Annotated in this window: 37 protein-coding genes and 1 pseudogene; 20 read left to right on the top strand and 18 right to left on the bottom strand. The window is 72.8% G+C overall.

Going from position 1 to position 46,130, the window contains the following annotated elements:
* Positions 1 to 393: 393 nt before the first annotated feature.
* Positions 394 to 1,827, bottom strand: coding sequence for an aminotransferase-like domain-containing protein (locus ACWGR4_RS26380; RefSeq protein ID WP_452128734.1), 1,434 nt, complete (start codon positions 1,825 to 1,827; stop codon positions 394 to 396).
* Between the two features lie 691 nt (positions 1,828 to 2,518).
* Here ACWGR4_RS26380 and ACWGR4_RS26375 point away from each other — a divergent pair.
* The 4 genes from ACWGR4_RS26375 to ACWGR4_RS26360 all read left to right on the top strand — a co-directional run bounded on the left by ACWGR4_RS26375 (position 2,519) and on the right by ACWGR4_RS26360 (position 8,173).
* Entirely contained in the window at positions 2,519 to 4,054 is a 1,536-nt protein-coding gene (locus ACWGR4_RS26375) for a DUF885 family protein (RefSeq protein ID WP_452128733.1), read from the top strand.
* A gap of 169 nt (positions 4,055 to 4,223) precedes the next feature.
* The gene (locus ACWGR4_RS26370; RefSeq protein WP_452128732.1) at positions 4,224 to 5,504 is read left to right on the top strand and encodes an LCP family protein; all 1,281 of its coding nucleotides are present in this window, start codon (positions 4,224 to 4,226) and stop codon (positions 5,502 to 5,504) included.
* Between the two features lie 201 nt (positions 5,505 to 5,705).
* Positions 5,706 to 7,448, top strand: coding sequence for a cytochrome bc1 complex cytochrome b subunit (qcrB, locus tag ACWGR4_RS26365; protein WP_452128731.1), 1,743 nt, complete (start codon positions 5,706 to 5,708; stop codon positions 7,446 to 7,448).
* 86 nt (positions 7,449 to 7,534) lie between these two features.
* A complete protein-coding gene (locus ACWGR4_RS26360) occupies positions 7,535 to 8,173 on the top strand; it encodes a hemerythrin domain-containing protein (RefSeq protein ID WP_452128730.1) in 639 nt (212 codons plus the stop codon).
* 328 nt (positions 8,174 to 8,501) lie between these two features.
* Here ACWGR4_RS26360 and ACWGR4_RS26355 read toward each other — a convergent pair whose 3' ends face one another.
* The gene (locus ACWGR4_RS26355) at positions 8,502 to 9,314 is read right to left on the bottom strand and encodes a LysR family substrate-binding domain-containing protein (RefSeq protein ID WP_380003876.1); all 813 of its coding nucleotides are present in this window, start codon (positions 9,312 to 9,314) and stop codon (positions 8,502 to 8,504) included.
* A 58-nt stretch (positions 9,315 to 9,372) separates the two neighbouring features.
* On the opposite strand from ACWGR4_RS26355, the gene ACWGR4_RS26350 reads away from it, so the two are divergent.
* Positions 9,373 to 9,810 carry a DUF5997 family protein gene (locus ACWGR4_RS26350; protein WP_380003875.1) on the top strand — a complete coding sequence of 146 codons (438 nt, stop codon included), beginning with the start codon at positions 9,373 to 9,375 and terminating at the stop codon, positions 9,808 to 9,810.
* 80 nt (positions 9,811 to 9,890) lie between these two features.
* Here ACWGR4_RS26350 and ACWGR4_RS26345 read toward each other — a convergent pair.
* The 3 genes and pseudogenes from ACWGR4_RS26345 to ACWGR4_RS26335 form a co-directional block, all read right to left on the bottom strand.
* A pseudogene (locus ACWGR4_RS26345) lies at positions 9,891 to 10,302 on the bottom strand (TolB family protein); the annotation flags it as partial.
* Between the two features lie 110 nt (positions 10,303 to 10,412).
* Entirely contained in the window at positions 10,413 to 11,345 is a 933-nt protein-coding gene (locus tag ACWGR4_RS26340) for an alkaline phosphatase family protein (RefSeq protein WP_452128729.1), read from the bottom strand.
* A 283-nt stretch (positions 11,346 to 11,628) separates the two neighbouring features.
* Entirely contained in the window at positions 11,629 to 12,450 is an 822-nt protein-coding gene (locus ACWGR4_RS26335; protein WP_380003873.1) for a phosphatase, read from the bottom strand.
* Between the two features lie 367 nt (positions 12,451 to 12,817).
* Between ACWGR4_RS26335 and ACWGR4_RS26330 the strand changes: the two genes are divergently transcribed.
* From ACWGR4_RS26330 to ACWGR4_RS26320, 3 genes are all read left to right on the top strand, one after another.
* Complete coding sequence (locus ACWGR4_RS26330; RefSeq protein WP_380003872.1) at positions 12,818 to 12,985, top strand: SflA family class IV lanthipeptide; 168 nt, start codon at positions 12,818 to 12,820, stop codon at positions 12,983 to 12,985.
* A gap of 199 nt (positions 12,986 to 13,184) precedes the next feature.
* Positions 13,185 to 15,773, top strand: a complete 2,589-nt coding sequence (gene lanL / locus ACWGR4_RS26325) for a class IV lanthionine synthetase LanL (RefSeq protein WP_452128728.1) — start codon at positions 13,185 to 13,187, stop codon at positions 15,771 to 15,773.
* A 492-nt stretch (positions 15,774 to 16,265) separates the two neighbouring features.
* Complete coding sequence (locus ACWGR4_RS26320) at positions 16,266 to 17,153, top strand: hypothetical protein (RefSeq protein WP_452128727.1); 888 nt, start codon at positions 16,266 to 16,268, stop codon at positions 17,151 to 17,153.
* Between the two features lie 30 nt (positions 17,154 to 17,183).
* On the opposite strand, the gene ACWGR4_RS26315 is transcribed toward ACWGR4_RS26320, so the two are convergent.
* The 5 genes from ACWGR4_RS26315 to ACWGR4_RS26295 form a co-directional block, all read right to left on the bottom strand.
* A complete protein-coding gene (locus ACWGR4_RS26315; protein WP_380003868.1) occupies positions 17,184 to 17,639 on the bottom strand; it encodes a hypothetical protein in 456 nt (151 codons plus the stop codon).
* Positions 17,640 to 17,743: 104 nt separating this feature from the next.
* On the bottom strand, positions 17,744 to 18,157 hold the full coding sequence (locus ACWGR4_RS26310) for a DUF4440 domain-containing protein (protein ID WP_452128726.1): 414 nt from the start codon (positions 18,155 to 18,157) through the stop codon (positions 17,744 to 17,746).
* Between the two features lie 136 nt (positions 18,158 to 18,293).
* On the bottom strand, positions 18,294 to 18,971 hold the full coding sequence (locus ACWGR4_RS26305; RefSeq protein ID WP_380003866.1) for a response regulator: 678 nt from the start codon (positions 18,969 to 18,971) through the stop codon (positions 18,294 to 18,296).
* Positions 18,968 to 19,798 (bottom strand): sensor histidine kinase, encoded by an 831-nt coding sequence (locus ACWGR4_RS26300; protein ID WP_452128725.1) that lies wholly within the window; start codon positions 19,796 to 19,798, stop codon positions 18,968 to 18,970. Before ACWGR4_RS26300 ends, ACWGR4_RS26305 begins: the two co-directional genes overlap by 4 nt.
* Entirely contained in the window at positions 19,717 to 20,334 is a 618-nt protein-coding gene (locus ACWGR4_RS26295) for a hypothetical protein (protein ID WP_452128724.1), read from the bottom strand. The genes ACWGR4_RS26300 and ACWGR4_RS26295 overlap by 82 nt, the downstream gene beginning before the upstream one ends.
* A 210-nt stretch (positions 20,335 to 20,544) precedes the next feature.
* Between ACWGR4_RS26295 and ACWGR4_RS26290 the strand changes: the two genes are divergently transcribed.
* Positions 20,545 to 21,285, top strand: coding sequence for a rhomboid-like protein (locus ACWGR4_RS26290; RefSeq protein ID WP_452128723.1), 741 nt, complete (start codon positions 20,545 to 20,547; stop codon positions 21,283 to 21,285).
* 32 nt (positions 21,286 to 21,317) lie between these two features.
* Here ACWGR4_RS26290 and ACWGR4_RS26285 read toward each other — a convergent pair whose 3' ends face one another.
* From ACWGR4_RS26285 to ACWGR4_RS26275, 3 genes are read right to left on the bottom strand one after another with little or no spacing between them, the layout of a single operon-like run.
* Positions 21,318 to 22,415, bottom strand: a complete 1,098-nt coding sequence (locus ACWGR4_RS26285; RefSeq protein ID WP_380003863.1) for an XdhC family protein — start codon at positions 22,413 to 22,415, stop codon at positions 21,318 to 21,320.
* Between the two features lie 6 nt (positions 22,416 to 22,421).
* Complete coding sequence (locus tag ACWGR4_RS26280) at positions 22,422 to 23,591, bottom strand: vWA domain-containing protein (protein ID WP_452128722.1); 1,170 nt, start codon at positions 23,589 to 23,591, stop codon at positions 22,422 to 22,424.
* Between the two features lies 1 nt (position 23,592).
* Positions 23,593 to 24,495: an AAA family ATPase gene (locus tag ACWGR4_RS26275; RefSeq protein WP_380003861.1), complete on the bottom strand. Its 903-nt coding sequence runs from the start codon at positions 24,493 to 24,495 to the stop codon at positions 23,593 to 23,595.
* Between the two features lie 300 nt (positions 24,496 to 24,795).
* Between ACWGR4_RS26275 and ACWGR4_RS26270 the strand changes: the two genes are divergently transcribed.
* Positions 24,796 to 26,085 (top strand): sensor histidine kinase, encoded by a 1,290-nt coding sequence (locus ACWGR4_RS26270; protein ID WP_452128721.1) that lies wholly within the window; start codon positions 24,796 to 24,798, stop codon positions 26,083 to 26,085.
* Positions 26,086 to 26,121: 36 nt separating this feature from the next.
* Positions 26,122 to 26,799: a response regulator gene (locus tag ACWGR4_RS26265; protein ID WP_452128720.1), complete on the top strand. Its 678-nt coding sequence runs from the start codon at positions 26,122 to 26,124 to the stop codon at positions 26,797 to 26,799.
* A gap of 6 nt (positions 26,800 to 26,805) precedes the next feature.
* Here the strand turns inward: ACWGR4_RS26265 and ACWGR4_RS26260 are convergent, their stop codons facing one another.
* From ACWGR4_RS26260 to ACWGR4_RS26245, 4 genes are all read right to left on the bottom strand, one after another.
* Positions 26,806 to 27,555: a nucleotidyl transferase AbiEii/AbiGii toxin family protein gene (locus ACWGR4_RS26260; protein ID WP_452128719.1), complete on the bottom strand. Its 750-nt coding sequence runs from the start codon at positions 27,553 to 27,555 to the stop codon at positions 26,806 to 26,808.
* Positions 27,556 to 27,675: 120 nt separating this feature from the next.
* Entirely contained in the window at positions 27,676 to 29,085 is a 1,410-nt protein-coding gene (locus ACWGR4_RS26255) for a YlbE family protein (RefSeq protein ID WP_380003857.1), read from the bottom strand.
* On the bottom strand, positions 29,082 to 30,560 hold the full coding sequence (locus ACWGR4_RS26250) for an FdrA family protein (protein ID WP_452128718.1): 1,479 nt from the start codon (positions 30,558 to 30,560) through the stop codon (positions 29,082 to 29,084). The genes ACWGR4_RS26255 and ACWGR4_RS26250 overlap by 4 nt, the downstream gene beginning before the upstream one ends.
* The gene (locus tag ACWGR4_RS26245; RefSeq protein WP_452128717.1) at positions 30,544 to 31,581 is read right to left on the bottom strand and encodes a DUF2877 domain-containing protein; all 1,038 of its coding nucleotides are present in this window, start codon (positions 31,579 to 31,581) and stop codon (positions 30,544 to 30,546) included. Before ACWGR4_RS26245 ends, ACWGR4_RS26250 begins: the two co-directional genes overlap by 17 nt.
* Positions 31,582 to 31,877: 296 nt before the next feature.
* On the opposite strand from ACWGR4_RS26245, the gene ACWGR4_RS26240 reads away from it, so the two are divergent.
* From ACWGR4_RS26240 to ACWGR4_RS26205, 8 genes are all read left to right on the top strand, one after another.
* The gene (locus ACWGR4_RS26240) at positions 31,878 to 33,548 is read left to right on the top strand and encodes a PucR family transcriptional regulator (RefSeq protein ID WP_380003854.1); all 1,671 of its coding nucleotides are present in this window, start codon (positions 31,878 to 31,880) and stop codon (positions 33,546 to 33,548) included.
* A gap of 259 nt (positions 33,549 to 33,807) precedes the next feature.
* Complete coding sequence (locus ACWGR4_RS26235) at positions 33,808 to 35,271, top strand: uracil-xanthine permease family protein (RefSeq protein WP_126641861.1); 1,464 nt, start codon at positions 33,808 to 33,810, stop codon at positions 35,269 to 35,271.
* 46 nt (positions 35,272 to 35,317) lie between these two features.
* Positions 35,318 to 36,235: an FAD binding domain-containing protein gene (locus ACWGR4_RS26230; RefSeq protein WP_380003853.1), complete on the top strand. Its 918-nt coding sequence runs from the start codon at positions 35,318 to 35,320 to the stop codon at positions 36,233 to 36,235.
* Positions 36,232 to 36,786, top strand: a complete 555-nt coding sequence (locus tag ACWGR4_RS26225) for a (2Fe-2S)-binding protein (protein ID WP_452128716.1) — start codon at positions 36,232 to 36,234, stop codon at positions 36,784 to 36,786. Before ACWGR4_RS26230 ends, ACWGR4_RS26225 begins: the two co-directional genes overlap by 4 nt.
* Positions 36,783 to 39,212, top strand: a complete 2,430-nt coding sequence (gene cutA, locus ACWGR4_RS26220) for an aerobic carbon-monoxide dehydrogenase large subunit (RefSeq protein WP_452128715.1) — start codon at positions 36,783 to 36,785, stop codon at positions 39,210 to 39,212. Before ACWGR4_RS26225 ends, cutA begins: the two co-directional genes overlap by 4 nt.
* A gap of 15 nt (positions 39,213 to 39,227) precedes the next feature.
* On the top strand, positions 39,228 to 39,890 hold the full coding sequence (locus ACWGR4_RS26215) for an SRPBCC family protein (RefSeq protein ID WP_452128714.1): 663 nt from the start codon (positions 39,228 to 39,230) through the stop codon (positions 39,888 to 39,890).
* 30 nt (positions 39,891 to 39,920) lie between these two features.
* Positions 39,921 to 40,820 (top strand): carbon-nitrogen hydrolase family protein, encoded by a 900-nt coding sequence (locus tag ACWGR4_RS26210; protein WP_380003847.1) that lies wholly within the window; start codon positions 39,921 to 39,923, stop codon positions 40,818 to 40,820.
* A gap of 105 nt (positions 40,821 to 40,925) precedes the next feature.
* Entirely contained in the window at positions 40,926 to 41,543 is a 618-nt protein-coding gene (locus ACWGR4_RS26205) for a YciI family protein (RefSeq protein ID WP_452128713.1), read from the top strand.
* Between the two features lie 12 nt (positions 41,544 to 41,555).
* Here ACWGR4_RS26205 and ACWGR4_RS26200 read toward each other — a convergent pair whose 3' ends face one another.
* Complete coding sequence (locus ACWGR4_RS26200) at positions 41,556 to 42,338, bottom strand: isoprenyl transferase (protein WP_126641854.1); 783 nt, start codon at positions 42,336 to 42,338, stop codon at positions 41,556 to 41,558.
* A gap of 320 nt (positions 42,339 to 42,658) precedes the next feature.
* Between ACWGR4_RS26200 and ACWGR4_RS26195 the strand changes: the two genes are divergently transcribed.
* Positions 42,659 to 46,130 (top strand): AAA family ATPase (locus ACWGR4_RS26195; RefSeq protein ID WP_452134249.1); only part of this gene is annotated, 3,472 nt, incomplete at its 3' end.

The raw sequence follows: 46,130 nt of genomic DNA, 5'->3' as shown, positions 1-46,130 counted from the left end.
GAGCGGGGGCGGCGCGGAGCGGGGGCGGCGCGGAGCGGGGGCGGCGCGGAGCGGGGGCGGCGCGGAGCGGGGGCGGCGCGGAGCGGGGGCGGCGACCGCGCCCGTTGGGCGTCGGTCACCGGAGTTGTGGGCTGGAGGCGGGAGTTGCCGCCCGGACACCGCAACGGCCGACCCGACACGAGAGTTGCCGTCCGATGCCGGAGTTGCTGCCGGGGGGTTGGTTATGGGGGGTCAGAGGCGTTTCGACTCGGTCCAGGCGGGAGTTGCCGCTCCGACACCGGGACTGCGGGCCGGACACGAGAGTTGCCGCCCCGACACCGCAACCGCCGGCCCGGCGTGAGAGTTGCCGTTCGGACGTCGGAGTTGTCGGCGGGTGGGGTTGGGTTGTGGGGGTCAGAGGGGGTTCGACTCGGACCAGGCTGTGGTCAGGCGGGTGGTGACCTGGTGTAGGACCTCCGGGTCGAAGGCGAAGGGGACGCGTACGAAGGTGTCGTGGGTGCCGGTGGCGTCCATGGCGGCGCCCGGGACGACCTCGACGCCGTGGCGCAGGGCGATCTGGGCGAAGATTCGGGCGTCCGTGCCGGGTGGGAGTTCGATCCACAACACCGAGCCGCCGGTCGGCGAGTGTACGCGCCACGTCGGCAACGCCTCGGCGAACAGTCGCCGCGCGGTGTCGAGTCGGGCCCGGCGCAGCGCCGCGCGCGAGGCGCTCAGGGCGGGCAGTTCGGGGAGCAGCCGGGCCGCCAGTGCCTGGTCGAGCAGCGGCGTGCTCAGGTCGGACCCGGCCTTGAGCCGGGCCAGCGGTTCGATCACCGTGCGCGGCGCGCGTACCCAGCCGATCCGCAACCCGCTCCAGACCGCCTTGGACAACGACCCCACGGTGAGGATCGACCCGCCCCCGGCATGGGCCGCGATCGGCGCCGGCACCTCGCCGGGAGCGGCGGCGGCCGCGTGCGCGCTGTCCTCCAGGACGGTGACCCGGTGCTCGGCGGCCAGTTCGGCGATCCGGCGGCGGCGCGAGGTGGACGTCAGCACGCCGGTCGGGTTGTGGTAGGTCGGCATCACGAACAACAGCGCGGGCCGATGCTCGGCGAGCGCGCGGGCGAGCAGGTCGATCCGCAGGCCCTCCTCGTCGAGGCCGACCGCGACCAGCCGGGCGCCCGCCGCCCGGAACGTGTCGATGCAGCCCGGCCAACTCGGCGACTCGATCACCACGCACGCCCCCGGGCGCACGAACAGCCGGGTGGCGAGCACGATCGCCTGGGTCGCGCCGGTGGTGACCAGGACCTGGTCCGGCCCGGTCGGCAACCCCTGCGCCGTGTGGTGCGCGGCGATCGCGGCCCGGAGCGCGGGGAGGCCGGCCGGGTGGTAGCCGGTGTCCCGGAGCAGCCCGGGCAGGTCCTCCCGAACCAGGTCCAGCAACGCCGCCGCCAGATCGGGCCCGTCGGCGTCGGCCGCGTGCCCCAGCGAGATCACCTCACCCGGCCCGGAGACCATCCGCTGCACCAGCGCCGTCGCCTGCCCACCCGGCACCCGTCCGTCCCCGGCTGCGGCCGGCACCTCGGGCCGGAGCGCCACGCTGGTTCCGCTCCCCCGCCGACTCTCCACCAGCCGGTCCGTCCGCAGCGAGTCGTACGCGGCGACCACCGTCGCCCGACTCACCGCCAGCGCCTTCGCCAACCGCCGCTCGGCCGGCAACCGCGCCCCGGCGGCCAACGCCCCGTCCGCGATCAGCCGCGCCGTCGCCCGGGCCAGCCCCCGGTAGAGCACCCCTTCGCCCACCGTCCAGTCCCCGAGCAATTCGACCAACTCCGCCGGCTCGACCACGGACCGCACCGAAGGCCCGGTCACGGGACGGCCCGGAACCACAGGCCGCACGGAGGGCGCGGAGCCCGCGGACCGGGCGGCCCGCCCCGCGCGGACAGCGCGAACCGGCGGGGCGGACACACCGGAACGACCAGGCCGGCCGGGCGCGTCGGAGCATGCGAACCGCGCAGCCCCATCACCTCCGCCGGGCTGCGCAACGACGGACGAGGGACGCACGGGCCGAGCAGCCCCGCCGAACCGCGTGGCGGGCGCAGCGGACGCGGACCGCTCGGGCCGCGTAGCGGGCGCCCCTGGCGGCGACTGCGGGAGTGGCGCGGGCGGCGGGGGCGGCGAGGGCCGCAAAGGCCGCACCGGCCGTGCGGGCTCCGCCACCCGTCCCGACTCCGGCGACCCGACCCGCTCGGCTTCGTCATTCCCGTCGGCTCCCTCGATCCCGTCAACCCCTCCAACCACCGCGCCCCGCCGACCCCTTCGACCCCCGCCGCCATCAACCCAGCGGCCCCCTCGCACCCCTCGCCCCGGCCACGCCGCCCGCCCCACCACGTCCACCGGTCCGACCCGCCCGCCTCCATCGGCCCCCAGCACCCCCGCATCCGGCCCGGTCCACCTCCGTCCGCATTGGCCCGGTACGAACGCGCGTCGGGTGGCCAGGCTGGTCCGGTCACAGCAGCGCACAGTACTGGAGCAGCACATGAGTTCGGCCCGCCCCCTGGACGCCCGTCTCGCCGCGATTTGCGACGCGTCCGTGTTCGCCGCGCGGGAGAGCGCCGGTCGACACGAGTACGACGGCACCCTCCAGGACCTCTCCCCCGCCGGCGTACGCCGCGCCGTGGCCGCGCTCGGCGGACCACCCGGAACGAACGCCTACCCCGACCCCTACGACGAGGCCCTCGCCCGCGCGGCCGAGGGGGCGTTGCGGGTACGGCTGGACGAGTTGGCGCTGTACCGGACCAATCCGATCTGGCACATCGACAACCTCGACCTGTCCGGCTACGACCGCGACTACGCCCCCGCCGACGAGCGCGCGACCACGCGACGGGCGCACCTGGCGGGCTGGCCGGACGGCGTCGACGCGGCGATCGAGGCGCTGGACCGGGTGCCCGCCCCGCTGGCCGCGGCCACCCTCCCGCTCGCCCGCGGCCTGGCGGATTTCGTCACGCCGGGCACGGACGCGGTACACGACGCCGCGCGGGCCGCCCTGGACCGCTTCGTCGACCACCTCGAACACGCCCGCCGGCACGGCCCGCCGTCGGCCGCGCTCGGCGGCGCCGCACTGGCCCGCCTGCTCGGTTCCGCCGAGGCCGTCGATCTGGACCCGGACACCATGACCACCCGCGTCGACGCCGAACGCGACCGGCTGCGCACGATGCGCGACGAGGCCTGCCGTCGGCTCGACCCGCACGCCGAACCCTCCGCCACCATCGCCGCGCTCCAGGCCGACCACCCCGACACCGACCGGGTCATCCCGGAGTTCCGGGCCCTGGTCGAGGACGCCGTGGCGTGGGCCGCAGCGCACGACCTCGTCCCCGACCACGACGTCCGCGTCGAGGTGTTGCCCATGCCCGACGCGCAACGCCGCTCCCTGGCCGGCGCGACCTGGGCCGCCGCGAACGAGGCGGACGCGCCCGGCCGCTTCCACGTCAGCCTCCCGCTCCCCGGCTGGTCCACGACCGAGCGCGACCAGTGGCTGCGTACCGGCTTCAGCCGCAACCTGATGGCCAACATGGTGGTGCACGAGGTGGCCCCGGGACACCTCAGCCACGGCCGCGCCATGCGCCGCGCCGGCAGCGCGGTTCGGCGCACCGTGCTCTCCGAGGTCTTCATCGAGGGATGGGCGCACTACTGCGAGGAGATGGCCCTGGAGGAGGGCTTCCGCACCGATCCGGCGTTCGCGATCGCCGTCGCGCAGGACGCGCTGCGCCGGGTCACCCGCTTCGCCTGCGCGATCGGCCTGCACACCGGCGCGATGACGGTCGAGGACGCGGCCCACCGGTTCACCGAGGACGTGGCACTCGCCGGCCCCGCCGCCCTGCACGAGGCCCGGCGCGGCCTGTTCGACCCCACCTACGGCCGGTACACGTGGGGCAAGTTCGCCGTCCTTGACCTGCGCGAACGGGCCCGCGCCCGCTGGGGATCGACGTTCACCCTGCCCCGCTTCCACGCCGCGATGCTGAACCTGGGCGCACCCCCGCTCGGCCTCCTGGACGCCGCCCTCGATCGAGGCTGACCACTCGGCCGACCCCGTCCCCACCCACCCGGCGCACACCGATTCGCCACCCGCGAACCGGAGTGCGTCGGACACCCATCCACAACAGTTGCTATATTGCGCAACTATAGAAACAAAAATCGAGGCCGATCACTTCGCCTCGACCGAACCACCGGGACGAGGCCGCGCGATGTCGGGAAGTCACAGGTCGGGCGCCAGGCCCGAGTCGGGGCCGCAGCCCGGGATATCCACCGCGTCACCTCGCACCCGCCACCCCCGCCGCACCCGCAGGCGCCGCCGACTCGGCGGCATCACCCTCGCCCTCGTCGTCCTCCTGGTGGCCGGCGCCGGCTGGATCTATCTCCGGCTCAACGGCAACATCCGGACCTTCTCCGCCGACGGCGTCTCCCCCGACCGCCCCGAGGAGACCGGCGGCCGGAACGTGCTGGTGATCGGCTCCGACTCGCGCGCCGGCGGCAACGACGCGTACGGCGGCGGACAGGGCGACGTCGGCCGCTCGGACACCGCGTTCCTCCTGCACGTGTACGCCGACCGCAGACACGCGGTGGCCGTCTCGATCCCGCGCGACGCGCTCGTGGAGATACCCCCGTGCCGACTGCCCGACGGCTCCTGGACCGGACCCGAAACCAACACCGTGTTCAACGCGGCCTTCTCCGTGGGCGACACCACCCGGGGCAATCCCGCCTGTACGCAGAACACCGTCGAGAAGCTGACCGGCCTGCGCGTCGACCACACCGTCGTGATCGACTTCGCCGGCTTCGCCCGGATGACCTCGGCGGTCGGCGGCGTGGACGTCTGCGTACCCACCGACGTCTACGCGGGCGACCTGAACCCCAACCTCCACGCTCGCGGCGAACTGCTGTTCGCCAAGGGCCGTCAGACCGTTTCCGGCCAAAAGGCGCTCGACTACGTACGCATCCGGCACGGCCTCGGCGACGGCTCCGACATCGGCCGCATCCGTCGCCAACAGGCGTTCGTCGCCGCGCTGATCACCCGGGTCAAGGGCAAGGGCCTCGATCCCACGACCCTGTTCCCGCTCGCCGACGCGGCCACCAAGGCGCTGACCGTCGACCCCGGGCTCGGTTCGGTACAGAAGCTGACCTCGTTCGCAATGTCCCTGCGCGACATCGACCTGCACAACACCAAGTTCGTCACGGTGCCGTGGCGTTACCAGGGCGAACGGGTCGCGATCGTCCGCCCCCGGGCAGACATCCTGTGGAGTGCGCTGCGCGCCGACCGCACCGTCGACGGCGAGGACGCGGGCGGCAAGTCCCCGGACCCCACCGTCACACTCGGCCGCACCTTCGCCACCGAGCCACCCCCGACCACCAAACCCAACAAACCCACCGAGCCCACCACCACCTCGACGCCCGCACCCCCACCGGCATCGGTCGTCGACAAGGTCCGCTCCGCCGACGACGACCCGTGCTCCAACCTCTCCTTCGGCTGAGCCCCGAGCCCCGAGCCCTGGGCCCCAACCCCCGTTTCTCACTTGCCCAACCGTCGAATCCCGCCCGCCGAGTCACACTTTCGCCCCGACCCACGTCATATAGCCGAGGACGCGCGGCCCGGACCGCTCCGGGACATCCACCCGGCTCGCACCGGCCGCCGCGCCGCGCACCGCGGATCGAGGACGAGAGGGACGTCGCGCATGAGCGCAGGGGGCATCAGCGCAGAGGGTAACGGCGCGGGCAGCAAGGGCGCGGCAGGCAGCGGCGCAGGAGGCAACGGCGCCGGGCCGCACGCCGGTTCGGCCAAGGGCGGGGAGAACACCCGACTCCCCGTCCCGGACGGCCCGGGCGTCCGGTTCGCCGACGCCATCGACAGCCGACTGGGCATCTACGGCGCGACCAAGAGACACCTGCGCAAGGTCTTTCCGGACCACTGGACGTTCATGCTCGGCGAGATCGCCCTGTACAGCTTCATCGTGCTGCTGCTGACCGGTGTCTTCCTCACGCTGTTCTTCAAGCCGAGCATGACCGAGGTCGTCTACGACGGCTCCTACGTGCCGCTCCAGGGCATCCACATGTCCCAGGCGTACGCCTCGACCCTCGACATCAGCTTCGACACGCGCGGCGGCCTGATGATCCGTCAGGTCCACCACTGGGCCGCGCTGATCTTCATCGCCGCGCTGTTCGTGCACATGTTCCGGATCTTCTTCACCGGTGCGTTCCGCAAGCCCCGGGACCTCAACTGGCTGTTCGGCTTCCTGCTGCTGGTGCTGGCCATGGTCAACGGCTTCACCGGCTACTCACTCCCCGACGACCTGCTCTCCGGCACGGGTCTGCGGATCGCCGAGGGGGTCTGTCTGGCCATCCCGCTCGTCGGTACCTACCTGCAATTCTTCCTGTTCGGCGGGGAGTTCCCGGGCGACGACATCGTGCCGCGCCTGTTCACGATCCACGTCCTGCTGATCCCGGCGATCATGGTCGGCCTGGTCACAGTGCACCTGACCCTGGTCTGGTACCAAAAGCACACCCAGTTCGTCGGCCCGGGCCGGACCGAGAAGAACGTGGTCGGCGCGCCGTTCATGCCGGTCTACGCGGCCAAGGCGGGCGGCTTCTTCTTCCTGGTCTTCGGCGTCACCGCGCTCCTGGGCGGTCTGGTGCAGATCAACCCGATCTGGTCCTACGGCCCCTACAACCCCGGCCAGATCACCGCCGGTTCGCAACCCGACTGGTACATCGGCTTCATCGAGGGCGCCCTGCGCATCATGCCCAACTGGGAGTGGAACCTCTGGGGCCACACGCTCAGCTTCAACGTGCTGATCCCGTCCCTGATCATCCCGGGCGTGTTGTTCACCTTCATCGCCGCGTACCCGTGGGTGGAGAGCTGGATCACCGGCGACAAGCGCGAACACCACATCCTGGACCGGCCGCGCAACATGCCGGTCCGCACCGGTCTGGGCGTCGGCTGGATCGTCGCCTATGGCGTGTTGTGGATCTGCGGCGGCAACGACGTGATCGCCACCCGCTTCCACCTGTCGATCAACACCATCACCTGGATCGGCCGCTTCGCGTTCCTGATCGCCCCGGTCCTCGCCTACCTGGCCACCGTACGCATCTGCAAGGGCCTCCAGCGCCGCGACCGGGACAAGGTCCTGCACGGCCGCGAGACGGGTGTGCTCAAAAAGCTCCCGCACGGCGAGTACATCGAGGTCCACGAACCGCTCGACCCCGCACTGCGGCACAGCCTCACCGCGCATGAGCAGCCCAGGCCGTACACCCTGGTCCCGGCCGTGGACGAGAACGGCGTGGCCCGCCGGGTCACCCGCTCGCAGAAGTTGCGGGTGCGGATGTCGCACTGGTACTTCGCCGAGCCGATCGCCAAGGCCACCCCCGAGGAGTTCCGGGAACTCACCGAGGGGCCCGAGCACCACCACGAACACTCCTGACCGGCGGGGGCGGCCCCTCCCGCAGGCCGCCCCCGCGCACCCCCGCCGCCCACACCGCTCACACCGCCGCCCCGAGGAGATCCGGCATGCCCTCGACCGTCCCGTCCCGTTCGCATCGCGGCCGTACCGCCGACGGTCCGCGCCCCGATCCGCTGCTCATCCACGCGGTCCACCACGCGCTGCGCCGGGACCTGGCCGACCTGGTCGAATGGGCGCGGACCTGCGTGCCGGTGGCCGGCCCCGGGTGGAACCGGTTCCGGGACTACCTCACCCTGCACCACCGCGCCGAGGACGCCACGCTGTGGCCGGTGCTGCGCGAGGCGTCCGGCCGAGGGTCTCCGCTGCACCGGCTGACGGCGGTGATGGCGGAGGAGCACCACCGGCTGGACGAACTGGTGACCACCATCGACGACTGCCTGACCGGACGGGGGCCGGCGAGCCGCACGTTCGAATACGTGACGCAGTTGGACACCGCGCTCACCGCACACCTCGACTTCGAGGACGCGACCCTGCTCCCGTTGATCTCGATGCTGATCACACCCCATGAATGGGCCCACTTCGACGTGGCCCAGCGACAACCGCTCTACTTGGTCGAGGGCGCAGAGTTCCTGTCCTGGCTGGTAAAAGGCGTACCCGCCGATCGCGAACTCGCAATCCGCCACGTGTTCCCACCCGCCGTCCGCCTGACCCACCGCCTCCTGCGCCCGAAACACGTGCGTTGGTAGGGCGGAACGGACGCGGGCGAGGCGAGCGAAGCGCGTGCGCGCGGGCGCGGGTGAGGCGGGTGCGGGTGAGGCGGGTGCGGGTGAGGCGGGTGCGCGTGCGGTGCGGGTGCGGGCGCGGGTGAGCGGGTGCGGGGCGGGTGAGGCGGGTGCGTTGCGCCGTTCAAGCACGGACGACCGACCCAATCAGCGGCCGCGTGACTTGCGCGTTTGCCGAAAGCGGGGCCGGCCGCACCACTGCCCCGGCCCCGCCCGGCCGGCGGCGTGCGTGCGTCGGGGCGCTGGGCTGCCGCCTTTGCCCCGGGCGTTCGAGCGTGAAGGGCCTGCGCGGTCAGCGGCCGCGGGGCTTGCCGCGTTTGCCGGTCTTGCCGGAGCCGGGGCCGCCGCGTGAGCCCCGGCCGGTCGCTCCGCCGCCGGCGCCGCCCGGCTTGCGGCGTGCGTCGGGGCGTTTGGCCGCCGCCTTCGCCGACTTGGGCTGTGGCGGGGTGGGCGTACGTCCGCGCGAGCTGTTCACCGTCCGGCCCCGGACGATCCCGATGAACTCCTCCATCAGCTCGGAGGGCTCACCCTCCGGCCAGGCCAGCGCGACCCGCGACTGCGGCACCTCGGCGGTTCCGGCGGCCTCGTCGACCGTCTCGCCGGCTCCGGCCAGCGGTCGATACGTCAGGTCCTTGCGGTGGTGCAGTCGGGCCAACGACTGCGGGACGATCAGCAACCCCACCCCGGCCGCCACCAGCTCGATCGCGTCCGCCGTGGTCGCCGGCCGCTCCTTGGCCGGCACGCCGGGTGGGCCGGCGGTCCAGTCGAGCGGGTCGTCCAGCGGGTGCAGCAGCACGAAGTCGGCCAGGTCCTCGACGGAGACCTCGTCGACCGCCGTCACGTCGTGGTCCTTGGGGACCACGACCACGGTGGTCTCGGTGTACATGGGGATCGTGTTCAGCCCGGTCCGATCCATCGGCAACCGCACCAGACCCGCGTCGGCGCCCCCGCTCCGCAGCGCCTCGGCCGCCTCGGCGGCGGTCACCGCGAGCAACGCCAGGGACACGTCGGGCAGCCGCTCGTTCCAGATCCGCACCCATTTGGCGGGGGTCACCCCCGGAACGTAGGCGAGCCGGAACGAAGAGGGTGTTTCCGCGCCTGTCACCACGTCAGGTTACCGGCCATGATCGGCGGCACCGCACACGGTCGCTACTCTTGACCCCATGACGTCGCACAAGACCACCCAGACGATGAAGCCCGCGACCGCGGCGAAGAAGCTGGGCGTATACCTCGAGGCCACCCCCGCCGAGTTCCGGGAAGGTGTCGTCTCCCGCGACGAACTGAACGCACTTCAGGCCGACCCGCCGGAGTGGCTGCGCGAGCTGCGCGCCGCCGGTCCGCACCCCCGGCCCGTGGTCGCGGCGAAGCTGGGCGTATCCATCGCCGGGCTCGCGCGCGGCGGGATCACCGAGGCGCTGACCACCGAGCAGATCGACGCGCTGAAGGAGGAGGGCCCGGAGTGGCTGCTCCACGAGCGCGCCGTCCAGGCCGACGTCCGCAAGGAAGCGGTCCGGATCAAGGAGAAGAACCAGGCCAGGGAGGCCAAGGAGCAGGAGCGACCCGCCACGCGCCCCGCCCCGGCCCGTCGCCCCCGCTCCTGACCGGGCCCGGCTGAGCCCGGCCCAACCCCCGACGGTCGCCCGGCCCGCCCGGGCGACCCGTTCCACCCTCGGCGGCCCCGTCAGCCCGGATACACCGGCGCCACCGCCGCCGTCGTCAACCGCCGGGGCGCCCCCGACCCGTCCGCCGGCAGCGCGTACAGATCAGCCCCCGTAGTCGCCCGGCAGCACGTAGACCACCGTATGCGGGTCCAACCACACCACCTGGTCGTCCACGCTGCGCGACTCGGCGAGCGCGGTCTCGGCCATCGAGCGCAGATCGAGGGCGTACAGCCGCCAGGGCGCATCCGCCGACGCGCCCTCGACCCGCTTCTTGTAGACGACGGTGGTCCCGTCCGGCGACAACGACGGACATTCGACGTTGGTGTGCACCGAGGTCACCGTGCGCTCCCGCAGGTCGCCCCGGACCAGGTAGGTATGGCCCCCGGTGGCCATCGTGGCGTAGAAGACCCGGTCGTCGGCGAAGGTCCCCCCAGGCCACGTGCAGCGCGAAGTGGCCGTCGAGGAAGACCCGTTGCCGCCCGACCCGGTCGGTCGGCCCGGCGGGATGGCCAGGAGTACCGCGACTGTCCGCTACACACACGTCACGGGACCCAGACCCCGGTGATGTCGGTGGCGGATCCGGCCTGTCCGGCGTGCGAGGTGCCGTACATGTCCTCGATCGTGCGGAGCAGGTTGTAGTGGTTGTAGGTGGTGGCGCTCGAACTGCCCGCGACCACCTGCTGTCCGTACAGGACGGTCGCGATGCGGTTGCCGCTCAGCCGGTTGTCCTCGTCGAAGGTGACCACCAGGAGGCTGTTGTGCGTCTTGGCCCAGGTGGCGTACGCGCCGAGGTTGTTCTGCAACCAGGTGTCACCCGTGCTCACCGAGCAGTCGTGCATGTCGTTGCACAGGTTCGGGACCACGAAGGAAACCTTGGGCAGGGTGGTGTAGTTCGTCGGGAACTGCGCGAAGGTCTTCGCGGTGGAGGTCGGCACGTTGGAGAAGGCGAACCAGGGGTTGTGCTTGCGCGCGTACTGGCCGCTGGAGCACACGGTCGAACCCTGACTGGGCAACGACTCGTTGTAGCTCGCCCAGGTCGCGCCGACGGCGATCAGTTCCGAGCCGAGGTTGGGGGCGGAGCTGAAGCCGGGGGTGTAACAGCTGTCGTCCGTGATGCCCTGGGTGGAACCGGAGAACATCGCCAGGTAGTTGGGCTGGCTGGGGTGGGTCTCGGCGTAGAACTGGCTGAGGTTGGCGCCGCCGGTCTTCAGCGAGTTGATGTACGGCGCGTTGGAACTGCCGATGACCTGGCTGTAGCCGTGGTTCTCGAAGACCACGACGATGGTGTGATCGGGAGTGGGTATGCTGCCCGCCGCCCGCGCGGTGGGCGCGCCGGCGACGAAGGCCCAGGCGGCGACCAGCGCTGCGGCAAGGGCCGACGCGGCGCGGTTGCGGATGTGGGCGTGGGGATGGCTGCGGACGGGGTGCCTGCGTCGGGATATGGACCAGTCGGACACGGTTGTCTCCTGTGACATCGGAGTGAGTGGAATACCGCGTGCTCGATGGTGCATCCCGGATGCTAGGGAATCATCGGGTTCGCCCGGGAGCATCCCGAACGTGAAGTTCGCGCGAACGAACCACCGGCCGCCGGTCGCCAACCCGTCGATCGAACGTCGATCACCGTGCGACGCACCCGGTCGGACCGGACACGCGGCGCCGGCGTGGGGCACGATGGCGGCGCGGAACACCGGCGCGGAACACGACGGCGGCCCGGGACACGATGGTGTCCCGGGCCGGTCGGTCGGCGGATCGGTGTGGTCAGCGGGCCTCGGCGGACAGGCCGGCGGCGGCCAGGAGGTAGGCGGTCATCGGGGCGTAGTCGCGGGCGTCGACGACGTGGTCGTCCAGCGGCACGGTCACCGTGACGGTTCCCTCGGCCTCGCCGAGGAACAGCGCCGGGTCGTTGCTGTCGGCGAACGCGACCGTGGGGATGCCCTGTTGCCCGGCACGCCCCGCCCAGCCGTGGTCGGCGACCACGAGATCGGGGCGGGGTCGGCCGCTCTCCGCGAGCGCGTCCAGGATCGCGCTCATCGGTTGCGGAGCGTGCGTGTGCCACAGGGTGGCCCCGCGCTCCAGGACCGCGACGCCACCGAACTGGCGGACGTCGCCCCAGGTTTCGTCGTCCCCCTCGGTGGTGCGCAGGTCGCGCGGGATGTCGATGACGGTGGCGCCGGCCGCGGTCAGCGACTCGGCGATGGCGCGGTGTACGTCGAGCAGGCCGCCGGGGTGGCCGGTGGCGACGAGGACGTGCAGTCGACGGGTGGCGGCGTCGCGCAGTACGGCGGCCATCCGGTCGAGGGCGGCCAGGGTCAGCTCGGGGTCGATCGTGTCCTGGCCGGTGCGGTGTGCGGGGTTCGGGTCCACGCCCGCGCGCTCGGCCATCACGGCGAGCACGTCCTCCTCGGTCTTCCAGCGGTCGCCCAGGTCCAGGCCGAGCCAAAAACGCAGGTTTCCGCGGACCAGTTCGGCGTAGTGCCGGAGGTTGACCTCTCGTGGGGTGGCGATCGGGCCCGCGATGCGGGTCGCGACCAGGTGCCGGAGCAACTCGTCGGGCGACGGTGGGATGTTCGGCGTCGTCATGCCGCCATTGTGCGCACACGACAACCACCCGGTGGCCGGCGCCCCCACCCCGGGGGTCGGCGGCGCGGGTACGGGCCCGCCGGCGCGGTGATCGCGTCGGGGTCGGCGTCGGGTCTCCCGCCGGCCCGCGCCCCTGTCCCGGATCGGGCCCGTCGAATCCCGTTCACGCACACGAAATCGCGCCATAAGTCGGCCGATTCGTGACGTTCTCCTTTTGTTGCGCAGCGTGGAGACTATTGGCGCGGAACGGCGGCCCACCCGCCCCACCAGCACCGGAGGACACAGGTGCGGGCGGCGACCGGGGACGGCCGACGACCGCGAAGGTTCGTGTACTGATCTGCCCGCCTCTGCTGCAGGAAGGATCGAAATGAGCCCCGTGATGGTAGAGATCCGCGATGCCGGACCGCTCGACGTCGAGGTCGAGGAGGAACTGGTCGAGTTCGAGGACGAGACCAACCCGGAACGCCGGATCGAGTCGTGTCTGGCCGACCCGTGGGTGACCGCCACCACCCGCGTGGGGTGCGACTGGGCCTGATCGGCCCGTCGCCCGCCGAACACCGGATCCGGCCCGGAGCCCATCGATCCGGCCGCCCCGCACGGATCACGCATCCGCGCGGGGCGCGCGGTCCCGTACCGGGCACGCCGGCAGCTGACGACGCTCCCGAAGCGGGCGGGCGATCGTTCGGCGGACGGTGCGTTCGGAACCACCCGACCCGGAACGGCAAGGAGCGGACGTGGGCAAGGCGCGGGCGGTCCCCGACGGATCCGTGCAGGACCTGAGTCGGCGTCTGGACACGCTGATCGCCGGCCACGATCGACGTCACCGGGCGGACTCGGTCTGGCTCCACCTGTTCGATCCGCGGATGCCTCCGCTGGACCACGGGTGGAAGCTGCACGTCTCGACCCGCCCCGAGGACTTCGCCGAAACGCTGGACCTGCTGGTCCCGGTGCTGCTGCGGTACACCTGCCTGGCCAAGTTCGCGGCCGGCACCGCCGTGCTGGAGGAGATCAACGCGGGTGTCCGCGATCCCGCCCTCGTCGGCAAGGCGATCACCGTCTACCCGCGCGAGCGGGACGTGGCCGCGCTCGGCCGCGAACTCGCCGAGGTGCTGGCCGGTCGCGGCGGGCCGCGGGTGCTCGGCGACCGCCGGGTCCGCCCCGACGCCCCCGTCTATTACCGGTACGGGCCCTTCCGGGCGAGCGGCGGCGACGACGCGGCGCTGGTGATGACCGGCCCCGACGGGCAGCGCTTCCCGGGTCGGGCCACCGTGCGCTACCGGCAACCCCCTTGGGCCGCAGACCCGTTCGGCGCCGCCGCGCCCGCGCCGGGACGCACCGCCGGGCTGATCGGCGGCCGGTACCGGCTCACCGGCGGCATCGCCCGCTCCCCGCACGGCGACGTCTACCGCGCCCTCGACACCGCGACCGGCGACCGCGTCGTGGTCAAGCAGGCCCGGGCGTACGCCGGGGAGGACGGCGGCGGACTTGACGCCAGGGACCGCCTGCGGCACGAACGCGCGGTACTGGGCGCGCTGTCCGGTCTCGACGGCGTCCCCCGCGTGATCGACCACCTGCGGCACGGCGAGGACGAGTATCTGGTCACCACCGACTGCGGCCCCGGCGACCTGCGCCGCGACGTGCTCGCCCACGGCCCCTACCCGGGCGACGCCCGCTCCGGCCGGCGGATCTCCGAACTGGCCCGCCGGCTGCTCGCGGTGCTCGACGGCATCCACGAACGCGGCGTGGTGGTGTGTGACCTCAAGCCGGGCAACGTGGTGTTGGACGCCGACGGGAACGCCCGGATCGTCGACTTCGGGATCAGCGCGCTGGACACCCGCCGCCCGGCCGGCGGCACCCCCGGCTACACCCTGGCGCCCGATGCGGACGGCGGCTCGCCCGTCCCGGTCGACGACCTGTACGCGCTGGGCGCCACGCTGCACTACGCGCTGACCGGCCTGGACCCGGTGATCGTCGACCCCGATCCGGCGGTGAACCGGCATCGGACGCTCGCCTGCCTGGCCGCCGCGCTGCCCGGGGTCACCCATCGGCCGGTCCGGGCCATGGTGGCCGCGCTGCTCAGCCCGGATCCGGCCGAACGCTCCGCCTGCGCACGGCGGTTGCGGGCCGGGCGACCCGAACCGGTGCCCGGCCGCCGACTGCCGGCGCCGCCCCGGGTCACCCCCGCGCTCCTGGACGACGTGATCGGGCACACCGTCGCCGCCTGTGTCCGGGGTGTCGCCGACTGGCCCGCCGCCTCGGGCCCGCGTCCCGGTTCGACGCTGACGCTGTACGTGGGCGCCGCCGGCGTCGGCCTCGAACTGCTGCACCACACCGACCGCCCGGACGTCGCCGGCGCCGTCGCGCGCCTCGCCCACCGCACCGCGGCCCACCCCGAACTGGGCGAACTCTCCGACACGTTGTACACCGGCCGCACCGGCGTCGACCTCTTCCTCCGGGGCGCCGCCGACCTGCCGGGCGGTGCGCCGGCCCCGAACACGCCGACCGCGGCGAGGCCCTACGACGACACCGGCGACCAGATCGGCGGCGCGGCCGGCGGCGGTACCGGGCACCTGCTGCTGGCCGCGGCGGCGCGGGCGGCGGGCGACCCGGAGCGGGCGGGCGTCCACCTGGCCGCCGCCGCGGCGTGCGCCGGCATGCTGCCGGCCCGGCACGGCGAGCCCGAACCCGACGAACTCGGGCTGCCCCCGGCCTCCTCCCGCGCGGCCTACACCCACGGGTTCGCGCACGGCCGGGCCGGCATCGTGTACTTCCTCGACGCCTACCGACGCACCGACCCCGACGCGGGGCCGGCCGTACACGCCGCCGCCCGGGAGGGTCTGGCCGACCTCGCCGCGCGCACCCCCGACCTGCTCGCCTCGGCCGCCCTGCCCGGCGCCGCCCGGAACTTCGGGTCCTGGTGCCGCGGCATGGCCGGTATCGGTACGACGCTGATCGCCGCCGGAGTCGCGGATCGGGACCCGAAGCTGCTCGAACTCGGCCTGCGTTGCGCCCGGTTGTGCCATTCCCTCGCCCCGCGGATGAGCCTGGTGTCCCAGTGTTGCGGTCTGTCCGGCATCGGCGAACTGCTCGTGGACGCCGCCGTCGCGACCGGCGACGACGAACTGTGGCGGGCCGCCGAGGATGTGATCGGCCTGATCCTGGCCCGCAGCGGCGGCACCACCCGCCGCCCCCTGCTCCCGGACAACACCCGCGCCGCGTCGAGCCCGGCGTGGGGCACGGGCAGCGCGGGTGTGCTCTCCTTCCTCCGACGGGTGCAACAACGCGGCGGGCGGCGATTGTTGGCTCCGCCGACGGGCCCCTGAGCGGCGCGTTTGGTGGTGGCCTCCGGTTCGGGGTGGGTCCGAACCCACCCCGAAGGTGGGCGTTGGCCGGAGTGCTCGGGGGCGGCTCGGCCGGCTGGCGTCCGGGTATGCGATTTACTCAGAGCGCACTGCCAAATGCCCTCACTACAAAGCGACTTCGCGTGGTTACCCGGACCGGCGCGGGGATGTCGACGACCCGCCGGCGCCGATGGGGCCGGGCTGTCGCGGTGCCGGCCGGCGCGGCGGTGCTGCTGTTGCTCACGAGCGGCGCCGTGCCGGCGCAAGCGGCCGACGGGGCCGACGGGGCGCCCGCCGGGAGCCGGACGGCCGCCGGGAGCCTGAGCCGGGCCGACGCCGAGCGGGCTCCCGCGTACGGGCGGGGCAGCGTCGTCTCGGTGCGCCGCGTGGACGTCCTCGATCGGGACCGGGTCCGCGAGCAGTTGTCGCCGTACGACCTGGACGCGCCGGCAGCCGAATACGGCGTGGTCACCTATGTCGTGCTCTACCGCACGATCGACGCCGCCGCGCGGCCCGTCCGGGGAACGGGCCGACGACAATCGGGCGTTCCCGCTCTTCTACGCGGGCGCGGGCTACTTCACCGTGGCGCCGGACTACCTCGGCCTGGGTCTGGGTCCGGGCCGGCACCCGTACGACCATGCCGCGTCCGAGGCGTCGGCGTCCGTCGACCTGCTGCGCGCGGCGCGCGAACCGGCCCGGCGCGAGGGTGTCCGGCTCGACGAGCGGGTCCTGGACACCGGATTCTCCCAGGGCGGGCACGCCGCGATGGCGCTGGCCAAGGCCCTGGACGCGGGCGCCGATCCGCGGCTGAGCCTGGGCGGGCCGGCCCCGGCGAGCGGGCCCTACGACCTGGAGGGCGTGATGTTGCCGGCCGCCATGGGCACCACCGGCGACGCGCGCGCGGTCAATCTCGCGCTCGGCTATCCGGTCCTGGGCCGGAATGCGGCCCGCCCCCTGTACCGGCACCCCGAGGAGGTCTTCCTGCCGGACCAAGTGGATATCGTGCTGCGGCTGTTCGACGGGCGGCATACCGAGGCGCAGATCCTGGCCGGGCCGCCCGACCGTCGAGAGGCGCTGTTCCAGGCGGAGTTCCCGGCCGGCCGCAACGAGGCCGCCGGCCGCTTCCGCGCCGCGATGCGCGAGAACGACACGACCTGTGCGTGGCGCCCGCGTGTGCCCGTCGTGCTCTTCGGCGCCCGGGGTGACCGGGAGGTGCCGTTCGCCAACACCGAGAGTTGCGCCCGTACGCTGAGCGCACACGACGCGGACGTGCGGGTGACCGATCTCGGCGACATCGGGCACTATCCGTCCGGGATCGGCTCGGCGCCGCGCATCCTGGCGTGGTTCGCCGACCACACGTAGCTCGGCTCGGCCGCCCCGGCGACGGCGGGTTCAGCGCCGGACCAGGGCGGCCTGCGCGGCGGACAGCAGGGCCACGCGTAGTTGCTCCAGGTCGTCGAGAGGACCGTTTCGGCGCAGCTCGGCGACGAACGCGCGGGCCGCGTCGGTCACTTCGGCCGGCCCCTCCAACTGGAGTGCACCGAACGCCCGTTGCAACGCGGGCAGGTCGTCGTGGCCCCCGGTGTTGGTGCGGCGGGTCAGGATCACCGTCTCGGCCGCTTCGAGGAAGCGCAGGTAGGTCTGGCGGCGAACGTCCGTCAGTCGCTCCGCGCGCTGTTCGTCCAGCGTGGTGCGGACGGTCTCCAGGAGGGCATCGGCCTGCCGGTCGCCCGCGTGCCGGGCCGCGTCGGCCTGACGCATCCCGGCGCTGCGGGCGAACCAGCCGGTGATCAGGCCACCGGCGAGCGCCGACCCGGCCGCGAGCAGCGCGATTCCCCACTCACTCATGGATCACATTGTGACCGGCAGCCCCACCGGCCGCAGGCGGATTCCCCGATCCCTTGCCCGCGCCGTACCCGCATCCGGGCGCACCCGGCGGCCCCGCGTCGTGGTCACTCCACCCGGGTACCCTGCGCGCTGACCAGCGTCCATCCGCCGCCTCGGCCGGCCGGATCGGTGACGAAGACGTGGGTGTAGCGGCTGCGCGACATGAACGCCTCCCCCTCGAAGCGGCCGGACATCCGGGTACGCCCGATCACGATCGCCGTCGCGTCGAAGAACCGCACACTCGGCTCCTCCCCGTCCGCCCCGATCGCCTCGAACTCCAGCCGCCGCGACGCGATCAGCGAAACCAGGTCGGCCTTCGGAATCACCGATCCGGCCATGACGTCCACCAGCACGAAGTCGTCGGCCAACAATGCGTCCAGCGCGTCTTTGTCCGCTCGCACCAGTGCGTCGAAGAAGGCCAGATCCGCCCCGACCACCTCGCGCCCGTCGTGCGCGCCCACACCACTCGTCTCGGCCATCGCACCCACTCCCTCGTCGCCGTCGTCCCGCATGGGATCCCGACGCTAGACGTTGACGTCGGTGTCAACGCCAATCGGGAAACCGCGCACCGCACGTCGGCCGCACCGGGCCCGACGCGCCCCCACCGCCGTGCGCTCACGCCCGAGCCGTCGCCGAACCGCCCGTCAGCCCGTTCTCGTAGGCGGCGATGACCAGTTGGGCTCGATCCCGCGCGCCGAGTTTGGTCAGCAGTCGGCTGACGTGCGTCTTGACCGTGCCGACGGCGAGGAACAACTGCGCGGCGATCTCGGCATTGGACAGGCCGGTGGCGATCAGGTACAACACCTCGCGCTCGCGGTCGGTGACACTCTCCAGGCTCGCGAGCGGTTGCCGCCGTACGGCGGGGCGGCTGACGAACTCCTCGATCAGGCGCCGTGTCACCGGCGGCGCCAACAGCGCCTCGCCGGCGGCGATCACCCGGATCGCGGTCAGCAGTTCGGCCGGACGGGTGTCCTTGAGCAGGAATCCGCTCGCGCCCGCGCGCAACGCGCCGAACGCGTACTCGTCCAGCCCGAACGTGGTCAGGATCAGCACCCGAGGCCCGTGGGGACCGCCGTCGGCCATCACCTCGCGGGTCGCCTCGATGCCGTCGAGCAGCGGCATCCGCACATCCATCAACACCACGTCGGGACGGCTCTCCCGAATCAGCCGCACCGCCTCGCGCCCGTTGCCGGCCTCGCCGACCACGGTCAACTCCGGGTCGGAGTCGATCAGTACGCCGAATCCCGCGCGCACCAGGCTCTCGTCGTCGGCGACGAACACCCGAATCGTCACGCCGTCCCCATCTCCCCCGTGCCGAACGTGCCTGCGTACGCGGGCTGTTCCTCCGGCACCGGCAACCACGCCACGACCCGGAAGCCGCCCTCGGCGCGTGGTCCGACGCTCACCCGACCACCGTATAGGGCGGCCCGCTCGCGCATCCCGATCAGCCCGTGACCGGCCGGACGGTCCCACTTGCCGGCCGAACTCTCGGGATTCGCCGTGCCGTTCGGGACGGTCGCCGCTGTCGTGGCACCCGTCCCCTGCGAGTCCGCCGATCCCTTCGACGTCACCGAACGACGGGAAGCAGCCGAAACCACCGACCCCGGCTCGGCCTGCCCCGACTCCACCCGACCCACCCCGTCGTCGACGACCTCGATCCCGATCCCGGCGTCGTCGACCGACACCGTCAACCGGGCCCGGTCGGTCCCCGCGTGTTTGGCCACGTTGGTCAGCGCCTCCTGGACGATCCGATACGCCGCCCGGTCCAGCCCGTGCGGCAGTTCGTCGAGGCCACCGCTCACCGTGGCGTCGACCCGCACCCCGGCCTGGGCGCTGCGCGCGAGCAGCCCCTCCAGGTCGGCCAGCGCGCCGGGCGAATACTCCGCCGCGTCGCCGTCCCGGAGCAGCCCCACCAGTGACCGCAGTTCGACCAGCGCCGACCGGCTGACCTCCTCGATCGCCGCCAACGCGGCGGCGGCCTGGGCCGGCCGGGTGTGAATGACGTGGTTCCCGACACCGGACTGCACCGCGATGACGCTCAGGGTGTGCGCCACCACGTCGTGCAACTCGCGGGCGATGTCCAGGCGTTCCTCGGTGACCGCACGGCGCGCTCGAGCCACCTGAGCCGCCGCCCGCTCCTCCGCCTGGCGGCGCAGGCCCTCGTTGTGCGCGCGGCCTCTGGCCGCCGCCCACCCGGAGACCCACGCGGCGAACTGCACGATGACGATCTGAAGCCGATCATCGGTCGACCCGAAAGCTCCTGCATCACCAGGCAGGACGCCAACTCGCCCAGCAGGGAACCCCCCAGTACGAGTGCCGCCACCCGCCGCGAGCGAGCCTGTGCCCCGTAGGCGACCAGGACCGCGAGCATCCACACCGCCAGGAACCACGGTGTCGCCATCAACGGCGGCAGCAGCACGGACGTGGCGACCATCGCGGCGAGCGGCGCGAACCGGCGCAGCACGAATGCCCCCGCGAAGAGCCAGATCGTCACGAACACCACCGGTACGGGCAGGCATCCGTGCCACGTCAACGTGGAGACACCCAACGACAGGACCACGCCCAGCGCGCCGGCGATCGCCACGTCCACGGCCACGAGCAGCCGGCGACGCGGACCCTGCTTCGGGGTGTACGCCTGCGGCGTCGTCGAGTTCACGCATCGACGCTACGCGCGCAAGCAGGACGTGACTTCTGTCTCCGGGCCACCCTTCGCATCGTCCTCAGGTCGTAGCCGCGCCCCGCCATCCCCCGCGCGACAGACCCGCCGTGGTCTGTCGCCCGCCGGACGCGCCCGGGCCCGGCGAACTGCGAGGTTCGAGAGGCCGAACCCGCGCCGCCCTCCCACCGACTTCCCCATCGAGAGGAAGTGATCCCGATCGTCACGACCGAGCACCCGTACCGCGCCGAGTCCCCGGCCTCCGCGCCCGCCCGTGAGCCGACGCGGACCGCCGGCCGGCTCCGTCGCACAGTGGGCCGCCGGCCGCGCGCCCTGCTGCTGCCGATCGCCTACGTGTTGGCCGCAGGTGTGGTCACGGCCGTCCAGACCTGGGTACTCGGGCCGGAAGACCGCGCCGCGCTGGTCGACTGGGCCTCGACCAACCTCACCAACCTCCGCGGCCGACCGATCGAGTCACTGGCCGCCTCGGCGTTCGTACTCGAACCCGAGCGCTGGTCGCGCCTCGCCGTCACCGCCCTCGCCCTGACCACACTGACCGACCGCTTCGGCAACCGCCGAGCCGCCCTGATCGCAGCCACGGGACACGTGGTGGGCACGGCAATCGGCCAGAGCCTGTTGGCAATCCGCATCGCGCTCGGCCACGCCCCAGCCGACCTGCGCGGTATGCCCGACGTCGGCCCGTCCTACCTGCTGATCGCGGCACTGGCGGCGGTAGCCCTGTACGGCCGACGGCCCATGGCGCGGGTGCCGGCGATCGTCATGTCGTCCGTCGAGGGCCTGTCCTGGCTCCACGGAATCACCGATGCGGACGTCACGGCCATCGGACACCTGACCGCATTCACCACCGGCGCCCTCATCGGCGGCGTCCTGGCACTCCGGAGCCGGGCCGCTCGTGGCACCGGACCATCGGCCGAACCTTTCGATGGCTGAACCCGCCCGGCGCGGGCTCAGGGGCACGGGGGTCAGCGGTGGATGCGGCCTGTGGTGAGGGACAAGGGGCGGGTGGTGCCGCCGTGGTGGGATCGGATGATCTCGGCCAGTACCGCGATGGCGGTTTCCTGGGGGGTGCGGGCGCCCAGGTCGAGGCCGATGGGGGAGTGCAGGCGCTCCAGTTCCGCCTCGGTCATCCCCGCCTCGCGCAGTCGCAGCAGTCGGTCCTCGTGGGCGCGGCGGCTGCCCATCGCGCCCACGTAGCCGACCGGCATCCGCAACGCCCGGACCAGAACCGGCACATCGAACTTCGGGTCGTGGGTGAGTACGCAGATCGCGGTGCGCGCGTCGACCCGGGTGTCCGCCAGGTAGCGGTCCGGCCAGTCCACGACCAGCTCGTCCACGCCGGGGAAGCGGTCCGCGGTGGCGAACACCGGCCGGGCGTCGCACACGGTCACCCGGAACCCGGCGAACGCGCCCGCCCGGGCCACCGCCACCGCGTAGTCGTTGGAGCCGAACACCAGCAGGCGCGGGCGCGGCACGTGCGAGCGGACGAAGACCACCTCGTCCTGCCGCACCCCCAGCGCCTGGACCGGAACCAGCCCGTCGCCGTCCGAGCCGGCCAGCGTGGTGCGGTCGGCGTCCAGCATCGCGCGTATGGAGGCCGTCCGCGGGTCGTCCCCGTCGCCCTCGTCCGGGCCGACCAGCACCCGCGTGCCGAGTCTCTCCGGCGTGGGGGTGGAGACCACCGTCGCCACCGCGATCGGGCGGCCCTCGCGCAGCGCGGCGATCAGCTCGGGGAATTCCGGGAAGCGGCTCGGGTCGACCGGCTCGACGTACACCTCCAGGGTGCCGCCGCAGGTCAGGCCCACCATCAGCGCGTCGTCGTCGCTGATCCCGTAGGCCGCGGTGCGCGGTCGGCCGTCCTCGACGACCTCCAGGGCCAGCTCGTACACCGCCCCCTCGACGCACCCGCCCGACACGCTGCCGAGTGCCACGCCGTCGGCGGAGACGGCCATCACCGCGCCGGCGTCGCGCGGCGCGCTGCGCAGCGTGGACACCACCGTGGCCAGCGCGAAGGTGCGTCCGGTCCGATACCACGCCTCGAGGTGGTCGAGCAGTTCACGCACGGCCGATCACCGGGCCCCTCGCTCGTCGACCAGCAGTGCACACAGTTCCTCCAGGGCGGCCAGGCTGTGCCCGGCGACAAAGTCGTCAACGTACGGGAGGGCCGCGGCCATACCCGCCGCAAGGGGTTGATACCCATCCCGGGCCCGGTGCGGATTGACCCAGATCACCCGATGCGCGAGCCGGTGCAGTCGGGCCATGGCCACCGCCAGCGGCTCCGGATCGCCGCGTTCCCAGCCGTCGGAGGCGATCACCACCACGGCGCCCCGGGCCACGCCCCGCCGACCCCAGTGGGTCAGAAACGTGTGCAACTGGTCGCCGAGCCTCGTGCCGCCGCTGAAATCGGGCACCACGGCGGATGCGGCGGCCAGCGCCCGATCCGGGTCGGCGTGGCCCAGCTCGCGACTGATCCGGGTCAGCCGAGTGCCTACGGTGAACACCTCGGTGCCCCGACGCCGGCGCACCGCGGCGTGGCCGAGCCGCAACAACGCGTCCGCGTACGGTGCCATCGAGCCGCTGACGTCCAGGAGCAGCACCAGGCGGCGCGGTCGCACCGTGCGCGCTGCCCGGTGCAGCCGGTCCAACTCGCCGGTGCGCAGCGCGGCCCGCACGGTGCGGGTGCGGTCGATCCGGCCGTGTCGGGCCGGGCGGCGGCGCCGGGTGCGGCGGGTGGGCGCGGCCGGGCGCAGCAGCGCGAGCAGTCGGCGCAGTTCGGCGCGCGCGGCCGGGTCGAGCGAGGCGATGTCGCGCCGGCGCAGGATCTCGGTCCGGTCCGCGGCGGCCACCCGCGCCTCCCCGTCCCGCTCGTCGCCCCGCGGCGGGGCGGACGCGGTGTCCGGCACACCCACCGCGCGCTCGACGTCCACGCGCGGCCGGCGGCGGCCCGGCACGGGCTGTTCGGCGCCGAAGTACGCCGCGAACGCGGCGTCGTAGCGGGCCAGTTCCTGCGGCGCCGAGCACAGCGCGAGCCGCCCGGCCCAGTAGGTGTCCTCGCGCCGATCGGCGCCCAGTTCGGCGGCGGCGGCCAGGAACACCCGTACCCGCTCGGGATCGGCCGCGACCCCGGCGGCCCGCACCGTGCGGGCGAATCCGACCAGGACCTCCATCCCGTCCCGGCGGGTCGGCGCGTTCGCCGCGGCGCGCAGCGTGGCGGCGTCCAGGGGGCTGCGCGCGCTCATCTCAGCCGCCCACCACGAGCAGCCGGTCGAACCCGGCCGCCCGTACGCTCTCCAGGTCCTCGCGGTGCTTGAGCACCGCGCCCAGGGTGCGGGCGGCGGCCTCCGGGTCCAGTTCTCGCACGCCCAGCACGAGCAGCGCGCCCGCCCAGTCCAGGGTCTCCGCGACGCCGGGCGGCTTGACCAGGTCGGCCGCGCGCAGCCGGCCCACCGCGCGCACCACGTCCTCGGCCAGCCGCGTGCTCACCTCGGGCAGCCGGCGGCGCACGATGGCCACCTCGCGGGCGTGGTCGGGGTGGTCCAGCCAGTGGTAGAGGCAGCGCCGCTTGAGCGCGTCGTGCAGTTCGCGGGTGCGGTTGGAGGTGAGCACCACCAGCGGCGGCACCGTCGCGGCGATCCGCCCCAACTCGGGCACCGTCACCGCGAAATCGGACAACACTTCGAGGAGGAACGCGTCGAACTCGTCGTCGGCCCGATCCACCTCGTCCACGAGCAGCACCGCCGGCGACGCCTCGATCGCCGCCAGCACCGGCCGCGAGATCAGATAGCGCCGGTCGTACAGCCCGGCCTCCAGCGTCGCGGCGTCGCTCTCCCCCGCCGCGCCGGCCGCCCGCAGGTGCAACATCTGGCGCGGGAAGTCCCAGTCGTAGAGCGCCTGCGAGGCGTCCAGGCCCTCGTAGCACTGGAGCCGGAACAACGGTACGGCGAACGCCTGTGCGAGGGCCCCGGCGAGTGCGGTCTTGCCCACGCCGGGCTCGCCCTCGACCAGCAGCGGGCGGCCCATCCGCAGCGCGAGAAACGCGGCGGTACCGACACCGTCCCCGGCCAGGTAGTCCACGCCGTCCAGACGCGCGGCCACCGCGTCCGGCCCGTCGACGTCCTCGCCGCCCCACCACGCCTGCGCCACGCCCACACCTTTCGCCACACCCGTAACGCCCGGGCGGGGGGCACTCGGCGTCGCCCCGCCCGAACGATCGGTGTTCAGTACACGCTGTACCAGCCGCACTCTCGACGGCAACATGTGCCAAAGAGCGGCCCGATCCCTGTCATCCTTACCTGCCCGAATCGGGCCGTGCCGACGCGGAACCCGCCACTGCTCTCCCCGGGGCCTCCCGAGACCCCCGCCCCCGACCTACAACCAGCGCGGTATGCGCACCTGGACCGCCGGTTCGACGACACGGCGTCGCCTGCGGGCTACGCTGCGCCGATGCGGGCCCGAACGGTGTGGAAGAGATTGCCCGCCGGCGTTCCTCCGCGAGCCGTGGACGTGACGCTGGCGGTCGCCGACATGGTGGTCAGCCTGTTGCTGGCGCGCGAGGACCCGACCGGGAACTGGCGGCATACCGACACATTCGGTTTCGTCCTGATCGTCCTGATCAATCTCCCCCTCCTGGTCCGCCGGCGCGCCCCCGTCGCCGTGCTGTTCGTGATGCTCGCGCTCCAGATCTGGTTCATCGCCCTGGGTTACTGGCCGGTGGTGAACTCCCTGGGTTCGCTGCTCGCGCTGTACACGGTCGCCTCGCATCGGCCCGTGCGGATCGCGGCGGTGGCGATCGCCGCCGTGGGCGCCACCTGGATCTACGCCGGCCTCGCCGCCGACGGCGGCTCGATGGTCACCGTCGTCGCGCAGATCCTGACCGTTCCGCCCGTTGTCTGCTGGTTCGGCACGGCCGCCCGTCGACTGGGCGAACGCAACGCGCAGTTGGCGCTGTTGACCGCCAAGCTGGCCCGCGAACAGGAGGCGCGGGCGCGGCGCGCGGTCACCGACGAGCGGGTGCGCATCGCGCGCGAACTGCACGACGTGGTCGCCCACCACGTCTCGGTGATCTCGGTACAGGCCGGGCTGGCCGAGTATGTGATCAGCTCCGATCCGCCCACCGCCCAGGCGGCGTTGCACACCATCGGGGAGACCACCCGCGAGGCGCTGGACGAGATGCGCCGGATGTTGCTGCTGCTGCGCGCCGATCCCGAGGACATGGACGCCGTGTGCGTGCCCGGCCCGGACCGACCCGCCGCCGACGACACCATGGACCCGGCGCCCGGCCTGGCCCGCCTCGACGACGTGGTGCGCCGAATCCGGGCGGCGGGGGTGTCGGTGGACATCCGACGGGTCGGCATCGCCCGTCCGCTCTCGCCCGGCGTCGAGTTGTGCGCGTACCGGATCGTCCAGGAGGCCCTGACCAACGTGCTCAAACACGCCCGCACCGCGCGGGTGGAACTGACGGTGGAGTACGAACCCACCCGACTGCGCATAGCGGTGTGCGACGACGGCGGGGAACCCGACCCCGACGCGACCCCACAGACCCGGAATTCGGGCAGAATCGGGGGCGCGTCCGGACACGGCCTGATCGGCATGTCCGAGCGCGCCAGGCTCTACGGCGGGACGTTCTCCGCCGAACCGCGCCCGGAAGGAGGGTTCGAGGTCGGCCTCGTCCTGCCCATCCCGGCCGAGCCCGGCACGTCGGGCGGCAAGGTCGGGGGCACGGGCGACACGTAGGTCGCCTCGGACCGACGTGACGGAAGGAACGACGGGGTGACCAAGGTACTTGTGGTGGACGACCAGGTCCTGATCCGGGCGGGTCTGGCCGCCCTGTTACGCGCGGCCCCCGGCATCGACGTGGTGGGCGAGGCGTCCGACGGGGCCGAGGCCGTGGACATGGCGGCGAAGCTGCGACCCGAACTGATCCTGATGGACATCCGGATGCCCGGGGTGAGCGGCGTGGTCGCCACGGAACGCATCCTCGCCGCCGCCGAGGGCAACCCGCCCCGGATCGTCATGCTGACCACCTTCGACCTGGACGAGTACGTCTACGCCGCCCTGCGCGCCGGCGCCTCCGGGTTCCTGCTCAAGGAGATCGGCCCGCAACGACTGCTCGCCGCGATCGACGCGGTGATGGCCGGCGACATGCTCTTCGCGCCCAGCGTCACCCGGCGACTGATCGAGACGTACGTGGCAGCCGCGCCCGCCTCGCCGGACGCCGACGTGCCGCCGGCCCTGGACGCGCTGACCGGACGGGAGTTGGAGGTGCTGCGCCTGGTCGGCAAGGGCCTTGCCAACACCGAGATCGCCGGCACGCTCGTGGTCACGGAGTCCACCGTCAAGACCCACTTCAACCGGGCGCTGGCCAAGCTGAACCTGTCCAGCCGGGCGCAGGCGGTGGTGTTGGCGTACGAGACGGGGTTGGTCACACCCGGGGGCCGGCGGTCCTGAGGCGGCTCACGCGTCCTCGTCACCTTCGGTCGCCGCCGTCGCCGGCTCGGCGAGTCGCGCGAGTTTCGCCAAGACCTCCGGGTCGAGCGCGGCGGCGATCGGGCGGCTGCCACGGGCGGACAGTTCGGCGAACCAGCCCTGGAAGTACGCACGCACCGCGTCGGCCTGCGCGGCGGTGTACCCGAGTCGGCGGAAGTCCGCGTCCTCGCGCTCGGTGACGTGCTTGAACCCGGTCAGGAAGTCCGCGGCGCGCAGTTCGGGGTCGTAGGCCAGCGCCAGTTCGAGCAGCCGCCCGGTGTCGTAGCCGGCGGAGAGCGCGAACACGTCGAAGGCGTCCCGGAGTTCGGCCCGCGACCCCAGGGTGACCACTTTCGCGGCGGCGAGGTCGTCGGGATGCAGCACGGGGACGTCGCCCACCACGACCGGCTCGTGCCGACGCGGCCCGACGTACAGGCTCACCGGGATCGCCCGCTTGGCGCCCGGCGCCCGGACGTTGAGCCGGACCCGGGTCTTGCCGGCCGCCTTGCCGTCGACGCCCACGCCGAACCCCGCCTCGGTCAACGCGGCCACGATCGCGGCCCGCGCGGCCCCGAGCCGCTTGCCGTCACGCGCGGCCAGGGCGAGGTCGACGGTGTCACCGTCCCGCTCCACGAGCCCGTGCCGCGCCAACCCCCGACTGCCGCCCAGGGCAACCCCGAAGGGCTCGCCGGCGGTCGCGGCGATGCGGATGATCTGCTCTTCGGGGGTGTGCGGCACGGTGTCGAATCCTCGCGTTTCGGGACTCACAGCGTACGCGGAGACCGGCGCGGGGGCTGCCGGGACCCGAAAGGGCCCGCCGCGCGGGAGCTTGCGTGGCGGGCCCTCTCCGGTTGCGGGTCAGGCGAGTGGTGGGGCCGCTTCCGACAGGGCCTCGATGGCCGCGGTGAAGCAGGATGCCGGAGGGGTTACCAGGCCGGCGCCGACCTGGCCGGTGCCGGCCACCTTGCCGGCGATGCCGGTGTTGATCTGGGGCAGGATGCCGGTGCGGACGACCTTGGTGACGTCGATGCCCGTGGGTGTGCCGCGGAAGTCGAGGACCGGGATCTGGTAGGCCGGGTTCTCCGCCAGCGTGATCTCGTACATCCGCCGCGTCGCGGCGAGTGCGTCGTCGACCTCGCCGCCGATGAAGCGCACGATCGCCGGCGCCGCCGCCATCGCGAAGCCGCCGATGCCGGCCGTCTCGGTGATCGCCGAGTCGCCGATGTCCGGGTTGGCGTCGTCGGGGCCGTAGGCGCCCAGGTACAGGCCGTCCGGCACCTCGGCCGGGCCGGTGTACCAGCGGTCGCCGGTGCCGGAGACCTGGATGCCGAAGTCGGTGCCGTTGCGGGCCATCGCCACCACGAGCGAGGAGCCCGGTACGTCCCGGCCCGCATCCATGGCCAGCTTGCACGCCGGCATGTCCAGGTTCAGGAAGAAGTGGTCGTTGCCGCCGACGAAGCGGGCCGCCTCGGCGATGTCCTTGGTCGGCGCGCCGCTGTCGACCATGCTGGGCAGCAGTTCGCGCAGGAGCATGAGCGTGCCCGCGCGGTTGCGGTTGTGGCCCTCGTCGCCCATCTGGAGCATCTGCGCGATGATCGCGCGGATGTCGATCGGCTCACCCGCGCGCACCGCGGTGCGCAGCAGCGGGCCGAGCACCGCCGACATCCACTGCAGCCGCTCGATCACCTCGGGCCCGTACGCGCCGTAGCGCAGCACCTTGCCCAGGCCCTCGTTCAGCGAGCACCAGGCGCGGGTGCCGTGCGTGGTGTCCTCCAGCTCGAACATCCACATCGACGGGCTGACCACGCCCGCCATCGGCCCCACCGCGTGATGGTGGTGGCAGGAGTCCAGCTCGGCGTGCCCGTCGGCGAGGAACTTCTCCGCCGCCTCGGGGGTGTCGGCCAGGCCCTCGAAGAGCACCGCGCCGATCAGCGCGCCGCGCATCGGCCCGGACGCCCGCGCCCAGTCGATCGGCGGCCCCGCGTGCCGGAACTGACCCGCCGTCAGGCCCAGTGCCTCGCTCGCCGGCTTGACGTCGACCAGGTGCGGCGTCGACGCCAACACCCGCTCGATCGCGACCTTGTTGGCCGCGTCGCGCCGCTCGTCGGCGAGTACGCGGGCCAGCGCGTCGGAGGTGCCGGGCAGCGGCGGGCGCCAGTCGACGGCGGTCACGGGGACGGCCTGCGCGGCGAGCGCGTCGGCGAGCAGTTCGGCGCCGACCGCGACCACCGACGGGTCCTGGGTGAGAAGACGGTTGGGAGCGCTCACGCGTCGAGCCCTTCTACGATCGCCACGGCGCGCCGGGCGGCCTCGGCATTGGACAGGTGGACCTCGGCGCCGGCGTCGGCCAGCGTGCGGGCCTGGGCCTCCAGGTCCTGCGGGTCCAGGTCGGTTCCGCACAGCGAGATCAGTACGACGGGCGCGTCGGGGCCGGCCGTGCGCAACACCGCGGCCAGGTCGGCGGCCGGGTCGGCGTGTGCGCCGTGGCCGAGTACGACGTCCAGGAGCAGCACCGCGGCGGCCGGGTCGGCCAGTTCCTCGGCGAGGCGTTCCAGGCGCAGGCTCGGGTCGATCATCGGGTGCGGGCGACCCGCGGTCAGGCCGTCGTCGCCGAAGTCGATCATCAGGTGGCCGGCCGCGTGCATGTCGGCGGGCAGCGCCCACTCGGGCCGCAGCGGGATGTTGGACGCGACCGGTCCGAGCCGGTCGGCGGCGATGATCATCGCCTCGTCGCACAACGTGCCGCCGCAGAACAGCCCGCGCAGCGCGCCGGTACGCGGCGTGCGCGGCGACTCGGGCAGCCACACCCGGTCCTCGACGCCGGCGTGGCCGATCGCGGCGAGCGCCTTGGTGGCGGCGGCCGTCAGGTCGTCCCGGCCCTGCCCGAGGAAGGCCAACTGCACCGGCGTGCTCAGGGTCGCGGCATAACGCTCGACCTCGGCGGCCACCGCGTCGGCCGGCGGCTTGGACACGACCACGATCAGCTCGGTGTTCGGGTCGGCGTCCAGCATGGCCAGCGCCTGGAGCGTGGAGCGGGCGCCGACGGCCTCGCTCAGGTCGCGTCCGCCCACGCCGAGGCAGTGGCTGACCCCGCTGCCGGCCGCGTGCAGCAGGCACATGAGTTCCTGCGAGCCGGTGCCGGAGGCGGCCACGATGCCGATCGGGCCACCGCGCACGGTGTTGGCGAAGCCCAGGCCGACGCCGCCGACCAGCGCGGTGCCGCAGTCCGGGCCCATCACGAGCAGGCCGCGCTCGCGGCCCATGTCCTTGAGCCGGATCTCCTGCTCGACCGGCACGTTGTCGCTGAAGATCAGCACGTCCAGGCCCGCTTCCAGGGCGTCGACGGCCTCGGCGAAGGCGTGCGGTCCGGGGACCGAGATCAGCGCCAGGGTGGCGTCGGTGCCGGAGGCGGCGGCGGTGCGGATCGTGCGCGGCGGCACGCCGGCGGCCGCGCCGATCCCGCCGCCACCGCCGGTGGACAGCTCCAGGGACGTCTCCAGGACCGCCTTGGCACGGCTCAGCGCGTCCTCGTCCTCGGCCCGGATCGCCACGATCAGGTCGTTGGGTCCGGCGCCGTCGGGGGTTTCGAAGCCCATGCCCGCCAAGAGGCCGACGTTGAGTTCGGTCGCCATGGCGACGAGCGCCTTGGTCACCCCGTCCACCGCGGATACCGATCGGCTCACCTGCATCAGGCTGACCGAGTCTCGGTATGTTCCGCGGCGCAGCTCAAGCGCGCTGCTCACGGGCGCTCCTTCCTTCGGGGTACGGGAGTTTCGGGTGCGGGAGTTTCGAGTGCGGGAGTTTCGGGTGCGGGAGTTTCGGGTGCGGGAGTTTCGGGTGCGGGGGTTCGGCCGGCGCGGCGCCCGTGCGCATCGCCTCGGCGCCGGCGAGCACGCCGAGGGCGAGGTCCGCGCCGGAGGTGTGACCCACCGTCAGCAGGCGGCGCAGGCACGGGAGTACGTCGGTGTCGCGGCCCATCGCGCCGATCAGGTCGATCAGTTGTGTACAGCCGTCGCCGCGGGCGGCGTGGCCGAGCAGCGCGGCGGACAGGTCGGTGGTGCGGCCCGGGGCGTGTGCGGCGACGCGGGCGCCGAGGGTGTGCGCGTGCCGGGCACCGGCCGCGCCGGGGTCGAGGTGGCGCAGCGCGAGCAGGAAGCCGCAGAGCGCGTCGTCGCCGCTGGGGGTCAGCCCGGGCCCGAGCCCGATCAGGCGCAGCGCGGCGCCGGCGGCCCGTTCGGGGTCGGCGTACGCGTACCGGCTCAGCTCGGCCAGATCGGCCCGGGCGCCGGCGGGCAGCCCGGTGGCGGCGGTGTCCAGCGCGGCGCACAGGGTCGTCACACCGTGGGCGCGGGTACGCACGTCACCGGGCACGGGCGGACGCGGCGGCGTCCACCACCGGACCACGTCCACCCGCAGCGGCCCGAGGCCGACCGCGCCCCCGCCGATCCGCGCGTCGGCGGAACCGGCCGACACCGGAAACGGCGACCGCTCGGTCCGCGCGGCGAGCACGACGGCATTCGGCAGCCGCACGGCGTCGTGCGTACACACCGTCACGACCTCCCCGGAGTCGACATCGGCCAGGTACAGCGCGGCCGGAAACACCCCGAGCACCCGAGCGGCCCGCTCGGGCCCCGCCAACACCGCCCGCAACACCGTCGACGCCGACCCGGGCACGGACACCGGGCCCACCGACGCGGCAGCGCCCGCCGGCGTCACCGCACCCACCGGCACCGGCACACGGCTCACCTCTCCCGGGTCTGCCACGGTCGTGCCTCCCGGTGCGAGCGATGCGAAGCGATGCGGTGCAGTGCGATGCGGTCCGAAGCGGCTGCCGTATACGTCGGAAACGGTACGAAGTCACCCGTGGACACGGTGTGCCCGTGACGCCGGAGGCTCGAGTGCACCGGTGGGGCGTCTTGTCCGAACCGATTTGAATCGGACCGGCTCTATGTCTGTTGTGAACGTAATCCAATGGCTATGGTCCTCGAATGGAGCAAGTTGCCAACCTTGGCGCACTTAATTCGCGTAATCTGCCAAGCCCTGGCGGAGGCCCCGGCGGGGTGCGAACCGCGAGTACCGGCACGCTCGTTCGCGGCGTCCCCGTCCGCGACGTGCTCAGCCTCTCCAGCCTGTCGGGCGCCGAACTGATGGCCGGCGAGCGCGGCCTGGACCGCGTCGTGCAGCGACTCAACGTGATGGAGGTCCCGGACATCCTGCCGTGGACCAAGCCGCACGAACTCCTGCTGACCACCGGATACCCGCTGCGCGAGACCCCGCAGTCCCTGTGCGACCTGGTCACCGCGCTCGAATCGCGCCGGCTGGCCGCGGTCGGCATCAAGCTCGGCCGCTACCTCGACGAGTTGCCCGCCGACATGCTGGCCGCCGCCGACCGGGTCGGCCTGCCCATCATCCGGCTGCCCGACGACGTCGCCTTCGACGACATCCTCAACCAGGTGCTCACCGACATCCTCAATCGGCAGGCCGCGGTGCTGGCCCGCTCCGAGGAGGCGCATCGCGCACTGGTCAGCGTCGTCCTCGCGGGCGGCGCCCTCGAAGCGATCACCGACGAGCTCAGCCGCCTGCTCGGCGGCACCGTCATGGTCACCACCCCCGACGGCCGGCTCCTGGCGTCCTCCGAATCCGACAACGAGGGCGAGACGGCGCGGCAGACCGCCACCACACGCCGCGCGCTGTTCGACGCCTCCGGCCGCTTCCGCGTCGAGCGCTTCAAGCACGGCGCCGGCGCCCTGGAGGATCCCGGTACCGGCGTGGCGCTCGTACCGATCCTGGCCGGCGCCCTCGACCATGGTCGGGTGGTCCTGATCTCCGCCGGTCGTACCCTTGACGAGAGCGACATCCAGGTGCTCGAACGGGCCGCGGCCACCGCCGCCCTCGTGATCACCAAGGACCTCGCGGTCGCCGCCGTGGAGAGCAAGTACCAGGGCGACTTCATGCGCGACCTGCTGGCCGGGCGGGCGGGCGATCCCGCGCACACCGTGCGGCACTGCGCCTCACTCGGCTGGGCCATCGACCGCCCGCTGATCGTGGTGGTCGCCCAGCTGGAGCCGGGCGAGAGCCCCGACCCCGACTCCGACGATCTACGGCCCGCCCACGAGCGGTTCGCCACCGCCTGGGGCATGGTCGTGCGCGAGCGCGACTCGCGCGCGGCGGTGGTGGGCTACAGCCAGGAGGTGGTGGTCGTGATGGGTGCCTCCCAGCGCACCGCGCCCGGCGAGACGGTCCGCCAGATGGTCACCCAGGTCTCCGGCGACGGCGGCGGTGGACGCCGGTCGTTCTCCACCGGGGTCAGCCGCGTGGTCACCGACCCGGCGCTGCTCCCCGAGGCGTACGAACAGGCCCGCCGCGCGGCCAAGGTCGGCCGCCAGATGCACGGCCCGGGCGGCATCGCCGACTTCGACAGCCTGGGCGTCTACCGGCTGCTCAGCCTGGTCCCCGACTCCGCCGAACTGACCAGCTTCATGCGGGAGACCCTCGGCGAACTCGCGAGCCGCGAGGACGAGGAGACCACCGATCTGCGCACCACCCTGGAGGTGCTCCTGGACACCAACCTGAACGTGGCCGAGACGGCCCGGATCCTGCATTTCCACTACAACACGCTGCGCTATCGGATCGGCAAGCTGGAACGACTGCTCGGCGCGTTCACCACCGACTCGCATCTACGGCTCAACATCATGCTGGCGCTCCAGGTGCGCCGCATGCGCGGGCTGTAGCGCGGCGCGCACGTACGGAGAAAGCCTTGGTCGTTCATCCATACGCCGACACACGACGGCAACAAACCTTGGGTGAATTCCACAACACCACCGGGCGAGCTCTGTCACCTATCACCCAAGCCCCGGTGACGGACCCGTCCATAACCTTCCCCCAACCTCGTGGCGAGACCGGCGGACTCCACCGGATCGCGCTCACCGTGCCGGGTCGTGCGACAACGAATCGCCCTCGCACCCCCCTACGCCTGGAAGGCGGCTGAACATGGCACTCGGCTTGGGATGGAAGCTCTACGGGGACGGCAGCACCCCACCTCCGGGTGAGGTCGTACGCCCCGACGAACGGCTCTCGTGGGGTCGGACCATCGGTCTGGGAGCACAGCACATCGTCGCGATGTTCGGCGCGACATTCGTTTTCCCGGTGATCATGGGCCTGGACCCGAACCTGGCGATCATGATGTCGGGTCTGGCCACCGTGGTCTTCCTGCTCGTCGTGCAGGGGAAGATCCCCAGCTACCTCGGCACCAGCGCCGCGTTCGTCGGCGCGGTCACCACGATCCGCGCCTCCGGCGGCTCCAGCGCGACGGTCACCGGCGCGATCCTGGTCGCCGGCGCCGTACTCGCGCTCGCGGGCGTGCTGATCCACCTGCTCGGCGCCGAAGTGGTCAACAAGGCCCTGCCGCCGGTGGTCACCGGCGCCGTGGTGCTGCTGATCGGCTTCAACCTGGCCCCCGTGGTGGCCAAGACCTACTGGCCCCAGGACCAGTGGATCGCGATCCTGACGATGACCGCGGTGATCGCGATGACCGTGCTGCTGCGCGGCTTCTGGTCGCGCATCGCGATCTTCCTCGGGCTCGTCTTCGGCTACGTGTTGTCGTGGCTGTTCGACAAGGGGTTCGGCCAGATCACCTCGGTGCAGCCCGGACAGCACGACGGCAAGGAGTTCGCCCACGACCGGGTCGACTTCTCCGGCGTCACCTCGGCCGACTGGTTCGGCATGCCCTCCACGCACGCCCCGGACTTCAAGACCTCGGCGATCCTGGTCGCGCTGCCCGCGGTGATCGCGCTGATCGCGGAGAACGCCGGCCACGTCAAGGCGGTCTCCGAGATGACCGGCGCCGACCTGGACGGCAGCCTGGGCAAGGCGATCACCGCCGACGGTGTCGGCACCATGATGGCCAGCGCCGTGGGCGGCTCGCCGACCACCACCTACGCCGAGAACATCGGCGTGATGGCCGCCACCCGGGTCTACTCCACGGCCGCCTACTACGTGGCCGCAGTCGTCGCCGTGCTGTTCGGCCTGTGTCCGAAGTTCGGCGCGCTGATCGCGGCCACCCCGGGCGGGGTGCTCGGCGGCATCACCGTCGTGCTCTACGGCATGATCGGCCTGCTCGGCGCCAAGATCTGGATCGAGAACAAGGTCGACTTCGCCAACCCGATCAACCTCGTCCCGGTCGCGGCCGGCGTGGTCATCGGCATCGGCGGCGTCGCGATCAAGTTCAACGACGACTTCGTCATCGAGGGCATCGCGCTCGGCACCATCGTGACCCTGGTGGTCTACCACGCCCTGCACGCCCTGGCCCCCGCGCACATGCGCGACCCCAAGGCCCCCGCCGACGTCGAACTCGAGGGCGGTACCGCGCTGTCCCTGGGCACCGTGGAGGAACACCCGCCCGGCGGCAAGCCGTTGGCCGGCAGCAGTGCCGCGCCCCCACCGCCGCAGAGCTGACCCACCCACCCGCACCACCGCACGCACCACCTGGAGGGGACGACACGTGAAGCCGCCGGCATTCCGATATCACGCACCGACCGACCTGGCCGAGGCCCTCGACGCCCTCGCCGAGGTCGGCCACGACGGAAAGGTCCTCGCCGGCGGCCAAAGCCTGATCCCGATGCTCAACATGAGACTCGCCGCCCCGGCCCACCTGGTGGACATCAACGGGCTCAGCGAGTTGGCCTACGTCCGCACCGACCCCGGCGGCGTCGCGGTGGGCGCGCTCGCCCGGCACGCCGAGGTCGAGGCGGACGAGGCCGCACACGCGGCGGTCCCGCTGCTGCGCCAGGGCCTGCGCCTGGTCGCCCACCCGGTGATCCGCAACCGCGGCACCACCGTGGGCAGCCTCGCGCACGCCGACCCCTCCGGCGAGATGACCGCCGTACTCGCCCTGCTCGGCGGCTCGATGACGCTCGCCCGCAAGGGCTCGACCCGCACGGTCGCCGCCGAGGACTTCTTCGTCGGCCCGCTGGAGGCCGCCATCGAGGAGGGCGAACTCGCCGTCGCCGCCTACTTCCCCCGCCTGCCGGGCCGCACCGGCACCGAGTTCGTCGAGATCGCCCGCCGGCACGGCGACTACGCGATGTGCGGGGTCGCGGCGGCGGTCACCGTCGACGACGACCTGCGCATCGTCTCGGCCCGCGCCGCCTACCTCTCGCTCTCCCCCGTCCCGCTCGTGCTCGACCTCACCGACGCGCTGATCGGCCGCACCGCCGACACCGCCGTGTGGCAGGACGCGGCGACGCTGGCCGCCGGGAGCCTGGAGCCCGAGGGCGACATCCACGCCACCGCCGAATACCGCGCCCAACTGGCGGGCGTACTCACCGTCCGGGCACTGCGCACCGCCACCGAGCGCGCGGCCCTGGTCGACCCCAACGGCACCACAGGCACCACCAGCACCGAGCGGAGCGCCCGATGACCGAGACGCAGATCCCCACCGAGCAGCGGCTCGACATCCGGCTGAGCGTGAACGGCGTACTGCACACCACCACCGTCACCCCGCGCCGGCTGCTCTCCGACTGCCTGCGCCACGACCTGGGCCTTACCGGCACCCACGTCGGCTGCGAACACGGCGTCTGCGGCGCGTGTACCGTGCGCATCGACGGCAAGCCGATGCGCGCCTGCCTGATGTTCGCGGTCAGCGCCCAGGGCCACGAGATCACCACCGTCGAGGGCCTCGCCGAGCCCGACGGCACCATGCACCCCGTACAGCAGGCGTTCCGCGAGTGCCACGGCCTCCAGTGCGGCTTCTGCACCCCCGGGTTCCTCACCGTCGTCTCCGCCTTCCTGGAGGAGAACCCGACGCCCACCGAGGAGGAGGCCCGTGAGGCGGTCTCCGGCAACCTGTGCCGCTGTACCGGCTACCAGAACATCGTCAAGTCCGTGCTGCGGGCAGCCCAGATTTCCCAAGAAGGCAAGATCACCGAGGAACGCAAGGGCTGCGCGCACGCCGAGGGGGACGCCCGATGACCACCAAGATGTTCGGCGCACCGGTGCAACGCACCGAGGACCTGCGCCTGTTGGTCGGCAACGGCCGCTACCTCGACGACCTGGGCGAGGGCGCCTACGAGGCCGCGTTCGTGCGCAGTCCGCACGCGCGGGCCCGGATCACCGGAATCGACGTCACCGGCGCGCTCGACGTCGACGGCCTGATCGCGATCTACACCTACGAGGACCTGGCCGGCCGGGTCGCCGAACCGCTGCCGCTGCTCATCCCGCACCCCGCGCTCACCCACGGACGCACCGCGTATCCGCTGGCCAAGGAGTTCGTCAACCACGTCGGCGAGGCCGTGGTGATGGTGGTGGCCACCGACCGCTACCTCGCCGAGGACGCGTGCGAGCGGATCACCGTCGAGTACGAGGCGCTGCCGCCGGTGGTCGGCATCGAGAACGCGTTCCGCGCGGACCGCCTCGTGCACGACGACGTGCCGGGCAACTGCGCCGCGCACCTGGTCCAGGAGGTCGGCGACGCGCCGGCCGCGATCGCCGCCGCGCCCAACCGGCTCGAACTGAAGCTGGACATCGAGCGCAGCGCGTGTATGCCGATGGAGGGCCGGGGCGTCTACGCCCGCTGGGACGCGGCCGACGAGAGCCTGCGCGTGTACACCTCGACCCAGACCTCCACGGGTGTCCGCGCCGCCGTGGCGGCCAAGTTGGACCTTCCGCTGGACCGGGTCGAGTGCGTCACCCCGGACGTGGGCGGCGGCTTCGGCGTCAAGATCGTGCACCCGTGGCCCGAGGAGATCCTGATCCCGTGGGCGGCCCGGCTGCTCGACCACGAGGTCAAGTGGACCGAGGACCGCCGCGAACACTTCATCTCCGCCGCCCACGAGCGCGGCCAACTCCAGACCGTACGGGTCGGGTTCGACGACGACGGCCGACTGCTCGGCCTGGACGTGGAGATCCTGCACGACAACGGCGCGTACACCCCGTACGGGATCATCGTGCCGATCATCACCTCGACGCAGCTGCTCGGCCCGTACAAGCCCGGCGCGTACCGGGTCGACTTCCGCAGCCTGTACACCAACACGGTGATAGTCACCCCGTATCGCGGCGCGGGCCGCCCGCAGGGCGTGTTCGCGATGGAGCGGGCGATGGACGCGATCGCCGACCGCCTGGGCAAGGACCGCACCGAGGTGCGCGCGGTCAACTTCATCCAGCCCGACGAAATGCCGTACGACCACGGGCTGTTGTTCCAGGACGGCCGGCCGCTGATCTACGACTCGGGCGACTTCCCCGGCTCGCTGGAGGCGCTGAAGAAGCTGGTCGGCTGGGACGAGTTCGAGGCGTACCGGGCGCAGGCGCGCGCCGAGGGCCGCCGGGTGGGCATCGGCGTGGCGTGCTACGTCGAGGGCACCGGCGTCGGCCCGTACGAGGGCGGCCACGTCCAGGTCGAGACCACCGGCAAGGTCGTCGTCGCCACCGGCCTGACCAGCCAGGGGCAGGGCCACCAGACGGTGTTCGCGCAGATCGTCGCCGACGAGCTGGGCGTGCCGATCGAGGACGTCACCGTCACCACCGGCGACACCCGCCGATTCCCGTACGCGGTGGGTACGTTCGCCTCGCGCGCGGCGGTGATGAGCGGCAACGCCATCGCGCTGGCCGCGCGCAACGTCAAGGCCAAGGCGCTGCGGATCGCCGGCGAGGCGCTGGAGGCCGACCCGCGCGACCTGGAGATCGTGGACGGCCACGTGCGGGTCAAGGGCAGCCCCGGCGCGTCGGTCGCGCTGGGCACCGTGGCGGTGTTGTCCAACCCGCTGCGTTATGCGTTCGACGAGGCGTCCAAGGCGGCCACCCAGCTGACCGGCAAGGCCGACTTCTCCAAGCCGCCGGTCGCCGAGGACGACGAACCGGGCCTGGAGGGGCGCGACTACTACTCGCCGCCGACCGCGACGTTCGCCAACGGGATGCACGCGGTGATCGTGGAGACCGATCCCGACACCGCCGAGATCCGCATCCTGCGCTACTGCGTCGTGCACGACTGCGGGCACCTGATCAACCCGATGATCGTCGAGGGCCAGGTGCACGGCGGCGTCGCCCAGGGCGTCGGCGGCGCGCTGTACGAGCGTATGGAGTACGACGAGCACGGGCAGTTGGTGAACGCGTCGTTCATGGACTTCCTGATGCCGTACGCCAGCGAGGTCCCCAAGATCGAGATCGACCACCTGGAGACTCCTTCCCCGCTCAACCCGCTCGGCATCAAGGGCGCGGGCGAGGCGGGCGTCATCCCCGCGGCGGCGGTGTTCGCGTCCGCGATCGAGGACGCCGAGGGCTTCCCGATCACGCGGATGCCGATCCAGCCGTCCGAACTCTTCCACCTGCGCAAGCGGTTCGCCGCCGGCGAGATCCCGGCGCTGCGCCGGGGCGCCGACCATGCCGCCGGCACCCACCGTTAAGGAGCACGACCCAGCATGAAGGTCCAAGGAAACGCCATCCTGAACGCCCCTGCCGACAAGGTCTGGGCGGCGCTGAACGACCCGGCCGTGCTCACCCGCACGATCCCCGGCTGCGAGAAGCTGGAGGAGACCGGCCCCGACGCGTACCGGATGACGGTGACGATGGGCGTCGCCTCGATCAAGGGCACCTACCTGGGCAACGTGCAGCTCACCGACCAGGTACCGCCGGGCTCGTTCATGCTCAAGGCGTCCGGCTCGGGCGGTCCGGGCACGGTCAGCGCCGAGGTGAAGGTGACGCTGGAGGACATCGACGGCGGCCGGACGCGGTTGGAGTACGACGCAGAGGCCGTGGTCGGCGGCGTGATCGGCGGTGTCGGGCAGCGCATGCTGACCGGGGTCGCCAAGAAGACGGCCGGCGAGTTCTTCAAGTCGGTGGACAAGATCCTGACCGGGCAGACGCCGCCGACGGCCGCGCCGAAGGGCGGCGTGCCGGCCGCGGTCAACGGAACTCCCGTGGTGGCGGCGGCGGATGGCGGCGCGGTCGCGGCTCCGGCGGGTACGTACGCGGCCCCGGCGTCCGCCTTCTCCGGCGACGACTTCGCCAAGGGCGCGCTGTTCGGAGCGGCGGTGGCGCTGCTCGGCGCGATCGTCGGCGGCGTGATCGCGCGTCGGCGCTGATCCGGTTCGTTTCGGGAAGGGAGCGACAACATGCGTGCGTTCACGGCCGCGGCCGTTCAGGTCGTGCCTCGCCCGGGGCCGCTCACCGCGGCGGTGGTCGAGGCGAACATCGCCCACGCGTTGCAGTGGGTGACCCGCTGCGTCGAGTCGACCGGCGCGGAGTTGGTGGTACTGCCCGAGAGTGTGACCACCGGCTTCACCCCGGCGCTGCCCGCCGAGGAGTTGTGGGACCTGGTCGACGCCGTCCCGGGCAGGCTCACCGAGCCGTTCCAGGAGCGGGCCCGGGAGTTGGGCGTGCACCTGGTGTGGGGTACGTACGAGCGCGGCGCCGAGCGCGGCGAGGTGTACAACTCGTCGGTGCTGGCCGGTCCGGACGGGCAGGTGCTCGGCGTGTACCGCAAGACCCACCCCTTCGGCCCCGAACTGCGCTCGCGCGGTGGGTGGGTCACGCCCGGTGAGCACGTCAGCGTGGTGGAGACCGACCTCGGTCGGATCGGCATGATCATCTGCTTCGACGGCGACTACCCGGAGCTGAGCCGGATCCAGGCCGTGCAGGGCGCCGAGGTGATCTGCCGTCCGTCGGCGCTGCTGCGCTCCGCCGACCTGTGGGAACTCACCAACCGCGCGCGGGCGTACGACAACCACGTCTACGTCGTCGGCGCCAACGCCACCGGCAGCGACCCGGCGGGCGTGTTGTACTTCGGCAACTCGATGATCGTCACGCCGGGCGCCGAGGTGATCGCGCGCGGGTCCTCACACGAGGGTTGGGTCTCGGCCCGGCTCGACCCGGAGCGCGCGTTGGCGTCGCTGACCCCGGGTTCGAGCGTGCCGCAGGTGTTCGACCACCTGGCCGACCGCAACCTGGACCTGATCGCCAACTACGCGGACGACCTGGTGCGTCCGGCGAAGACGACGTTCCCGCACGGGTAGGCGGGACGGGCGGTTGCCACGAACGACCGACGGGCCGGCGGGGTTGCTCCCCCGCCGGCCCGTCGCGCGTAGCATGCATGGCGACACCGCACGGGGGGATCCGACATGGAGTACCTGTTCTACTGTCGCGACCGGCCGGGGACTCGCGCACTGCGCGACGAACTCCTGGAAGCACACTGGGCGTTCATGGACCGCTACGCCGAGGGCATGATCGCCCGGGGGCCGACGTTCGCCGCCGACGGGCAGACGGTGACCGGCAGTGTGCACATCGTCGATCTGCCGGATGCCGACGCGGTCCGGGAGTTCGCCTACGACGAGCCGAACCACCGGGCGGGCGTGTACGAGCCGGAGGTGCTGATCCGCCGGTGGGGCAACACGCTGGGCCGGAAGATGTGGGACTTCACGGGCGGTTCGCCCGCCGGGCCGCGCTTTTTGCTCCTCGCCCACGCTCGGCCCGGCAGCACGGCGGCCCGGGACGCGCTGCACGCCGAACAGCGCCGCCATCTGTTCGACGGCGAGCACGCCGGATCACTGATCGTGTGCGGGCCGCTGCTGTCCGAGGACGGTGCGCGGTGGCTGGGCACCGCGATCCTGGCCGAACTCCCGGACCACGCGACGGCGCAGGCGCTGCTCGGGCGGAGCCCGTATGCGCGGGCCGACCTGTACGCGAGCATCGAGGCGCACAGTTGGTGCTTCGGCGGCCGGGATCAGGACGACGACTGATCGGCTCGGCCGCTATTTGCCGAAGCGGCGTTCGCGGGTGGCATACGAGCGCAGTGCGCGCAGGAAGTCCACGTGCCGGAAGGCCGGCCAGTAGCAGTCCACCCAGTGCATCTCGGCGTAGGCGGACTGCCAGAGCAGGAAGCCGGACAACCGCTGCTCGCCGGATGTGCGGATGATGAAGTCGGTGTGGGCGGCGGTCGGCGAGTACAGGTGCCGCGAGATGTCCTCGATCTCGAACCGCTCGACCAGCTCGGCCGGGTCGCCGCCGGCCGCCATGTGCTGCTCGAACGCGCTCTTGACCGCGTCGACGATCTCCCGCCGGCCGCCGTACCCGACCGCGACGTCCACCCTGAGCCCGCCGCGCCCGGCCGTCGCGGCGGTGGCCTCCTTGAGCACCCGGGCACCGGCACCGGGCAGCATGTCCAGCGAGCCGATCACCTGGACCTCCCAGGAGCGGCCCTCGGCGGTGATGTCCCGGACGGTCTCCTCGATGATCTCGATCAGCGGGCCCAGCTCCTCGGCGGGCCGGCCGAGGTTGTCGTCGGAGAGCATGAACAGGGTCACGTGCTCGATCCCGGCGGCACTGCACCAGCCCAGGAACTCGGTCACCTTCGCGCCGCCGGCGCGGTAGCCCTCCCGCACGTCGGAGTGTCCCGCCTTGCGCGCCCAGCGCCGGTTGCCGTCGAGCATGATCCCGACATTCTGCGGACGCGGCAGCCCGACCAGGGTCGAGGCCAGCCGGCGCTCGTACACCGCCTCGATCGGCCGTCGAATGAACAGCGGGAGCAGCTTCATGACCTTCTCCGTCGCATCACGTCGTGGCAGCCTCGGCGGACCCTACCAGGGGGTTACCTCACCCGCTTCGCCAAGCGTCCCCAAAGCCGTTACCACACAGGCTACTTGGCCGGGTGCCACACCCGAGGACGCGCCCGGGGCCACTGTAGTGCATGTGTCACATATAGGACCATTACGGTATATCGGCTACTCGCCATCCGGTGCCATTTCGACCGGGCGAACCACACGCCCGCCGGCCGCGGCGCGGGAACCCTTGTGTTCGGCGGGTGGGGCCGGTCGGTGCCTGGCAGGCTGGATTGCCTGCGGACGAGGGGGCACGGGTGGGCGTGGGGCGTGCGGTGGTGGTGGGGATCGGGCGTTTCGAGGCGGACGCCTCGGGTGAGGAGGTTCCGGTCGGCGGTTCGGCGTGGGCGGAGTTGCCGTTCGTGGACGTGGTGATGCCGCGGGTGTCGGCGGCGTTGGAGCGTCTGGGGTACGCGACGCGGGTGCATCGGGACGTCGGCTCGGCGGCGTTGCGTGCGGCGGTGGCGGGAGCGATCGGAACGGCGCGGGTGGTGTACGTGGCCTCGCACGGGAAGGCGAGCGGTTCGAATCCGGGGCGGGTGGACGTGGTGCCGGCGGACGCGCGGGTGGGGCACGGGACGAACGCGGCGCAGTGGGTGGACGACGCGCAGGAGTGCGGTGTGGCGACGTTGTTCCTGTTCGATCTGTGCCGGTCCGGTCGGGCGGCGGCGCTGCCGCACCTGGTCCACGGTTCGCATGCGCCGGCCAACGCGTGGGTGATCGCCGCGTCGGGCAGCGGCGAGGACGCGTACGACGGGCGGTTCAGCCTCGCGTTGGCCGAGGTGTTGGAGGAGCTCGCCCGGACCGGGTTGGACACCGACCCGGCGCGCTCCCACGTCCCGTTCTCGACGGTGACCCGGCGGGTGCGCCGGCGGGTGGAGCGGATGCCGGGGCCGGTGCAGAGCGTGCAGAGCACCGCGATGGTCCTGGCCGAGGACGAACCGGCGTTGCCGTTCTTCCCCAATCCCTTCCACGATCCGGCCGCGGCGAGCGTGGCGGATGTCGATCCGGCGCTGCGCGTCTTCCTCGCCCCGGGTGACGCTCGGCACTTCGCCGACAAGGCCGGTACGCAGTTCACCGGCCGGCGCTCCCAGCTGCGCGCGCTCGCGCCGTGGCTGGACGACGTCGACGCGGGTGGTCTTCGGGTGGTGGTGGGCAATCCCGGGGTGGGCAAGTCGGCGTTGCTGGGCGCACTTGCGTGTGCCGCGCACCCCGAGCTGGTCCCGGTCGCGCCGCACGTGCGGGCGCGGTTGGCCCGCGATCCGCAGGGCTGCCCCTCGGTCAACGACCGATTGGCGGCGGTCCACGCCCGCAACCGCACCACCACCGAGGTGTTCACCTCGATCGCGCGCCAACTCGACCCCGCCACCACACCGGACGAACCGCTGGACGCCGCCGGGCTCACGAGCCTGCTCCTCGGCGCGGGCGAGGTACCGGCGGTCGTCGTGGACGCCTTGGACGAGGCATCGGACCCGGTTGGGTTGTGCGCGGAACTGGTGCGCCTGGCCGGTACGGTCCGCGCCGATGGCCGCCCGGCAGTCCGCCTGCTGGTGGCCACCCGTCCTTGGCCGCAGTTCGCCGCGCTGTTCGACCTGGCGAAGGCGGCGGGCGGCCTGGTGGACCTGGACGACGCCGACCCCGACGAGGTCCGCGCCGACGTCGCGGACCACCTGGCCGGCATCCTCGCGACGACGCCCGGCTACGCCCCGCCTCGGATGCGCGCGATCCGCGAGCGCCTGGCGCGCGCCGTCGCCGATCGCCTCTCCCCGCCCGGCGGGCAGCGGGCGCAGTGGGGGGCGTTCCTGGTGGCCGGGATCTTCACCCGACACCTGGCGCGAATACCCGCCCCGGACAGCGTCGAAGCGGCCGTGAGGCTGGGCTCCTCCGTCCCCACGACGCTTCCCGCCGTCCTCGATCTGGACCTGGCCGCCCACCCCCACGGCCGCGACATCCGCGCCATCCTCGCGGCCACGGCCCTGGCCCGCGGAGAGGGCATGCCCCTGGAGGTGGCCCTGCCGCTCGCCGGCCTGTTCGCCGACCTGGACCCCGAACGCGCACGCATCCTCCTGCCCGACGCCCTGTTCTACCTGCGCGCCACCCCCGACACCGACGGCACCCTGCTCCACCGCCTCTTCCACCAGGCCCTGGTCGACCACCTCACCGACCCGTCCACCACTCCCACAGCCGACGACGTCCTCGACCACCTCCTGGCCACGCACACCACCCACGACGGCCACGTCCGCGACTGGGGCACCGCACCCCCCTACCTCCTGCGACACGCCCTCAAGCACGCCGAGGCCGCCGGCCGCCTCGACGAACTCCTCGCCGACAGCGAGTACCTGGTCCACGGCGACCCGGCCGCCCTCGTCCCCGCCTTCCCCCACGCACACACCGACGATGCCCGAACGGCCCGGGCCGTCTACCGCACCTCCATCGGCCGGCACCGGCACACCGACCCCACCACCCGCCGCCGCATCCTCACCCTCGACGCGGCACGCCACAACGCCGCCCCGCTCGTGACCGCCTTCACCGACAGGACCCACGCGGGCACGTGGACGGCGGTCGCGGCAACGGGCGGGCACCTCAACCCGGCGTGGCGCGACACCCTCACAGGACACACCGGCTGGGTGAATGCGGTGGCGTGCACGGTCGTGGACGGGCGACCGATGGCGGTGACCGGCTCCGACGACCGCACGGTGCGGGTGTGGGACCTGACCAGCGGCCGGCCACGCGGCAGACCCCTCACCGGACACACCGACGCGGTGCGTGCGGTGGCGTGCACGGTCGTGGACGGGCGCCCCGTCGCAGTAACCGGCTCCGACGACCACACGGTGCGGGTGTGGGACCTGACCAGCGGCCGGCCACGCGGCGAACCCCTCACCGGACACACCGACGCGGTGATTGCGATGGCGTGCGCGGTCGTGGACGGGCGACCGGTGGCGGTGACCGGCTCCGACGACGACACGGTGCGGGTGTGGGACCTGACCAGCGAACAACCACGCGGCAAGTCCCTTATGGGACCCACCGGCTGGGTGCTTGCGGTGGCGTGCACGGTCGTGGACGGGCGACCGGTGGCGGTGACCGGTGCCGGCGACTGCACGGTGCGGGTGTGGGACCTGACCAGCGGCCGGCCACGCGGCGAACCCCTGACCGGACACACCGACGCGGTGATTGCGGTCGCGTGCACGGTCGTGGACGGGCGACCGGTCGCGGTGACCGGCTCCCGGGATCACAGCGTGCGGGTTTGGGACCTGTTCAGCGAACAACCGCGCGGCGAACCCCTGCCCGGACACACCGGCTGGGTGAATGCGGTGGCGTGCACGGTCGTGGACGGGCGACCGATGGCGGTGACCGGCTCCGACGACCGCACGGTGCGGGTGTGGGATCTGATCGGAAACCGGCCGCGCGGCGAACCCCTCACCGGACACACCGGCTCGGTGATTGCGGTCGCGTGTGCGGTCGTGGAAGGGCAACCGGTCGCGGTAACCGGCTCTTTCGACCTCTCGGTGCCGGTGTGGGACTTGACCAGCGGTCAGCCGCACGGCGAACCTCTCACCGGACACACCGGCGCGGTGATTGCGGTCACGTGCACGGTCGTGGACGGGCGTCCCGTCGCGGTGACCGGCTCCAGCGACTGCACGGTGCGGGTGTGGGACCTGACCAGCGGCCGGCCACGCGGCGAACCCCTGACCGGACACACCGGCTTGGTGAGAGCGGTGGCGTGCACGT

Source organism: Embleya sp. NPDC055664, assembly GCF_053618075.1.
Note: the sequence above shows the minus strand (reverse complement) of the source record. Positions and strands in the feature narration are given on the sequence as shown.

Bases quoted from the DNA above. Each gene is read 5' to 3' on its own strand.
- ACWGR4_RS26360 (WP_452128730.1), top strand. From the start codon at position 7,535: ATGCCCTCGACCGTCCCGTCCCGTTCGCATCGCGGCCGTACCGCCGAC.
- ACWGR4_RS26340 (WP_452128729.1), bottom strand. From the start codon at position 11,345: ATGTCACAGGAGACAACCGTGTCCGACTGGTCCATATCCCGACGCAGG.
- ACWGR4_RS26235 (WP_126641861.1), top strand. From the start codon at position 33,808: ATGGCACTCGGCTTGGGATGGAAGCTCTACGGGGACGGCAGCACCCCA.
- ACWGR4_RS26375 (WP_452128733.1), top strand. From the start codon at position 2,519: ATGAGTTCGGCCCGCCCCCTGGACGCCCGTCTCGCCGCGATTTGCGAC.
- ACWGR4_RS26200 (WP_126641854.1), bottom strand. From the start codon at position 42,338: ATGAAGCTGCTCCCGCTGTTCATTCGACGGCCGATCGAGGCGGTGTAC.
- ACWGR4_RS26350 (WP_380003875.1), top strand. From the start codon at position 9,373: ATGACGTCGCACAAGACCACCCAGACGATGAAGCCCGCGACCGCGGCG.
- ACWGR4_RS26335 (WP_380003873.1), bottom strand. From the start codon at position 12,450: ATGACGACGCCGAACATCCCACCGTCGCCCGACGAGTTGCTCCGGCAC.
- ACWGR4_RS26210 (WP_380003847.1), top strand. From the start codon at position 39,921: ATGCGTGCGTTCACGGCCGCGGCCGTTCAGGTCGTGCCTCGCCCGGGG.
- cutA (WP_452128715.1), top strand. From the start codon at position 36,783: ATGACCACCAAGATGTTCGGCGCACCGGTGCAACGCACCGAGGACCTG.
- ACWGR4_RS26225 (WP_452128716.1), top strand. From the start codon at position 36,232: ATGACCGAGACGCAGATCCCCACCGAGCAGCGGCTCGACATCCGGCTG.
- ACWGR4_RS26215 (WP_452128714.1), top strand. From the start codon at position 39,228: ATGAAGGTCCAAGGAAACGCCATCCTGAACGCCCCTGCCGACAAGGTC.
- ACWGR4_RS26270 (WP_452128721.1), top strand. From the start codon at position 24,796: ATGCGGGCCCGAACGGTGTGGAAGAGATTGCCCGCCGGCGTTCCTCCG.
- ACWGR4_RS26280 (WP_452128722.1), bottom strand. From the start codon at position 23,591: ATGAGCGCGCGCAGCCCCCTGGACGCCGCCACGCTGCGCGCCGCGGCG.
- ACWGR4_RS26315 (WP_380003868.1), bottom strand. From the start codon at position 17,639: ATGAGTGAGTGGGGAATCGCGCTGCTCGCGGCCGGGTCGGCGCTCGCC.
- ACWGR4_RS26330 (WP_380003872.1), top strand. From the start codon at position 12,818: ATGAGCCCCGTGATGGTAGAGATCCGCGATGCCGGACCGCTCGACGTC.
- ACWGR4_RS26310 (WP_452128726.1), bottom strand. From the start codon at position 18,157: ATGGCCGAGACGAGTGGTGTGGGCGCGCACGACGGGCGCGAGGTGGTC.
- ACWGR4_RS26205 (WP_452128713.1), top strand. From the start codon at position 40,926: ATGGAGTACCTGTTCTACTGTCGCGACCGGCCGGGGACTCGCGCACTG.
- qcrB (WP_452128731.1), top strand. From the start codon at position 5,706: ATGAGCGCAGGGGGCATCAGCGCAGAGGGTAACGGCGCGGGCAGCAAG.
- ACWGR4_RS26370 (WP_452128732.1), top strand. From the start codon at position 4,224: ATGTCGGGAAGTCACAGGTCGGGCGCCAGGCCCGAGTCGGGGCCGCAG.
- ACWGR4_RS26320 (WP_452128727.1), top strand. From the start codon at position 16,266: ATGTCGTGCTCTACCGCACGATCGACGCCGCCGCGCGGCCCGTCCGGG.